We start from the raw sequence: 56726 nt of genomic DNA on the forward strand, positions 1-56726 counted from the left end.
CATTCGCCCTCCTCAAACAATGGCGCGGACTGGCCACCCGCTACGACAAGCACGCACCTATCTACCGCGGAGCCGTCGTCCTGGCCGCCGTCCTCGCCTGGACCCGCACTTGAGAGACATGCCCTAGAGCCAGCCCTTCTCCTCGGCCACCCGCGCCGCCTCCACCCGGGTCCGCGCCCCGGTCTTGCCGATGGCCGACGACAGGTAGTTGCGCACCGTGCCCTCGGACAGGAAGAGCCGGCCGGCGATGTCGGCGACCGTCGCGCCCCCGGCCGCGGCGCGCAGCACGTCGGCCTCGCGGGTCGACAGGGGCGTCGCGCCGATGGCCAGCGCGGCGGCGGCGAGGTCGCGGTCGATGACCCGCTCGCCGGCCATGACCGCGCGGATGCCCTGCGCCAGCTCGGCGACGGGGGCGTCCTTCACCAGGAACCCGGCGGCGCCGACCTCCATGGCCCGGCGCAGGAAACCCGGTCGCCCGAACGTCGTGAGGATCACCGCCCGGCACGACGGCAGGGCCGTGACCAGCTCCCGGGCGGCGGTGATCCCGTCGGCGCCGGGCATCTCGATGTCGAGCAGCGCGATGTCCGGGCGGTGCTCGACCGCGGCGGCTGCGACGGCGTCCCCGCGGCCCACCTCGGCGACGACCTCGATGTCCTCCTCCAGCTCGAGCAGCGCGCGCAGCGCCCCGCGGACCATCGTCTGGTCCTCGGCGAGCAGCACCCGGATCACGGCGTCACCGCCTGCTCCGGGGCGCGCCCGACCGCGACCGGCGCGGCCGTCGGGAGGACGGCGGTGAGGCGGAACCCGCGGCCGTCGGCCGGGCCGTGCGCCAGGTGCCCGCCGGCGCTCGCCACCCGCTCGGCCAGCCCGCTGAGCCCGTCGCCGGCCGGCGCGGTGCTGCCCCGCCCGTCGTCGGTGACGGTCAGCTCGACGTGGTCCGCCGTGGTGGTCAGCCCGACGACGACCGCGCGGGCCTCGCTGTGCCGCAGCACGTTCGTCGTCGCCTCGCGGACCACCCAGCCGAGGACCGCGTCCACCGCCCCCGGCAGCGGCTCCCCGGGCGCCGGGGCGCGCAGCGCGATGCCGGCGGCCGACAGCGCCGAGCGCGCCTCGACCAGCGCCTGCGCCAGGCTGATCTGCCGGTACCCGCTGACGGCGTCGCGCACCTCGGCCAGCGCCCGCCGGGCGGCGGCCTCGACGTCGGCCATCTCCTGCCTCGCCCGCACCGGGTCGCGCTCGGTGAGCCGGCCGGCCAGCTCGCTCTTGAGCGCGATCAGCGACAGGCTGTGGCCGAGCAGGTCGTGCAGGTCGCGGGCGAACCGCAGCCGCTCCCCGGCCACGGCGTGGCGGGCCAGCTCCTCGCGCGCCTCGGTGAGCTCGGAGTTGACCGTGATCAGGTAGCGCGTGCCGCGCAGCGCGAAGGCGGTGAGCAGGCACAGCAGCGGCAGGAAGAAGACGTTGCCGAGCGCGCCGTCCAGCAGGGCGACCGTGGCGCACACCGCCGTCGCCCCCGCCACGGCCGGCCAGACCCAGCGGTCGGGCAGCGTGACGGCCACCGCGGCCGACAGGTAGATCATCAGCCCGGCCCACGGCGTCCCGAGCCAGAACCCGAGCCCGATGCCGAGCACCGCCACGACCGCCAGCTGCCGGTACGCCGGCCTGCAGCCGGGCGCGAAGGCGCGGGCGAACACCGTCAGGTAGGCGGCGGTGAAGACGACCAGGAGCACGGCCGCCGCGATCCGCACGCCGGCCGGCCGCGGCGTGGACACCAGGTCCAGCACGGGGAAGAGCTGGAACAGCAGCCACGGCAGCGCCCAGCCCAGCTGCTGCCAGCGGCTCGACGTGTCCATGCGGGCGACCGTAGCCACGTCAGCCGGCGACGGCGTACATCGGCCGCCGGCGCGCCACCAGGACGGCGAGCGCCCCGAAGCCGGCGGTGTAGGCGGCCAGCGCGAGGACGGCGGCGAACGGCGCACCGCCGGTGAGCACGCCGCGGCCCAGCTCGGCGTACCAGTAGGAGGGCAGCGTGTACGCCACGCCGCGCATCGCGCCGGGGAGCATCTCCACCGGCCACCACAGCCCGCCCAGCGCCGCCAGCACGACGCCGAGGATGCCGATCGCGCCGCCGGCCGCCTTCTCGTCCAGCGCGAGCCCGACGAGGATGCCGAGGGCCACGAACGCGGCGGAGCCGGCCCAGAGCACCGCCACCAGGACCAGCCAGGTGCCCGGGTCCAGCTGGACCCCGCTGACGAACCGGCCGACGAGCGCCACGACGAGCAGGCTCGGCAGGGTGAGCAGCACGCCGACGGCTACGTCGACGGTGAGGACCTCGGTCTGCGGCACCGGGGTGACCCGCAGCTGGCGCAGCCAGCCCGACGCCCGGTCGAAGGAGATCCGGATGGTCGCGCCCAGGGCGGCCCCGATGGCGCCGTAGGCCATCATCGAGACCATGATCGACGCCGCGACGTCCTGACGCTCGGCCGCGCCGGCCATCTGCCCACCGATGATCCTCGTCAGGAAGACGGTGAACAACGCCGGCAGCAGGACGGTGAAGAAGACGAACTGCTTGTTCCGCGCGACGCGGCGCAGCTGGAAGGCGAACAGCGGGCTCATCGGGTGGCTCCCACCGGGGTCGTGCCGCGGGTGGAGATGAGGGAGAGGACGGCGTCCTCGAGCGTCGCGCCGCGGACCTCGAGGTCGGGCAGGCCGCCCTCGGCCAGCAGCGCCCGGAGGGTCGTGTCGGCGTCGGCGGTCACCAGGGTGGCGGTGGCGCCCTGCCGGCTGACGGCGGTGACCGCGGGGAGGCCCTCGATGCGGCGGTCCGGCGCGGCGGTGAACGAGATGGTGCGGCCGCTGACCCCGGCCTTGACCTCGGCGGTGGTGCCGTCGGCGACCACCCGGCCGCCGGCGACGACGACCACCCGGTCGGCGACCGCGTCGGCCTCGTCGAGGTGGTGGGTGGCGAAGACGACCGTGTGCCCCCGGTCGGCCAGCCCGCGCATCGTCGTCCAGAAGGCGCGGCGGCCCGCCACGTCCATGGCCGACGTCGGCTCGTCGAGGAGCAGCAGCGGTGGAGCGCCGGCCAGGGCGAGCGCCAGCAGGACGCGCTGCCGCTGCCCGCCGGAGAGGGCGTCCACCGGGCGGCCGAGCAGGCCGTCGATGCCCGCGGTCACCACGAGGTCGTCCAGCGGCCAGGCGGCCGATCCCCCGACCCGCCCGAAGCTGCGCCGGACCAGGTCGAGGACCTCGCCGACCCGGGCCTCGGTGGGCAGGCCGCCGTGCTGCAGCATGGCGCCGACGCTGCCTGCGCCAACGGCGTCGCGCGGGTCCCGGCCGAGCAGCCGCATGGTGCCCGACGTCGGGTTCAGCAGGCCGAGGACGGCGTTCACGACGGTGGACTTGCCGGCACCGTTGGCCCCGAGGAGGGCGACGGTCTGGCCCCGCGGGATCGTGAGGGAGAGGTCGTCCACGGCGACCGTGCTGCCGTAGCGGACGGTCAGCCCGCGGATCTCGAGGGCTGGTGCGGATTCCATGCCTCCGAGCCTGCCGGGAGCGGACCCCGGTCAGTAGTGCCGGACGTCGCCGGTCGGATCTGACGGATGTCAGGTCCGACCGGCGACCGGTGGATCAGACGGCGGCGGTGCAGGCCACGCAGGTGCGGGCGAACGGGCGCAGCTCCAAGCGCTCCTCGGGGATGGCGGCGTCGCACCCGGTGCACCGGCCGTAGGTGCCGGCCTCGATCCGCGCGAGCGCGGCGTCGATCTCCTCGATCGTCTGCTGCAGGTCGGCGCTGCGGCGCTGGGCGACCGGGTCGGGCACTGACGTGGCGCACTCGGCGAGCGCCTCCTCCCGCTGCTGGACGGCGTCGGCGCGCTGGGCCTCCAGCAGGGTGCGGAAACGGTCCGCCGAAGCGGCGGTCATGGCATCGGTGCTGGCGGACATGCAGATCTCCTTCTGGGAACGCGGAAGGACGCGGTCACCGGTCGGTGGCGCGTCAGGACGGGCGAGGTGCGACTCAGGGACGGAGTCAGCAGCGCGGCGGCGGGGCCCGGTCCTGGCTGCGACGGAGGACGTCGAGCCCGCGCAGTCCGCGGGCGCGGCGGTTCATCGCCAGGGCGAGCCGTACACCGCCGGAGAGCGCGTACGGCGGGGCCGCTACGGCGACCGGAATGCCGGGCGAGGGGACCGGGGCCCAGCGCACTCCTGGTACGACCATTCCCGACCACCCCCTCGACCACACCCGGCGCCGTTGCCGGAACGGGGACCATAGCCCAGATCCGGCCGGCTGTTCCTGCCCTTACGGGTGAGTTCCCGGGATGGGCACCGGCTCAGTCGGTCAGATCGCGGACCACGGCGTCGGCCAGCAACCGGCCCCGGTCGGTGAGGACGGCGCGGCCCGCGGCGTGCGCCGACGCCTCCAGCAGGCCCTCCGCGACGGCCTCGGCGGCGCGGGCCCGGCCGGTCCCGGTCAGCGCCGTCAGCGGCAGCCCGTCGCGCAGCCGCAGCCCGAGCATGACCGCCTCCAGGGCGCGGTCGGCCTCGTCGAGCAGCTCGGCGTCCTGGGCCGGGCTCTCGTCCCGGGACAGCCGGTCGGCGTAGGCGGCCGGGTGCTTCACGTTCCACCACCGGAGCCCGCCGACGTGGCTGTGCGCGCCCGGGCCGATCCCCCACCAGTTGGCGTTGGCCCAGTAGAGCTCGTTGTGCCGGCAGCGCGCCGCGTCGGAGGTGGCCCAGTTGGACACCTCGTACCACCGGAAGCCGGCCCGGCCCAGGGTGGCGTCGGCCTGCTCGTAGCGGTCGGCGAGGACGTCGTCGTCGGGCATGGGGACCTCGCCCCGCCGCACCCGGCGGGCCAGCTTCGTGCCCTCCTCGACGATGAGGGCGTAGGCGCTGACGTGGTCCACCGGCGAGGCGAGGACGGCGTCGAGCGAGGCGGCCCAGTCGGCGTCGGTCTCCCCCGGCGTGCCGTAGATGAGGTCCAGGTTGACGTGCTCGAACCCGGCCGCGCGTGCCTCGTGCGCGGCCTCGACGGCCCGGCCGGGGGTGTGCCGGCGGTCCAGGGCAGCCAGCACGTGCGGGGCGGCGGACTGCATGCCCAGGCTCACCCGCGTGTAGCCGGCTTCGCGGAGCCGGGTCAGCGAGGCGGGCGAGACGGTCTCGGGGTTGGCCTCTGTGGTCACCTCGACGTCGCCGGCCACCGGGAACAGCTCGCGGATCGCGGCCAGGACGGCGGCGAGGTCGTCGGCCGGCAGGAGGGTCGGGGTGCCGCCGCCGACGAAGACGGTGGAGACCGTGGGCAGGTCCGGACCCAGGGTGCGAATGGCCCGCCGCAGCTCGGCGATCGCGGTGCCGGCGTACTCGCTCCGGTTCGCGCCGGGGCCCAGCTCCTCGGAGGTGTAGGTGTTGAAGTCGCAGTAGCCGCAGCGCGTCGCGCAGAAGGGCACGTGCACGTACAGCCCGAACGGCGTGGTGGCCAGGCCCTCGCGGGCGCTGTCGGGGAGCCGGTCGGGGCCGGGCGAGCCAGGCGGCAGCCCGAGGTCGTTCAGCAGCGGCAGGACGGTGTTCATCTGCTCCCAGTGTGCCGCGCGCGGGCCGGAGCGCGGCAGGATGCCGGACGTGACCTCCGACCGAGTGCTCCAGGTGTCCGTGTCCGGTGGCGTCGCCACGCTGACCCTCGACTCCCCCGCCAACCGCAACGCGCTGTCCCGGGCGATGCGCGCCCAGCTGCGGGCGGCGCTCGACGAGGCCATGGCCGACGACGCGGTGCGCGTGGTCGTCCTCGACCACACCGGCCGGGTGTTCTGCTCCGGCATGGACCTGGCCGAGGCCTCCGGCGGCTCGTCGGAGGACCAGGGGGTGCGGGAGTTCCCCGATCTCCTCGCGCAGGTGTGGTCCGCGGCCAAGCCCGTCGTCGCCGTCGTGCGTGGCCCGGCCCGCGCCGGGGGCGTGGGGCTGCTGGCCGCCTGCGACGTCGTGGTCGCGGCGTCGTCGGCGACCTTCGCGTTCTCCGAGGTGCGCCTCGGGCTGGTGCCGGCGGTGATCTCGGCGGTGGTGCTGCCGCGGATGACCACCCACGTCGCCCACCGGTTGATGCTCACCGGCGAGGTCTTCGACGCGACGACGGCGGCCGCCGGCGGCCTGGTCGACCTCGTGGCGGCCGACGACGAGGTGGACGCGGTGCTGGCCGGTCAGCTCACCGCACTGGCCGCCGGCGCCCCGGCCGCGCTGGCCGAGACCAAGCGGCTGCTCCGCGCCCGGCAGCCGGCGCTCGCCTTCGACGACCTGCTCGACCTCTCGGCGCGGTTCTTCGCCGGCGAGGAGGGCCAGGAGGGCATCGCCGCCTTCCGCGAGAAGCGCCCGGCCCGCTGGATCCCCTCCGCCGGCTGACCCAGGGCACCTCCCGGCTGCAGTCGGTCTCTGCCCAGCCGGGCTGGGCAGAGACGGACTGCGGCTGCAGACGCACACCCACCGCTGCCACCCCTCGAGGCCGGTCGAGGCCGGTCGCGCGCGGGGGCTCAGCTGCCCGTCGTGCCGCGGAGCTCGGCGAGGACCGGGCCGGCGACCTTGAAGGCGTGGTTCGCCGCGGGCACGCCGGCGTAGACCGCGGCGTGCTGGATCACCTCGCCGATCTCCGCGTCGGTCAGCCCGTTGTTCACCGCGGCGCGGACGTGCAGCGCGAACTCGTCCCAGTGCCGCAGCGCGATGCAGATGGACAGCGTCATGAGGCTCCGGTCGCGGCGCGCCAGCCCCTGCCGCTGCCACACGTCGCCCCAGGCCACCCGGGTGATGAAGTCCTGGAACCCGGCGGTGAACGGGGTGGTGCCGGCGACGGCGCGGTCGACGTGCGCGTCGCCGAGCACCTCCCGGCGGGTGCGCATGCCCGCCTCCCGGCGCGCCTGGTCGGTGTCGGGCAGCTCGCTCACCGGGTACCTCCCGCGGCGTCGAAGTGGGCGAGCAGCGCGCCGGTGACCTGCAGCGGCTGCTCGATGTTCGCCAGGTGTGCCCCCGGGTCGACCGAGACCAGCCGGGCCCCCGGGATGCCCTCGACGATCGCCTGCTGGTGCTCCGGCGGCGTCGCGGGGTCCTGCACGCCGGAGACGACGAGCGTCGGTGCGGCGATGGTCGGGAGGTCGGCGCGCAGATCCATGTCGGCGATCGCCTCGCAGCAGCTCGCGTACCCCTCGCCGTCGGTGCCGGCGACCATCGCGCGAAGCCCGGCGACCACGTCGGGGTGGTCCGCGGCGTAGCCGGGCGTCACCCACCGGCTGACGACGGTCGGCGCGAGCACCCCCGTGCCCTCGGTCCGGGCGGTGGTGGCGCGGTCGAGCCAGTTCTCGCGGGGGCCCAGCAGAGCGGAGGTGCACAGCAGCGCGAGCCGGTGCACCCGCTGCGGGTCGCGCGCGGCCAGGCGCATCCCGGTCATGCCGCCCAGCGACAGCCCGGCGACGTGCGCCCGCTCCGCACCGACCTCGTCCAGGAGGGCGGCGAGGTCGTCGGCGAGGTCGTCCAGCGAGTAGGGCCCCGGCGGCACCGGGGACTCCCCGTGCCCGCGGGTGTCGTAGGTGACCACCCGGAAGCGCTCGGCGAGCGCGGGCACCTGCTGGTCCCACATGGCGCGGGTGGCGCCCAGCGAGTTGGACAGCACGACCACGGGCGCGTCAGCGGGCCCGTCGACGGTGTACGAGACGGCGACGGCGGTCATCGGGCTCCCTCGGTCAGGTGGGCGTGTTCGGCGAGCACGGCGTCGACCTGCGGGCCGGCTTCGCCGACGTCCGGTCCGCCGCCGAGCAGGTCGGCGAGCTCGACGTCGTCACGGCCGGCGACCACGTCGGCCAGCGAGCGGCCGGTGGCGGCGGCCTCGCGGACGGCGGCCGCGGCCTCGTCGTGCGCGGCCCCGTGGCCGAGGACCGGGGTCAGCGCCGCGGCGAGCGCACCGGCGAGCTCCGGGTCGCGCGCCGCGGCGGCCGTCGCCGACATCCGCGCCACGTCGGGCCGCAGGCCGGAGAGGCTCTCGACGAGCCAGGCCGCCGCCGAGCCGACGGTGGTGAGCAGGTCGGTGAGCGCCGGCCACTCGCTCTGCCAGGCGCCGGCGGCCCGCTCGTGCTCCTGCTCCATGGCGCCGAGCAGCGTGGCGACCAGGCCGGGCGCGCGGCGGGCGCAGGCCCGCACCGAGATCGCCGCCACCGGGTTCCGCTTGTGCGGCATCGCCGACGAGCCGCCGCGCCCCGCGCCGGTCTCCGCGGCCTCCCCGATCTCGTTCTGCGCCATGAGCACCACGTCGACGGCGACGGTCGCCAGCACGCCCGCCGTCGCCCCGAGGGCACCGGCCAGGTCGGCGATCGGCAGCCGCACCGTGTGCCACGGGACCGGGGTGGTCGCCAGGCCCAGTTCGGCGGCCAGCGCGGCCCGCAGCGCGGTGCCGGATCCGTCGGAGGCGGCGAGCGTCCCGACCGCGCCGCCGTACTGCACGGGCAACGTGGCCACGACCTCCGCCAGCCGCAGCCGGGCGCCGTCCAGGCCGCTGAGCCAGCCGGCGGCCTTCAGCCCGAAGGTGGTCGGCAGCGCCTGCTGCATCAGCGTGCGGCCCATGACGACGTCGTCGCGGTGGGTGCGGGCGAGGTCCGCGGCGGCCTCGGCGGCCAGCGCCAGGTCCCGGTCGACCGCGGCGATCGCCCGGCGGGCCAGCAGCACCATCGCCGTGTCGAGGACGTCCTGGCTGGTGGCGCCGACGTGCACCGCGGCGGCGTCGCGCTCCCCCACCGCCGCCTGCAGCACCCGCACCAGCTGGGGCACCGGGTTCCCGGCGTCGGCCGCACGGGCCACCACGGTGGCGAGGTCCAGCCCGGCCGGCTCCGCGCACGCCGCGGTGACCGCGTCGGCGGCGGTGGTCGGCACCAGCCCGGTCGCGGCGGCCGCGCGGGCCAGCGCCGCCTCGACGTCGAGCAGCGCGTCGAACCAGGCGGGGTCGGAGACGGCCGCCGCCGCCCCGCCCCGGGCGAAGGTCCCGCTGAAGAGGCCGCTCACGCGGCGGTTCCGGTCACAGGTGCGTTCATACCGTGAAGAAGACCGTCTCGCGCTCGCCCTGCAGGTGGATGTCGAACCGGTACCCGTCGCCGGCCGGCACGGCGAGCAGCGTGCTCCGCGCGGCGTCGTCGGGCAGCGCGCGCAGCACGACGTCCCTGGCGTTGGCCTGCGCCTCGTCGGCGAAGTAGATGCGGGTGACCACCCGGTCGAGCAGCCCGCGGGCGAAGACGCTGACGTCGACGTGCGGCGCCTGCAGCCCGCCCTCCCCGTCGGGCACCCGGCCCGGCTTGAGGGTGAAGACGGCGAACTCGCCGGTGAGCGTCTGCACGCGGGCGAAGCCGCGGAACCCCGGGTGGGACGACGCCCCGCGCGGGTCCTCGGGCGAGGGGAAGCCGCCGTCCGGATCGGCCTGCCAGGTCTCGATCATCGCGTCGGGGACCACGTCGCCGGCGCCGTCGAGGACGCGCCCGCGGATCCAGACGCCGCCCTCGGTGCCCTCGGCCGCGGCCCACTCGCCGTCCGGCCAGGTGAGGCCGATGGCCAGGTACGGCCCCACCGTCGCGCTCGGGGTGGTGCCCAGCCGCAGCGGCCCGGTGAGGAAGCCCGAGCCGCGCTGACCGGTGCGCGGCTGGAAGGGACCGGGCGGGTCCGGCGGCACGTCCAGCGGGTTCACGGTCGGACCGCTCATGCCACACCCCCCACGCGAATCCGCGCCTCGGTCCGCTCCTCGGTCGCCGGCGCTCCCTGCGATGCTCCCTCGGCTGTCATCACGCGACATCTCCGTCGTCGTCGGTCTCGAACGGCGTCTGCTCGGTTCCGCGCAGCACGATGTCCCACTCGAAGGCCAGCGCCCAGTTGTCCTGGGTGCGCTCGAGGGAGTACCGGCTGATCGCCCGGTGCCGCGCCGCGGCGGGGATGGCGTTGTAGATCGGGTCCTGCTCAAACAGCGGATCCCCCGGGAAATACATCTGGGTGACCAGTCGCTGGGTGAACGCGCGACCGAACAGGCTGAAGTGGATGTGCGCCGGGCGCCAGGCGTTGTGGTGGTTGCCCCACGGGTAGGCGCCGGGCTTGATCGTCAGGAACTCGTAGCGGCCCAGGCTGTCGGTGACCACCCGGCCGAGCCCGTCGAAGTGCGGGTCCAGCGGCGCCGGCCAGTTGTCGACGACGTGCCGGTAGCGGCCGGCGGCGTTGGCCTGCCACACCTCGACCAGCGCACCGGGCACCGGCCGGCCGTCGCTGTCGAGGACCCGGCCGTGGACCAGGATCCGCTGGCCGATCGCCTCGCCGTCGTTGCGCCAGGTCAGGTCGGCGTCCCGGGCGAGGACCCGGTCCTCGCCGAGCACCGGGCCGGTGATCTCGGTGAGCCGGTGCGGGAGGTCGACGGGGGTCCGCAGGGGCGCCCGCAGGCCCGTGCTCCGGTAGTCGGGGAAGCCCACGGGGGTGCGCAGCTCGGCGGGTTCGCGCACGTACCGCGGTACGCGCAGGCCACTGGCCGATGTGGTCCCGGTCATGCCGGGACGGTACGACCGGGGGGCTACGCTCCCAAGCCCAAGCTTCCACTGGGCGGGAGATCCACGGACATGGCCGGTCGCAGCACCGTCCCGGGGCGGTCGGTGACGTCGCGGGCGCTCGGGATCCTCGACGCCTTCGGCAGCGACACCCCACGGCTGTCGCTGTCCGAGATCGCCGAGCGGACCGGCACACCGCTCACGACGACGCACCGGCTGCTCGGCGAGCTCGCCGACTGGGGGGCGCTGGTCCGGCGGTCCGACGGCCGCTACGAGATCGGCCGCAAGCTCTGGGACCTCGGCCTCCTGGCCCCGGTGCAGCTGGAGCTCCGGCAGGTGGCCGCCCCGTTCCTGTTCGACCTGCACACCACCATCCGCGACACCGTGCACCTCGCCGTCCGGGACGGGCTCTGCGCCCTCTACGTGGACCGGGTCTCCGGCCGCGAGTCGGTGCCGGTGGTCAGCCAGGTCGGCAGCCGGCTGCCCCTGCACGCGACCGGGGTCGGCAAGGTGCTGCTCGCCGCCGCCCCGGACGACGTGGTGGAGCAGGTGCTGGGGTCGCTGCACCCGATCACCCGGCACACCGTCGTCGACCCGGCGCAGCTCACCCGGGAGCTCGCCGAGATCCGCCGGCGACGGTACGTCCGCACGTGCGAGGAGATGTCGGTCGGAGCCGCCTCGCTGGCCGTTCCCGTGCAGGTGGAAGGGGCCGGTGGCCCGCTGGCCGTGGCCGCCCTCGGCATCGTCGTCCCCCCGCACCGCCGGGACCTCGCCCGCCTGGTGCCGGCGCTGGAGATGGCGGCCCGGGGCATCGGCCGGGAGCTGGCCCGGTCGCGCGAGTTCGCCTGACCGTCCGCGGGCGCGCAGCGCCTCCTCCGTTTCCCTTCGCCGGGCGACCCGCGCACCATGGGTCGACTGCCGGGCGAACGAGCGGGGGGACGGTGGCTGCCGTGCGCGCACCACGGAGGAGCGGCGTCCCGACGGGCCCGGCAGGAGCCGGGGGGACGGGTCGGTGAACGCGTCGGTCCTGGCGGTCGTCGCCCATCCCGACGACGACCTGCTCTTCGTCAACCCCGACCTCGATGCCGGCATCCACGCCGGGATCCCGACCACCGTCGTCTACGTCAGCGCCGGTGACGCGCTGCTCCCCCTCGCCGAGGCGTCGGACCGCGCCCGCGACCGGCGCCGCGGCATCCAGGACGCCTACCGGGTCTCCGGTGACGTGGGTGACCTCCCGCTCCAGGGCGAGTGGGACGGCGAGGTCGTCGAGCTCGGCGGTCGCCGGGTGGAGGAGTTCCGGCTGCGGCAACGGCCCGGCGTGCGGGTGGCGTTCCTCGGCCTGCCCGACGGCCGGCTGTCCCGGCTGGCCTCCGGCGCGACGCTGACGACGGTCCCCGCCGCCGGTGGACTCGTGGCGGACGTCCAGCAGTACGACCGGGGGGACGTCGTGTCGGTGCTCCGCGGGCTCATGGAGCGCTACCGGCCGACGGTGCTGCACGTGACCGAGCTCCTCGCCGACCACCGCTACGACGTCCCGCAGTCGCACCCGGACCACCGGGCGGCGACCGCGCTGGCCCTCGAGGCGGCGCGGCGGTACCGGGCAGCGCAGGCCACCTGGCTGCCGTACGTCCTCGAGCACCGCGACTACGGGGTGGGCCAGCACCCGGTGAACCTCGACCCCGCCACGCGGGCCCGCAAGCGCGAGCTGTTCGCCGGCGAGTACCAGCCGTGGGATCCGGCTGCGGCGGACGTCTTCGGCGCACTCGACCGCGCCTACCGCCGGACGTCCCGCGGCACCCGGTGGTCGGCGACCGACCGCCGGGGCGCGGTGCGGCTGTTCGCCGTGCGCGACGGCCGGGTCGTGTCCTGGACCGGCACCGGCACCTGGGCGGGGCCGGTGGACCTCGGTCCCGACGACCTCGGTGCCGAGGTCACCACCGTCGTCGCGGCTGCCGGGACCGACGGCGGCATCCACCTCGCCGCCCGCACCGACGACGGGCGGGTGGCCGTGCGTTCCGTGGACGACGGCACGTGGACCGACCTCGGCACGCCCAACCCCGGTGACGGCGCGCGCTACGTCGGGAGCCCCGCCCTCGCACCGAACGCGGACGGCCGGCTGCAGGTCGTCGTGGTCAACGCCGGTGGCGGACTGTCGACCCGCTGGCAGGAGGCCGACGGCGGCTGGCACCCCTGGTTCGACCTCCGGGGCACCGACCTGCAGGACCCGTGCGACGCGCTGCTGGACGCCACCGGGCGGATCGAGGTGGTCGCGGCCTCCCGCACGGGGCTGTTCCTGTGGCGGCAGGCCGTACCCGGCGGGGAGCTCCTGCCGGGTCCGCTGCCGTGTCTGGCGCCGGCCAGCTCCGCAACGTTCGCCGTGAACGCCGACGGGCGGCCGGAGGTGCACTACCGGCAGGCCGGGACCGCCGCCGTCGCGACCAGCTGGCAGGACCGCGACCTGGCCTGGCGATCGGCCACCGCCCTCGGCGGGCACGGCGGGAGCGGGCCGACGGCGAACGCCACCGTCGACGGCCGGATCACCTGCGTCACCCGGAACGCCGGTGGCGGGATCTCCGTGACCACGCAGGTGGCCCCGGACAGCCACTACGGACCGTGGACCGACCTGGGCGGGTTCGTCCCCGATCTCCCCACCGCCGCCGCGACACCCGACGGCCGGCTGGTCGTGGCGGCGGTCGATGCGGACGGCGCGGTCGTGCACCGCACCCGCTCGGCCGCCGGGGACTGGGGGCCGTGGCGGACCGTCGGGCCGATCGTCTGACCGGGGGCGCTGACGCGTTCCTCCCGCTGGCCGGAAGGCTCCGGTACCGCCGGGGAGCGCCGGCGGGAACACTCGCCCCCGTGCGCACCCAGGTAGGCATCATCGGCGCCGGCCCGGCCGGCCTCCTCCTCTCCCGGCTGCTGACCTTGCGGGGCGTCGACAACGTCGTCCTGGAGAACCGGTCCCGGGACTACGTCGAGGCGCGCATCCGGGCCGGCATCCTCGAACAGCACACCGTCGACACGCTCACCGACGCCGGCCTCGGCGACCGGCTGCACCGCGAGGGGCTCGAGCACTCCGGCATCTACCTGCAGTACCCGGGGACGCGCCACAAGCTGGACTTCCCGGAGCTCTGCGGTCGCACCGTGTGGGTCTACGGCCAGACCGAGGTGACCAAGGACCTCATCGCGGCCCAGCTGGACGGCGGCCCGCCGCTGCTGTTCGACGTCTCCGAGGTCCGCCCCGAGGACGTCGACACCGACTTCCCGCGGATCCGGTTCACCGACGCCGAGGGCACCCCGCAGGTGCTCGAGTGCGACGTGATCGCCGGCACCGACGGCTTCCACGGGGTCTCCCGCCCGGTGGTGACCGCCGGCACCGCGGGCCGCACGTGGGAGCGCACCTACCCCTACGCGTGGCTCGGCATCCTCGCCGACGCCGCCCCGGCCACCGACGAGCTCATCTACGCCTGGCACCCCGAGGGCTTCGCGCTGTACTCGATGCGCTCGCCGTCGGTCTCGCGGCTCTACCTGCAGGTGGACCCGTCGGAGAAGATCGAGGACTGGTCCGACGACCGGATCTGGGACAACCTCGCCACCCGCTTCGCCCTCGAGGGCTGGGCGCCCACCACCGGCACCGTGACGGAGAAGTCGATCCTCCCGATGCGCTCGTTCGTGAGCGCGCCGATGCGCCGGGGCCGGCTGTTCCTCGCTGGGGACGCCGCGCACATCGTGCCGCCGACCGGCGCGAAGGGGCTCAACCTCGCCGTCGCCGACGTCACCCTGCTGGCCACGGCGCTGACCCGCCTGCTGCGGGAGAAGCGCACCGACCTGGTCGACGCCTACTCCGACACCGCGCTGCGGCGGGTCTGGCGCTGCACCCACTTCTCCTGGTGGATGACGTCGATGCTGCACACCTCCGGCGACGACTTCGACGCCCAGCTCCAGCTCAGCCAGCTGCGCCGGGTGTGCACGTCGGAGGCCGCCGCGCGCGAGTTGGCGGAGAACTACACCGGGCTGCCCATCGAGGTCTGAGCGGCGGTGCATCCGGAACGGCGGTGAGCGACGAATACCCGGTCGTGGAGTCCTTCGCGCCGCACCAGGAGACGCACTGGATCGTCCAGCCCCTGCTCGACGCCGGGCTGGCCCTCGACGACATCCGGGTGCTGGTCACCCGGCTGGGCTTCGAGGCGGTCGTGGGCGGGCGGCACGACGACGGCACCCGTCTGCTGGACCTCGTCGGCGACCGGCCGCACGACGTCCGGGCCGCGTGGGTGGAGACGATCGACCGGATGACCACCCGGCCGCTGCCCGGCTGCTGACCAGCCGCTCCGGTCGGCCCGCGGTCCGGTCGACCTCCGGGAGTGACCCCCGACACACGGTGCTGCAACACCTCTGGCTAGTGTCCCAAGCGCTGTGGTCCAGCTCACCCCGGGCTCGGCCGGCACTCCTTGGAGGTCACGTGCGCACCACTCCCCCACGTCCCGCCCGAAGGTCGTTGCTCGCACTCGGCCTGGGCGCCGTGCTGACCGCCGGCGCCCTCGCCACCGCCGCGCCCGCCGGAGCCGCGCCCGGTCCCCGGGATCCCGCCCCGCTCGTCGTGCCGACGACCGAGGGCGCCGTCGAGGGCACCGCGCCCGGCGACTACCGCCTGTTCCAGGGCATCCCGTTCGCCGCTCCGCCGGTGGGCGACCTCCGCTTCCGCCCGCCGGCCCCGGCGCAGCCGTGGGAGGGCGTCCGGGACGCCACCACCCCCGCCAGCCCGTGCCCGCAGGCTCCCAGCGCGACCAACCCGTCCTCGTCCGTCGACGAGGACTGCCTCTACCTCAACGTCACGACCCCCGCGGGGCTGGACACCTCCCGGAAGAACCTGCCGGTCATGGTCTGGATCCACGGCGGCTCCTGGCAGACGGGCAGCGGCGACCGGTACGACGCCAGCAAGCTCGCCCTCGAGGGCGACGTCGTGGTGGTGACGATCAACTACCGGCTCGGTGCCCTGGGCTTCATGGCGCAGGAGGACCTCTCCCGGGAGAACGGGGACGTGGCCTCGGGCAGCGCCGGGCTGCTCGACCAGCAGGCGGCGCTGCGCTGGGTGCAGCGCAACATCCGCGCCTTCGGCGGCAACCCGGGCCGGGTCACCATCTTCGGCGAGTCGGCCGGCGGCTCGGCGGTGTGCGCCCAGCTCACCTCCCCGTCCGCGCGGGGCCTCTTCGACCGGGCCATCGCGCAGAGCTACAGCTGCACCGCCCCCTACGACGACCTGGAGACGGCGGAGGCGAAGGGCGCCGCGGTCGCCGGGACCGTCGGCTGCGACACCGCGTCCGACGTCGCGGCCTGCCTGCGCGCCGCGCCGGTGGAGGAGCTGCTCGCCGCCTGGCCGGGCGGCGCGTTCGTCGTCGGCGGATCGGCGCTGCCGGTGCAGCCGGCCGAGGCCATCGCGGCCGGCGACCACGCGCGCGTGCCGATCATGCACGGCAACCTCAGCGACGAGAACACCCTGTTCACGCCGCTGAACCCGACCGTGGCGGGACTGGCCAACGACGCCGACGGCTTCACCGAGGCCGACTACGCACTGGTGCTCGGCGGCGTCTTCGGCGACGACGCCGACGAGGTGCAGGCCCGGTACCCGGCGGGCGCCTACCCGTCGCCGCTGCGGGCCCTCGCCGCCGTCAACAGCGATGCGGGCAGTGCGCTGTCGACCTGCGAGCACGTCGACGCGTACGAGACGCTGGCCCGGCCGCCGGTGCCCGCCCCGGTGTTCGCCTACCAGTTCCGTGACGAGACGGCCGACCCGCTGCTGGACTTCCCGTACCCGGGCTACCCGGAGGACGCCCAGCACGCCGCCGAGCTGCCCTACCTGTTCCCGGGGCTGTTCGGTGACGGGCTGACCGCCGAGCAGGAGCAGCTCTCGACGACGATGGTCCGCTACTGGACCAACTTCGCCGCCCAGGGCAACCCCAACGGGCGGGACGTCCCGACGTGGACCCGGTACCGCGCCCCCGAGGACGTGCAGGGCCTGGACATCGCCTCCGGCGGTGGGATCGGGCCGGTCGACGTCGCCGCCGAGGCCGACTGCGCGTTCTGGTCGACGCTGAACTGATCCGACCGGTCCCGGAACGGGCCCCGGGCAGCAGCCGCTGCCCGGGGCCCGTTCGCGTGGGCGGCGCGCCGCCCCCGGGTGCCGCATCTACCGACCGGTAGCCCGTGTGGGATCGTCGGGGCACTACGTCGAGACGGCACTGCCGCCGTCAGGAAATGAGGACCGATGCGGTTGCAGCTGTCCCCGGAGCTCGAGGCCTTCCGGGAGGAGATGCGCACCTTCTTCACCACCCAGGTGCCGCAGGAGATCCGCGACAAGGTCGCGGCCCACCGGCACGTGTCCAAGGACGAGTACGTCGAGGCCCAGCGCGCGCTCAACGCCGCCGGTCTGGCCGTGCCGCACTGGCCCGTGGAGTGGGGCGGCCGGGACTGGACGCCCCTGCAGCGCCACATCTGGCGCGAGGAGATGCAGCTGGCCGGCGTCCCCGAGCCGCTCGCGTTCAACACCAGCATGATCGGCCCGGTCATCGCGGCCTTCGGCAACCAGGAGCAGAAGGAGCGCTTCCTGGCCAAGACGGCGAACCTGGACATCTGGTGGTGCCAGGGCTTCTCCGAGCCCGACGCCGGCTCCGACCTCGCCTCGCTGCGCACCACCGCCGTCCGCGACGGCGACGACTGGGTGGTCAACGGTCAGAAGACCTGGACCACCCTGGGTCAGCACGCCGACTGGATCTTCTGCCTCTGCCGCACCGACCCGACGGCGGAGAAGAAGCAGCGCGGCATCTCGATGCTGGTCTTCCCCATGGACACCCCCGGCGTCACGCTGCGCCCGATCGAGCTGATCGACGGCGGCTTCGAGGTCAACGAGGTGTTCTTCGAGGACGTCCGCGTGCCCGCCGAGAACCTCATCGGCGAGGAGAACCGCGGCTGGGACTACGCCAAGTTCCTCCTCGGCAACGAGCGCGTGGGCATCGCCCGCGTCGGCGCCACCAAGAAGATGCTCGCGCAGGCCAAGGAGTACGCCCGCGAGATCACGGTGGACGGCCGCCCGCTGCTCGAGGACCCGTTCATGGCCACCCGGATCGCCGAGGTCGAGAACGAGCTCGTCGCCCTGGAGCTGACCGCGCTGCGCGTGGTCGCCAACTCCGCCGACGGGAAGCCGCACCCGGCGTCCTCGGTGCTCAAGCTCAAGGGCTCGGAGCTGCAGCAGGCCGCCACGGAGCTGCTGGTCGACATCGCCGGCCCGCTCTCGGTGGCGTCGTTCGCGGAGGAGGGCTCCGACGTGCCCGACTGGGCGCGCGTCGCCACCCCGCACTACCTGAACTACCGGAAGGTCTCCATCTACGGAGGCTCCAACGAAGTTCAGCGCACCATCATCGCCGGCACGATCCTGGGGCTGTGATCTGACGTGGACTTCACCTTCGACAGCGAGCAGAACGACCTCCGGGAGGCCGTCCGCGGCCTGCTGGAGCGCGCCTACTCCGACAGCGAGGCGCGCCGCAAGGTCGCCGCGAACGACCCGGGCTTCGACGAGAAGACCTGGTCCCGGCTGGCCGAGATGGGTCTGCTGGGCCTGCCCTTCGCCGAGGAGCACGGCGGCATGGGCGCCAGCCCGATCGAGGTGGCGATCGTCGCCGAGGAGATCGGCCGGGTCATCGCCCCCGAACCGTTCATCGAGGCCGTCGTGCTCGCCGGTGGGCTGATCGCCGCCGTCGGCACCGACGAGCAGAAGGCCGAGCTGCTGGGCGCGATCGCCGAGGGCACCAGCGTGCCGGCCTTCGCGCACGCCGAGATCGGCACCCGGTGGAGCGCGTCGGCGTCGGCGGTCACCGCCACGCAGGCCGCCGACGGCTGGACCCTCTCCGGTGTGAAGGAGCCGGTGCCCACCGGCGCCCGGGCCGACGTCCTGGTGGTCTCGGCCGTCATCGACGGCGGCACCGGGCTGTTCGTGGTGCAGGGTGACGCGGCGGGCCTGACCCGCACCGGCTACCGCACCCACGACGGCACCCGCGCGGCCAACGTCCGCTTCGACGGCACCCCCGCGACGCTGCTGGGCACCGGCGGGGACCGGACGGCGGCGATCGAGCGGGCCCTGGCCGAGGCGCGCATCGCCTACAGCCACGAGGCGATCGGCGCGATGGACACCGCCCTCCGGATCACCGCCGAGTACCTCAAGACCCGCAAGCAGTTCGGGGTCACCCTCAACAAGTTCCAGGCGCTCACCTTCCGCGCCGCGGACATGTACGTGTCGCTGGAGCTGGCCCGCAGCACCGCGCTGTGGGCGTCGATGGTGCAGGACGCCGGCGGCGACGTCCTCTCCGCCGCCGACCGGACCCGGCTGCAGACCAGCCGCGCCGGCCGGCACGTCGGCAAGGAGGCCATCCAGCTGCACGGTGGCATCGGCGTGACCGCGGAGTACTCGGTCGGGCACTACGTCAGCCGGCTCACCGCGATCGACCACCTGCTGGGCGACGGCGACTTCGCCGCGGCCCGGCTGGCCCGCACCGTGGCCGACCGGTTGACCGTCGACCCGCTGGGCGAGCCCTACGCGGTCTGAGACCCACCCGCGACGGAGCCCCGTCCCCCTTCCGGGGGGCGGGGCTCCGCTGCGTCGCGGGGGTGCCGCTGCCGGCGCGGCGGTGTCCCCCCGTCAGTCGCCCAGCATCGCCCGGCGCAGCTCGTCGGCGTCCGCCCGCACCGAGTCGAGCACCGGCACCAGGTCGTCCTCGCGCAACCGGCCGCAGGTGAGCCGCACGATCGGCACCGTGTCGTAGTCCTCGAGCGTCAGCCGGGCGGCGACCTCGAAAGCACCGCGCAGCAGCCCACCCTCGACCGAGGTGAAGTCGTCGATCTGGTTGAGCCGCCCGGTCATGGTGTGCGGGAAGCCCCACTGCTCGAGCGCCACGGCGGTCAGCCGGACGCTGTTGATGCCGTAGCGGCGCAGCTCGGCGGTGCGCCGAGCGGTGAAGTCGGCGTGCTCGGTGACCAGCTCGCCGTAGCCCTCGGGGTCGTCGTGGTGCAGCAGCGCGGCACCCAGCTGCGCGAGCAGCCCGACGCAGAGCGCGTCCTGCGGCCGCTCGCCGAAGCGTGGGGCCAGCGTGGACGAGGCCAGCGCCAGGCTGGTCGTCAGGTCCCAGAAGTTCTCCGGCAGCCGCGACTCGTCGTCGAGCTCGGTCAGGGCGACGGTCGCCATCGTGCGCACGGTGGTGAACCCGACGACGGTGACGGCGAACTGCAGGGAGGTGACCCTCCCCCGCATGCCGAAGTAGGCGGAGTTGGCCAGCTTCATGACCCGGCCGGCCAGGGCGACGTCGGAGGCGAGGATCCGCGACAGCGCCTTGGCACTGGTGTCGTCGGAGTTGGCGACCGAGACGATCTGCGCCGCGACCGGGCGCTGGGCCGCCATCGTGTCGATGCTGGCGAGCACCTTCTCCAGGTCGAAGACCGGGACGACCTCGCGGGCCGGTAGCGGGGTCACGGTCATCGGGTGCACTCTCCGGAGGACGCGAACCAGGCAGCGGTCTGCTCCCCGGTCATGGGTTGGCTCAGGCTGAACCCCTGCAGGTACGTGGCCCCCAGGCGGGCCAGCGCGGCCGCCTGCTCGGGGGTCTCGACCCCCTCCGCGACCGTGCTCAGGTTGAGGCTGCGGGCCAGCGCGATGACGGCGGAGGCGATCTCGGTGTGGCCGTGCGCCAGCTCGGCCACGAACGACCGGTCCACCTTCAGGCAGTCCACCGGCAGGTGCCGGAGGTAGGCCAGGGAGGAGTAGCCGGTGCCGAAGTCGTCGATGGCGAGCTCGACGCCGAGGTCGCGCAGCTGGTGCAGGATCACGCGGGCGGAGTCGGGATCCTGCATGAGCGCGGACTCGGTGATCTCGACGGAGATCCGGGACGCGTCCAGCCCGTGCCGGGCGAGCGCGTCGGCGACGTGGGCCGGCAGGTTGGCGTCGAGCTGCAGCGCCGACACGTTGACGTTGGCCCGGGGCGGTGCGGCCGGCCCCATGAGGGACAGCCACTCGGCCAGCTGACGGCAGGTCTCGTCGAGGACCAGCAGCCCCAGGCCGGCGATGAGCCCGCTCTCCTCGGCCAGCGGGACGAAGACCGCGGGGCTGATGGCGCCCCGTTCGGGGTGCATCCAGCGGGCCAGCGACTCCACGGCCACCGGACGGCCGGTCCCGGTGCTGAAGATCGGCTGGTAGAGCAGCGTGATCTCCCGCCGCTCGACGGCGTCCCGGAGGTCGGCCACCAGACGCAGCTTGTCGCGGGCCTCCTCGCGGGCCCGCTGGTCCAGGACGGTGATCCGCCCCTTGCCGCCGGCCTTGGCCTGGTACATCGCGATGTCGCAGTCGCGGATCAGCTCCTCGGCGCCGGCGTGCTCCGCCGTCTGCACGGTGACGCCGACGCTCGCGTGGGGGCGCACGTCCACGCCACCCAGCCGCACCGGCTGCGCCAGCTCGACGGAGATCCGCTCCGCGAGCGCCACCGCTGCGGACTGGTCGACGTCCTCGCAGACCACGACGAACTCGTCGCCGCCGAACCGGGCGACCAGGTCCCCCGGGCGCACGACCGACCGCAACCGGCGGGCCACCTCGGTGAGCAGCTCGTCGCCGGAGGTGTGGCCGAGCGAGTCGTTGACCACCTTGAAGTTGTCCAGGTCCAGGAACAGGCAGGCGAGGGCGCTGCCGCCCGGCGTGAAGCGCTCCGCGACGTACCGGGCCAGCAGCGTCCGGTTGGGCAGCCCGGTCAGCGGGTCGTGGTTGGCCTGGTGCGCCAGCTGCGCCTCGAAGGCCAGCCGGTCGGTGATGTCCTCGATGGTGCCGACGAAGCCGGCTCCCACGCCGGGGGTGAACAGGTGGGCGAACCGGATGACCGTGGTGCGGACCGTGCCGTCGTCGCGGAACAGGCGGGCCTGGGTCTCGACCTCCTCGCCACCGAGCGCCGCCGTCACCTGCTCGATGACGGCGTCCAGGTCGTCCTCGTGCACCGTGTCGATCCAGCCGGTGCCGAGCAGCTGCTCGGCCCGGCGACCCACCAGGGTGCAGAAGGCGTCGTTGACGTGCGCCAACCGCATGCCCTGCTCGGAGAGCAGCGTCGGCACCGGCGAGCGCTCGGTGAGCGTGGAGAAGCGGCGCTCGTGCGCGTCCGCGGTGGCCCGCAGGGCACGCTCCTGCTCGTTGGTCGTCGAGAGGATGCGGATGGTCCACATCCGGCCGCTGGGTGACGGCGTCGTCGTGACCACCGCCTCGACGGTGGCGCCGCTGGCCGTCCGCACCGGCAGCGTCATCCGGGCCGTGCGCTCGCGGCGCAGCAGCAGCTTCAGCTCCCCGCCCCCGAGGCTCGGGAAGAGGTGCTCGACGGGCAGGGCGCGCAGGTCGTCCAGGCCGTAGCCCAGCAGGTCCACGGCCCCGGCGTTGCCCCAGTTCAGGCGGGGTCGGCCGGCGACCAGCTCGGCGACCACCAGCGCGAGGTTGTCGCTGACCGTGGCGCTGTAGAAGACCGAGGCGACGATCTCCGGCGGGACCCGGTCGTCGTCGGCGTCAGCTCTGATGACGGACACGGTCCTCCCCTCGGTTGGGGCAGGCGCCGAGGTCTGGGCCCGCCACGGAGTTCTTCGGCGCCCGGGTGGCGCCTTCTTCACCCGGGCGGCGGCGGGGCACCCCGTTGGGGGGAGCCCCCCGGCACGGGGACGTCACCTACCGTTCTCCGCACGTTCGACGCACGTGCTCTGCCTCACAGTCCCGCAGCCACATGCCGCGACCGTGCGTTAGCAGGCAAGATCCCTCCGGATCCACCGAGCACGCGCACGACCCCACTGGCGGACAGGCGACGGGGCCTGCCCACCGAGGAATGGAGCGCCACGATGCAGATCGGAATCCCGCGCGAGACGCGGCCCCGCGAGACGCGGGTCTCCGCGACACCGGCCACGGTGACGCAGCTGGTGGCGCTGGGCTACGACGTCGTCGTCGAGACCGGCGCCGGGGTGGCCAGCAGCTTCCCGGACGACGCCTACGCCGCGGCCGGTGCGCGCATCGGCACGGCCGACGAGGCGTGGGGCGCCGAGGTGGTGCTGCGGGTCAACGCCCCGGCGGTGGCGGAGATCGGCCGGCTGGCCGACGGCGCGACGCTGATCAGCCTGCTCTCCCCCGCGTTGAACCCGGAGCTGGTGGAGGCGCTGGCCGCCCGGCCGATCACGGTCCTGGCGATGGACGCCGTGCCGCGGATCTCCCGGGCGCAGTCGATGGACGTGCTGTCCTCGATGGCCAACATCGCCGGCTACCGGGCGGTGATCGAGGCCGCGAACCTGTTCGGCCGGTTCTTCACCGGCCAGGTGACCGCCGCCGGCAAGGTCCCCCCCGCCAAGGTGCTCGTCGCCGGCGCGGGCGTCGCGGGGCTGGCGGCGATCGGCGCGGCCTCGAGCCTGGGCGCGATCGTGCGCTCCACCGACGTCCGCCCGGAGGTGGCCGAGCAGGTGCGGTCGCTCGGCGGTGAGTACGTGGCGGTGCCCGACGCCGCCGAGGCACAGGTGAGCACCGACGGCTACGCGCGGGAGATGGGCGAGGACTTCAACCGGCGCGCGGCCCAGATGTACGCCGAGCAGGCCCGCGACGTCGACATCATCATCACCACCGCGCTCATCCCCGGCCGCCCCGCGCCCCGGCTGATCACCGAGGAGATGGTCGCCTCGATGCGCTCCGGATCGGTGATCGTGGACATGGCCGCCGCCCAGGGCGGCAACGTCGCCGGGTCGGTGGCCGACGAGGTCGTGGTCACCGCCAACGGCGTGTCGATCATCGGGTACACCGACCTGCCCGCCCGCCTGCCCGCCCAGGCCTCCCAGCTCTACGGCACCAACCTGGTCAACCTGCTCAAGCTCCTGACACCGGGCAAGGACGGCCGGCTCGTCCTCGACTTCGACGACGTCGTGCAGCGGGCGATCACGGTCGTGCGCGCCGGCGAGAAGACCTGGCCACCACCACCGGTCCAGGTCTCCGCCGCGCCGCCGGCCCCGTCCGGTCCGCCTGCCGGGGCGACGGCGGCCGCCCCCGCGGTGCCGGTGAAGACCCCCGCCCCGGCCCGACGGTTCGCCCTCGTGGGCGCCGCCGCGGCCGCGCTGTTCCTGCTCACCGCCTTCTCCCCCAACGAGCTCGTCCAGCACTTCACCGTGTTCGCGCTCGCCGTGGTGGTCGGCTTCTACGTCATCAGCGGTGTGCACCACGCGCTGCACACGCCGCTGATGAGCGTCACCAACGCGATCTCCGGGATCATCGTCGTCGGCGCCCTGCTGCAGATCGGGCACGACGACGCCCTGGTGATCGTGCTGGCCTTCGTGGCGATCCTCGTCGCGAGCATCAACGTCTTCGGCGGCTTCGCCGTCACCCGCCGCATGCTGGGCATGTTCTCGCGCGGCCCGAGCGCGACCGCCCGCCCGACCCTCCCGGCCGCCCGATGACCGCCACCGGTGCCGCGTCCGCGGCCTACATCGTCGCCGCGCTGCTGTTCATCCTCAGCCTGGCCGGCCTGTCCAAGCACGAGACGGCCAAGGCCGGCAACGCCTACGGGATGGCCGGCATGGCCATCGCGCTGGTCGCCACCATCGGGCTGGCGATCGACCACGGCATCTCCGGCGCCGGTGCGGTCCTGCTGGTGGTGGCCGTCGTCATCGGGGCCGCGATCGGCCTGTGGCGGGCGGCCCAGGTCGAGATGACCGGCATGCCCGAGCTGATCGCGCTCCTGCACAGCTTCGTCGGCCTCGCCGCCGTGCTGGTCGGCTGGAACGGCTACCTCACGGTCGAGGCCGACCCGGAGAACCAGACCGAGGTGTCGGCCGACCTGCTGGGCATCCACTCCGGCGAGGTGGCGATCGGCGTCTTCATCGGCGCGGTGACCTTCACCGGCTCGATCGTGGCGTTCCTCAAGCTCTCGGCGCGGATCAGGAGCAACCCCCTGGTGCTGCCGGGCAAGAACTGGCTCAACCTCGGCGCTCTCGCCGCCTTCGTGGCGCTGACCGTCGTGTTCGTGGTCGAGCCGAACCTGCCGGTGCTGGCGGTGCTCACCGTGATCGCGCTGGCCCTGGGCTGGCACCTGGTGGCCTCGATCGGTGGCGGGGACATGCCCGTCGTCGTCTCGATGCTGAACAGCTACTCGGGCTGGGCGGCCGCCGCCTCCGGCTTCCTGCTGGGCAACGACCTGCTGATCATCACCGGCGCGCTGGTGGGCTCCTCCGGCGCCTACCTGTCCTACATCATGTGCAAGGCGATGAACCGGTCGTTCGTCTCGGTCATCGCCGGCGGGTTCGGCAACGAGGGCAGTGCCGCCTCCTCCGATGTCGACTACGGCGAGCACACCGAGATCACCGCCGTCGACACCGCCGACCTGCTGCGCGAGGCGAGGTCCGTCGTCATCACCCCCGGGTACGGCATGGCCGTCGCCCAGGCACAGGGGCCGGTCGCCGACCTGACCCGCAAGCTGACCGAGCGCGGCGTCGAGGTCCGGTTCGGGATCCACCCCGTCGCCGGCCGCCTGCCGGGCCACATGAACGTCCTGCTGGCCGAGGCCAAGGTGCCCTACGACGTCGTCCTGGAGATGGACGAGATCAACGACGACCTCGCCGGCACCACCGTCGTCCTGGTCATCGGCGCCAACGACACCGTGAACCCGGCGGCCGCCGAGGACCCGACCAGCCCCATCGCCGGCATGCCGGTGCTGCGGGTGTGGGAGGCCGAGAAGGTGATCGTCTTCAAGAGGTCGATGAACACCGGGTACGCCGGCGTCCAGAACCCGCTGTTCTTCCGGGAGAACACCGACATGCTGTTCGGCGACGCCCGCGAGCGCGTGGAGGACATCCTCAAGGCGTTGTGAGTGACGGACGACCCTGTCCCGCACGGTGGCAAGGCATTACTGTCTGCATATGCGCGTTCACGTTCAGCTCAATGACAGTTCCGTCGCCGGCGCGCACGACGTCACCCCGTCCCCGCCGTCCTTCCAGGCCGTCGTCGACGGGCCCCGGGTGGCGCTGACCGGGGACGTCGACGCGCTAGGCGTCGAGCGGCTGGGCCGGGTGCTGGCCGCCTCCCCGGTGGACGGCGGCACCTGCGCCCTCGATCTCTCGGGTCTCCGCTTCGCCGACGTCGCGGGCTGCCGGGCGATCGCCCGCTGGGCGCGCACCCGCACCGAGCGCGGGATCGACGTCGAGCTGCGGAACGCCCCGCCCCTGGTGCAGCGCGCGTGGCACCTGCTGGCGCTCGACGAGTGGGCGCCGGTCTCGTTCACCGAGGCCGGGTGAGCGCCGCTCCCGACCTCGGCGGCGTCCTGCACTCCCGCCCGACTATGCTGTCCGCTGCGACATTGCGTGTCATACAGCTGGCGCGCGGCCGGGCCCAGACCCGCCACGAAGAGTCCCTGGAACCAACCGGGGCCCCTTCCCTTCCCGCCGGCACGTCTTCGTCCGGTGCAGGATCCCCACGGAGTGCAAGGCGTGACACCCCCTGACGACGATGCCGCTGTCGTCCAGCCGGCGTTCGACGAGCTGGCCCGGCTCTCGTTCGCCGAGCATTCTCTCGAATCGGTGCTGCACAAGGTCACCGAGCTGGCCACCCGCATCCTCCCCGGGCAGCCGATCGCCTCGGTGACGATCGTCGCCGACGGCCGGCCGAGCACGGTGGCGGCCAGCGGCGACCTCGCCGTCCGGCTGGACGAGGCGCAGTACCGGCTGGGCCTGGGCCCGTGCCTCGAGGCGGCGACGACCGGCCGCACCAGCGCGATCCCCGAGATGCGCACCGACGTGCGGTGGGCGCCGTTCGCCGCCGAAGCGGTCGCCGAGGGATGCGAGAGCCTGCTCTCCCACCCCTTTCCGGCCCAGGAGCGGGTGCACGGGGCCTTGAACGTCTACGCCCGGGACTTCTCCATCGCCGGGGACCGCACCCGGGATCTGGTCGCCCGGCTGGCCGCCTACGCGGTCGGGCCGGTGTCGAACATGTACCTCTACGAGACCGCCGTGGAGCGGGCCGAGCACCTGCAGGCGGCGTTGGAGCACCGGGCGGTCATCGACCAGGCCAAGGGCATCCTCATGGAGCGGCACAAGCTGACCCCCGACCAGGCCTTCCGGCTGCTGGCCGGGGTCTCGATGGAGACCAACACCAAGCTGCGGGACGTCGCTGCGCGGTTCGTGCTCACCGGAGAACTCCGACCCGACTGACCGGCGCACCACGTGCCGCGGTGAGGAGTGCGGGCCGCCCGGAGTGGGCACCCCCGGCGGCACGGTCGCCAGGACAGCCGGCGGTCCCCGGGGGCCCAGATCCAGCGGTCGAAGCGACGGCCGCTGGGTCGCCCCGGGCGTGCCGGGTTGCGCTGCGCGTCGCGGTCCCCCACGGTTTCCCGGTGGATCCCTTCCGCGGTCTCGGCATCCCCCGCATCCCCGGGTTCGGCGAGCTGATCGCCCTGCTGCAGACGCAGACCGAGGCGCTGGCGCAGCTGCCCCGCACCCTGGCCGACCTCAACGCCACCGTCCGCGAGCTGACCACGGCCACCACGTCCGCGCGGGAGACGATCGCCTCCGCGCAGCGGATCGCCGAACGGCTGGAGGGCCTGGTCGAGGAGCTGGAGGAGCCGGTCCGCGCGCTGCGCCCCGGCCTCGAGCGGGTCGGCCGGGTGCTGGACGACCCGGCCGTCGACACCGTGCCCGACACCCTGCGCCGCATCCACGACGACCTGATGCCGCTGATCTCCGGTCTCCGGCAGGCGCAGAACCGGGTGGGTTCGGTGACCGGCCTGCTCCGCCGCCGTCCCCCGGGAGACGAGGACGACGGCTACTGAGCGCGGAGCTGGTCGCCGACCCGCTCGCCCTGCTCGCCTGCGGCCTGGCGGTGCTCCTGGCGTCGGTCGTGCAGACGGCGACCGGCATGGGCTTCGGCCTGCTGGCCGGGCCCCTGGTGCTGCTCGTCCAGCCCGCGCTCGTGCCGGGACCGCTGCTGGTGGGGACGCTCGCCTCCCTGCTGCCGGTGCTGTGGCGGGAGCGGGCTGCGCTGGAGTTCGCCGCCATGCGCGGAGCGATGCTCGCCTCGGTCCCGGGTGCTGCTGCGGGGCTCTGGCTGGTCCAGACGATGGGTGTGCGGTTGTTGGGCATAACGGTCGCCGTCGTGGTGCTGGGCGCCTGCGGGGCGGCGCTCGCCGGGGTGCGGCTGCCCGGGAGTCGGCGTGCGCTGACGGTCGCGGGCTTCGCCTCGGGCACGCTGTCGACGGTCGCGGCGACGCCGGGTCCCCCGCTGGTGGTCACCTACCGGGCGCCCTCGCCCGCCGCCCAGCGGGCCAACCTGTCACTGTTCTTCGTCGGGACGACGGTGCTCTCCCTGGGCGTGCTCGTGGCCGGCGGCGAGCTGGCGGGCAGCGGCCTGGTCTCCGGTGCGGTCCTGGTGCCGTTCGTGCTGCTCGGATTCGTCGCCGCCGGACCGCTCCGGCGCAGGCTCGCCCTGCCGGCCATGCGCCGCGCGGCGCTGATCCTGTGCGTGGTCTCCGGTGCCGCGCTGCTGGTCAGGTCGCTGGCCGGCTGACCGTCAGCCCTCGGCCGGCGGCTCCCGGCGGACGAAGTCGCCGACCGCCTCCTCCAGCCGCGCCCAGCTGGAGCTCCACTCGACCAGCGGGTCGAGGATCTTCTCGAGGACGGCGAGCTGCTGGTCGAAGGCCTGGAGCTGGGCGGTCATCGCCGCGATCGACTGCCGCTGGGCGCCGACGACCTCGGCGATGGCCCGCACCTGGGCGGCCGACATCGCGCCGGGCGGACTGGGCAGCGCCGGCAGCGACAACCTGCCCGGCACAGCGCCGGCCAGGTTCCGGGCACGGTCGCTGAACCCGCGCAGCTGGTTGACGAACTCGTCGATGGACCGCCCGACGATCCCGCCCTGCGCGGCGGCCGGCCGGCTGTCCTCGCCCTCGGTCATCGCTCCCCCTCCGGCTGTGGTCCTGCTCCGACCTTAGGGGGCGCGCCGTCGCCGGGGGCGAGCCGAAGCGGCGATCCGCGGCGCGGTCACGCCGCGGCCGGGACCCCCGATCACCCCACCAGCCGCAGCGGCCACCGGCGCCCTCCGACACCACACGGCGTTCCCGGGCCGCCGGCCGGACCGGGCGAGACTCGGCCGGTCCCGCCGTCCACCGCGCCCGTCCCGGGCGCCGAGGAGACCCGTGCCCCACCGGCTCCCCCGTTCGCGGTCGTTCGCCCGCGCCGCCGTCGCCTGCGCCCTCCTGACCGGCTGCACCGCGGTGGCGATCGATCCGGTCTCCTCCACCACGGAGCTGCCCGCACCGGTTCCCTCCTCCCCGGCCGATCGTCCGGTGCCGACGGTGGCGGCCGCGCTGGACGCCATGGACCGCCGGGCGCAGGTGGCCCAGCTGTTCGTCGCCGGGGTACCGCTCGACGACCTCGCCGCCGGCGCGCCCCTCGTCGAGCAGGGCGTCGGCGGGGTCTTCCTCGCCGGCCGCTCATCCACGGCCGCCGGCGAGCTCGCCGCCACGACGGCCGGCTGGCAGGACGCGGCCCCGGGGCCGACGGACCTGTGGATCGCCGTCGACCAGGAGGGCGGCCAGGTCCAGACGCTCCGCGGCGACGGCTTCACCCTCCTGCCGTCCGCCGTCGAGCAGGGACAGCTCCCGGCCGACCAGCTCGCGGCCCTGGCCGAGGAGCTCGGCGCCTCGCTGAGCTCCGCGGGGCTCAACCTCGACCTCGCACCGGTCGCCGACGTCGTCCCCCCGGGGACCGAGGCCGGGAACGAGCCGATCGGCTTCTTCCAGCGGCAGTACGGCGGCACCGGCCCCGAGGTGGCCGTGGACGCCGCCGCGGTCGCCGACGGGCTGGGCGCCCACGGCGTGACGCCGACGCTCAAGCACTTCCCCGGCCTGGGGCGGGTCCGGCAGAACACCGACACCAGCGACGGCGTGGTCGACCCGGTGACCGCGGCCGGCGACGAGCAGGTGAGCGCCTTCGCCGCGGCCCTGGCCCACACCTCGGCCGACCCGTTCGTGATGGTCTCCTCGGCGACCTACCCGCGCATCGACCCGGACAGCCAGGCCGTCTTCTCCCGCGCCGTCGTCACCGACCTGCTCCGCGGGGAGCTGGGCTTCGACGGCGTGGTCATCACCGACGACGTCGCGAACGCCGCCGCCATGCGCGACATCGCCCCGGGCGAGCGCGCGGTGCGCTTCCTGGCGGCCGGCGGCACCCTGGTGCTCAGCGTCGACGGCACGCTGGTGCCCGAGATGGTCGACGCCGTCCTGGCCCGGGCGGACGTCGACCCGGCCTTCGCCGCCACGGTCGACGCCGCCGTCCGCACCGCCCTGACCGCCAAGGCCGAGGCCGGCCTCCTCGGCTGACGGCACGTGCTGGTCCCGGTCGCGCCCGGCCGGCGGGACGGCGCGTCAGTCCTGCTGGCGGGCGGTGATCTGGACGGTCTGGGGAGCGGGCACGGCGTTGGACGGCGTGCAGCAGGCGTCGGTGCAACCGTCGCCGCACCCGCAGGTGTCTCCGTCGGACCCGCCCGGGACCACCGGACCGCAGCCACAGGCTTCCCCGCGCCACGCCTCGAGGCCTTCGCGGAAGGCGACGGCGGCGATGACCAGTCCGGCGATCGGGTCGGCCCAGCCCCAGCCCAGGGTCGCGTTGAGGACCAGCCCGACCAGCAGCACGGCGGACAGGTAGGTGCACAGCAGCGTCTGCGTGGAGTCGGCGACGACCGCCTGGGAGCCGAGCGCGCGGCCGGTGCGGCGCTGCGCCCAGGACAGGAAGGGCATGATGACCAGCGACGCGGCCGCCAGGCCGATACCGACCGGCGATGCGTCGGGGTCCCCGCCGAAGAGCAGGGCGCGGATCGACTCGAACGTCACGTAGCCGGCGAGGGCGAAGAACGAGAGCGCCATCAGCCGGAGCGCCTGTCGCTCCCGCGACTCGGGGAGCCGGTGGCGGAACTGCCACAGGATGATCAGGCCGCTGGAGACCTCGACGACGGAGTCCAGGCCGAAGCCGATCAGCGCGACCGATCCGGCGGCGATGCCGGCGCTGACGGCGATGACCGCCTCGATCACGTTGTAGGTGACCGACGCCCCGGCCAGCAGTTGCGCCCGGCGTCCGAGATGCCTGGCCTCCTCGGCGCTGGGCCGCGCGTGGACCGTGCTCACTGCTCCGCGGCCTCTCCGTAGGTGGGGCACAGGGAGACGGCGTCGCCGGTAGCGGCCAGCAGCCGCTCGGCCGCACCCAGCAGGTCGAGCAGTTCGGGTGCGGTGGACAGCGACCACATCGACGCCCTGCCCTGTGGCCGGGAGGCGATCAGGCCGCAGTCGCGCAGGCAGGCAAGGTGCGCGGACACGGTGGACTGGGCCAGTCCGAGGTGGTCGGTCAGGTCCACGACCTTGTGCTCGCCGAGCACGAGGTGGCGCAGGATCGCCAGCCGCGCCGGGTCGCCGAGACTGCGGAACATGCACGCCGCCGCGGACAGGGCCGCCACCTCGCTGACCGGGACGTCGGCAGTCGCGTTCGCGCTCGATGTCATCGTCACGCAGCGATGCTATCGCCGGCCAGCCGCCCGTGGGGTATGCGACGCCGTCGAGTGCACCGGGCGGACGCCGAACGGACGAGGCCCCACCCTGCACGGGTGGGGCCTCGTCCGTCCTGCTGAGCGCTAGCGGCGCACCGGGTCGTCCACCCGGTGCGGCCTCAGTACCAGCCGGTCGACTGGGAGTGGCTCCAGGCGCCGCACGGCGAGCCGTAGCGGTTGTTGATGTAGATCAGCCCGGCGTCGATCTGCCGGTAGCCGTCGGAGGTCTTGGCGATGCCCGTCCCGGCCCACGTCGAGTCGAGGAACTGGGCGATGCCGTAGGCGGTGCTGCGGGGGTTCTGCGCGTTGGGGTTCCAGCCGCTCTCCTTGCCCCACAGGTTCTCCAGGCAGGTGAACTCGCTGCCGGAGCCACCCACCTTCTGCATCGCGTACCCCTTGAACGACCCGGCCGGTGCGGCGGCTGCGGCCGGCGCGGGGGCCGCCGGAGCGGCGGGGGCGGCCGGGGCGCTGGTGGTCCGACGGGGGGCGGCGGCCGCGGCCTGCGCCTCGGCGGCGCGGGCGGCCTCGACGCGGGCGGCCTCGATACGGGCGGCCTCGGCGCGGGCCGCCTCCTCGGCGGCACGGCGGGCGGCCTCCTCCGCCTCGATGCGGGCGGCCTCCTCGGCGGCACGGCGGTCGAGCTCGGCCTGCTCGGCGGCAGCCCGGGCCTCGGCGGCCGCGGCCTGCTCGGCCACGCGCTCGCTGCGGCTGGCCGCGAGCGGGGCGAGGGAGTCGACGGCCGACTCGACGGCGTCGGCCGGCGGCGCCTCGGCGGGGATGCCCAGCTGGGCGGCGACGCTGACCGAGACCGGCTGCGCCTTGGCGTGGGCCTCGGGCTCGTTGGCGACGACGACGTTGACGACCAGGGCACCGGCGGCGACGACCGCCAGCAGGAGCGCCGGGCGACGGACGGACGTGGGGCGCAGGGCGCGGGTGATCGAGGTGGCGCGAAGGTTCATGGGGTGGGACTGCTCCAGGGGCAGGGCACAGCGGGTCCGCGGCGGACAGCTGCAGGGGTGGTCGAGTGGCAGCGGGTGCAGGGCGGGACGCCCGGGCGCTCAGCGCGGGGAAGGCGCGCGCGAGGCTCCGTACCGGCTGCGGTTCCGTGCAAGGTGGGCCCGCAGGCTCGCCATGCGGCGGCTCTCCGTTTCTTCCGTCGTGCCGCCTACCGAGTTAGCTGACGGATTCGGGCGTGGAAGTCGCCCTACCCGCGCCGACGTGCTCGGCGCGCGATTCACCCCAGTGCTGCGGTGGGTCCCCGGCTCACCCGCGGCGCGATGGCAGCGGGCGACTCGGCGGCGCCCGGCGGACCTCCCCGGATGGGGAGAGAACGACCGGCCGGGCTGGCCCACGGTAACCACCGTTATTCGTTCGTGACAATCCCTCTGGGGGAACTACCGTGTGGAAGTCGTCTCGCGGAGCTCAGGGCAGCTGCCAGACGGTCGTCCGGCGCACCGCCGTGGGCTGCGTGGGCGACGGCTCGGTGTCGGGGACGTCGTACACCGCCAGCGCGGTCAGCCGGTCCTCCGGCAGGTAGACGCGGCCGGGGTCCCCGACCAGCACCTCGACCCCGCGGGCGCGGGCGGCCTCGAGGAAGGGCAGCACCCGGTCGGTCATCTCGCGGTCGTAGCAGACGTCCCCGGCGAGGATCACCGCCACGTCCGGCGGCCCGTCCCCCAGCACGTCGCCCACCGGCGTGATCCCCGGTGCCCCGTTCCGCTCGGCGTTCACGGTCACGGCGGTGAGCGCGTACGGGTCGACGTCGCTGGCGAGCACGGAGCTCGCCCCGGCGCGCACCGCCGCCACGGACACCAGGCCGCTGCCGGCGCCCAGGTCGAGCACCGCGCGCCCGGCCACCAGCTCCGGGTGGTCGAGCACGTAGCGCGCGAGCGCCTGGCCGCCCGGCCAGGCCGCCGCCCAGAACGGCGGTTCGGTGGAGGTGCGCCCGTGCTCGGTCTGCATCGCCTCCCAGAGGGCGACGACGTCGGCGGCGACCAGCAGCTCGACCTCGGGCACCAGGTCGGGCCGCACCGGGCGGGTGTGGGCGCGGACGAACTCCGCGGGAACGGGATGGTCCACCCCGGCAGTCAACCGCACCGGGACTGCGGCGGCGCGGGCCGGGCTGCTCGGAGCCGGACTGCTCAGAGCCGGGCCGACCAGGAGGACAGCCGGCCGGCGGGACGGAACCCGAGCGCCTCGTTGACCGCCACCATGGGGGTGTTGCGCTCGGAGTTGTAGGTGCTGATCCGGCGCACCTCGGGGAACGCCTCCGCCAGGTCCCGCAGCACGGCCGCCTTCACCCGGGCGCCGAGCCGGTGCCCGCGGTGCTCGCGGAGGACCAGCGTCCCGCCCTGCGAGGCGCGCGCGGGCTGCGCCAGCGGGATCTGCAGGTCCGTGAATGCGATCAGCCGGCCGTCCCGGGTCACCGCCCCGGCGGAGAGCACCGCACGCCCCCGGGCGACGTGCGACCGCTCGTACTCGCGGATCCGCACGCCGTCCCACTGCTCCTCCTCGACCGGCAGGTCGCCGTGCGGGGCGTCGGTCGTCATCCGCCGCTCCAGCAGCGCCCGGTCGTCGAGCAGCGCGTCCGGGGTCCGGTCGCGCCAGGTCACGACCTCGTACCCGCGGCCGGCCTCCACCGCCCCGGCCTCCAGCGCCGCGAGCCGCTGCTCGTCGGGCGGCAGCAGGAGGTCGCGCCGGGTCTCGACCAGATCGCAGGCCCAGCCGTGCGCCTCGGCGAACACGCGTCCCGGCGTTCCCGGAGACGGCTCGTCGACCTCGGCGATCAGGACGGTGCGTCCGTGGTCCGCGGCGAGCGCCCGGCCGGACGCCAGCAGCGCGCTGCCCAGCCCGCGACGGCGGGAGCCGGGGTGCACCGCGACGTCGAGGATCGCGACGGTCGGGTTGTCCCTGCTCGGGAGGATCACGCGGAGCGCCCCGACGACGGCGCCGTCGACCACGGCTGCGCGGTGCGCGCCGCCGCGGGAGCCGCCCGGCCCCACCAGCTCGCGGCCCAGCGCGACGTGGTCCCGCGCCGGGCGCGGCGGGTCCTCGGGCCGGTCGGCCCGCTGGGTCGCCGCCCAGACCTCGCACCACGCCGGGAACAGGTCGTCCTCGGGTCCGAGGTCGACGATGCGGCAGGTGGCGGCGCTCACCTCCGGAGTTCTACCGCCCGCCGCAAGCGGATTTCCGGCGGTCAGCCCGGAGGCTTCGCCGGCGCCGCCCGGCGGGCGATCAGCCGCCAGTAGGTCCCCGGCAGCAGCCGCACCAGCACGTCGGGGACCTTCGCGGTCCAGCCGATGAGCAGCCGCGGACGGCGTCGCTCGATGGCGGCGACGATCTGCGCGGCGGCGTCCTCCGGCGGCATCCGGAGCAGCTTGGCGAACTGCTTGCGCCCCTCCTCGTACTCCGCCGGCGAGACGCCCGAGCCGGTCCGGGCGGTCTCGGCGATCCGCGTCCGGATGCCGCCGGGGTGCACCACGGTGACGCCGATGCCGTCCTCGGCCAGCTCGTGCCGCAGCGCCTCGCTGAACCCCCGCACGGCGAACTTGCTGGCCGCGTAGGCGGCCTGACCGGCCGGGGCGAAGATGCCGAAGACGCTGGACACGTTGACCACGTGCGCACCGGCGTGCGTCTTGAGCACCGGCAGCAGGGTGTGCGTGAGCCGGACGACGGCGCGCACGTTGATCGCCATCACCCACTCGAACTCCTCGAGGGTGACCTGGTCGAAGCGCCCGCCGAGCGCCACGCCCGCGTTGTTGACCAGCAGCGTCGTCTCCGGGTGCTCGGCCACCAGGGCCTCGGCCACCCGGGCGGTCGCCGCGTCGTCGGCGAGGTCGACGACGTGGGTGGCGACCCGCAGCCCCGGGTGGTCGGCGCGGATCCGCCCGGCCACCGCCGCCAGCCGTTCGGCGTCCCGGTCCAGCAGCACCAGGTGGCTGCCGCGGCCGGCCAGCTGCCCCGCCAGTGCCTCGCCGATGCCGCTGGCCGCACCGGTGACGACCGCCGTCCCGCCGGCGAACGCGTAGGGACCCATCACGCCACCGTCCGCTCGGCAGCGGCGTGGGCCCCGGCGCCGGCCGGCGGCCGCGGCTGGAAGGTCATGCCCTCGTCCTCCAGCGGGCCGCGGCGCATCAGCGCGACGTCGCGCAGGTAGTTCTGGTGCAGCCGCCACGGCGCGCGGCCGCCCTGCTTGGGCAGGCCGGCGAGGCTGCGCTGCACGTAGCCGGCCGCGAGGTCGAGGAACGGCGCGTCGGCACCCTCCGGCGGGGCGACCGGGGTCGCCGACGCGTAGCCGTGCGCGTCCAGGTGGTCGAGCAGGCGGCAGACGTAGCCGTTGACCAGGTCCGCCTTGAGCGTCCAGGAGGCGTTCGTGTAGCCGATGACCATCGAGAAGTTGGGGACGCCCGACAGCATCATCCCCTTGTAGGAGACCGTCTCCGGCAGCTCGACCCGCTCCCCGTCCACCGCAAGCGTCATCCCGCCCGCCGGGAGCAGGTTGAGCCCGGTCGCGGCGACCACGACGTCGGCGGACAGGTGCTCCCCCGACTCCAGCTCGATGCCGTCCTCGGTGAAGGTGGCGATCCGGTCGGTGGCGATCGAGGCCTTCCCCTCGCGCAGGGTGCGGAACAGGTCGCCGTCCGGGACGAGGCAGAGCCGCTGGTCCCACGGGTCGTACGGCGGGTTGAAGTGCGTGCTGACGGCGAACCCGGCCGGCAGCTGCTTCTCGGTGAGCCGGCGGATCAGCTTCCGCACCATCGCCGGCCGGCGGCGGCTCAGCTGGTAGAGCGCGGTGCTGGTGAGCACGTTCTTCCAGCGGACGATCGGATAGGCGGCCCGGGCCGGTAGCCGGGCGCGCAGCCACTGCGCCAGGGGGTCGCGGCTGGGCAGCGACATGATGTAGCTCGGCGTGCGCTGCAGCATCGTCACGTGCTCGGCCTGCTCGGCGAGGTTCGGCACGAGGGTGACGGCGGTGGCGCCGCTGCCGATGACCACCACCTTCTTGCCGGTGACGTCGAGGTCGTCGGGCCAGTGCTGGGGGTGCACCAGCCGGCCCCCGAAGCGCTCCTCGCCCGGGAAGGAGGGGCGGAAGCCCTCGTCGTAGCGGTAGTAGCCGGAGCAGACCGAGAGCCAGGAGCAGGTGAGCTGAACCGTCCCGCCGGTGTCGGTGCGCTCGGCGGTGACTGTCCACCGGCTCTCCGCCGTCGACCACTCGGCCGACAGCACCCGGTGGTGGTAGCGGATCTTGTCGGTGACGCCGTACTCGCGCGCGGTGTCCTCGATGTAGCGGCGGATGGCCGGGCCGTCGGCGATCGACTTCGCCTCGTCCCACGGGCGGAAGGAGTAGCCGAGGGTGAACATGTCGGAGTCCGACCGGATCCCCGGGTAGCGGAACAGGTCCCAGGTACCACCCAGGGCGGCGCGGGACTCCAGCACCAGGTAGCTGGTGCCCGGCCGGTCCTTCTCCAGGTGGCAGGCGGCGCCGATGCCGGAGAGGCCGGCGCCCACGACCAGGACGTCCACGTGCTCGATCTGCATGGCCGCATCTCCGGTTTCGCTCGTCCGGCCGGGGCCGGGACTGGACGACGCCGTCGCGGGGCGGCGCCGCCCAGGACGCTATCGACGCACTGTCGAACGAGTCAACGGGGTGTCGGGTCACGGACGGGAACGGTTAGTCTGCGTGCCGTGTCGGCTGCCGCGGATGATCTCCCCAGCACCGGGCGTGGCCGGCGGCCGCCCCGCCCCTCCGGTGACGACCGCGAGCTGGCGATCCTCAGCACCGCGGAGCGGCTCCTGGCCGAGCGGCCGCTGGCGGCGATCTCGGTCGACGACCTGGCGCGCGGCGCGGGGATCTCCCGCCCCACCTTCTACTTCTACTTCTCGTCCAAGGACGCCGTCCTGCTGTCGCTGCTCGACCGCGTCGTCGCCGAGGCCGACACGGCGATGCGCGCGGTGTTCGGCTCGCCCGCGACCGGTGCGCGGGACGGCTGGGCACGCGCCATCGGCGCCTACTACGACACGTTCCGCGCGCACCGCGCGCTCACCGTCGCCTGGGCGCAGGCCCGCTCCACCAGCGACGAGGTCCGGGCGCTGTGGTCGGCGGTGTTCGAGCGCTGGGTGCAGCAGTGCGCGACCGCGATCGACGCCGAGCGGGCGCGCGGAGCCGCTCCGGCGGGGTTGCCGTCCCGCGACCTCGCCGTCGCCCTCACGTCGATGAACGAGCGGGTGCTGTACGCGACCTTCAGCGGGGACGGGCCCGCGATCGCCGAGGACGACGTGGTCGACGTCTTGCTCGGCATCTGGCTGTCGGCCGTCTACGGCGCCGCGACCCCCGACTGAGACCGGCGCGCGGCACGACGCCAGGGCCTCAGAGGTTCAGGGCCTCAGAGGGTCAGGGCCTCAGAGGGTCACGGCCTCAGAGGGTCACGGTCGCCAGGGTGCTGCCGGTGAGGCTGCCGAACCACAACCGCCCCCCGGCCTCGCGGACACCGGTGAGCATCTCGAACCCGGGGATCTCCCCGCTGAGCCGGTGCACCGTCGCCCCGCTGTCGTCGACCGCCAGGACCCCCAGCGTCCGGCCGGGGCGGGGCTGCAGGCTCGCGGGCAGCCTGCTCAGCAGCGCGCGCAGCGGTGCGGGCAGCCGGTGGATGGCGGCCAGCGCGGCGACGCGGGGGCTCGGCAGCGTGATCCACACCAGGCCGTCCGAACCGAGCGCGATGTTGTCCGGGTGACCGGGGAGGTCGTCGACGAAGACCTCCGCCGTGCCGGCCCGCGCGCCGGTGAGCCACACCCGGCGCACCCGCGCCGCACCGGTCTCGGCGACCGCCACCCACGACTCGTCGGCGGCCAGGGCCACCCCGTTGGCGAACTCCAGGCCGCCGAGCAGCTCGGTCACCGCGCCGTCGGGCGTCCGCCGGAACAGCCGGCCGCTGGCGGTCCGACGGACCAGGTCGGCCCGCCACTCCGGGATGCGGAACCGCTGCGAGGAGTCGGTGAAGTAGATCGTCCCGTCGGCGGCGACGGCGGCGTTGTTCACCGCCGCCAGGCGGACCCCGTCGACCCGGTCGACCAGCGTCCGCACGGCGCCGTCGACGAGCGAGACGGCCAGCAGGCCGGCGTCGGAGGCGCAGACCAGCAGCTCGCCGCTGCCGAGGAGTTCCAGACCCAGCGGCCGGCCCGGCACGTCCGCCACCGTCTCGACCGCGCCGGTCGTCCCGGCGACGCGCACGATGCGACCGTCGGCCAGGCCGGTGTACACCCGCCCCGCCCCGTCGACCACGACGTCCTCGGGCCCCTCGCCGACCGGCACCACCGTCGTCCCACCGAAGTCGCGCACGCCGGTCCCCCCGCTCCCGCCGGCGGTCACTCCCCGACGACGGCGGAGCCGGCCTCGGCGGTCGTGAAGTCGCGGCCGCCGACGCCGGCGCGCACCACGGTGACCGGGCAGGCCGCGTGGTGCACCAGCTGGTCGCTGACCGAGCCCAGCAGCAGGCCGGCGAAGCCGCCGCGGCCACGCGCACCGACGACCAGCAGGTGGGCGCCCTCGGCTGCGGCGAGCATCGCCGGCACCGGCGGCCGGTGGACGACGTGGCAGGTGAGCCGGACGGCGGGGTCCAGCCCGGCCGCGGCGACGTGCGCGGTCAGCTCGTCCAGCACGGCCTGCTCCCAGTCGGTCAGCGGCGGCACGTAGCCGGGCTCCCAGGTGCTGGGCTGCGGGGCGGTGGTCATCGACCAGGCGCGCACCACGTGCAGGTCGACGTCGGCCCGGTGGGCCAGCCGCGCAGCCCAGCGGAGCGCCTCCTGGGCGCACTTGGAGCCGTCGTGCCCGACCACGACGCCACCCTCGACCTGAACGACCTCACGGACCTCGTTCACCGCTGTCCCTCCTCGTTGCCGCCTGCCGGTGCGACCACCGTCCCGGTGAGCCTCTCATCACCCGCCGATTCGCACGTCACCGGCGGCGACCGGCGCGCCGTCAGCCCGAGACGGGCTCCGACCGGGCCCCCAGCAGTGCGAGCTCGTCGGCCGGCGGAACGCCGACCGCCTGGAGCGCCGCACCGATCCGGTCGGTGAGGCACCGCAGCGACTCGCGGGCCTGGTCGCGCTGGCGGCAGAGGTCGTCGACCTCCGCGCGGACGGCGGCCAGCTGGGCGCCGGCGAGGTCGTCGGCGGACTCGCGGTCCCGCTGCGCCTGCGCGGCGGCCTGCTCGAGCTCGGCGGCGGCCGCCGCGGCCAGCGCCTCCCGCTCCGCGGCGGCCTCGGCAGCAAGGGCCGCCCGCTCCGCGGCGGCCTCGGCAGCCAGCCGGTCGCGCTCCGCCGCCGCCTCGGCGGCCGCGCGGTCGCGCTCGGCCGCGGCGACCCGGAGCAGCTCGGCCGCCTCGGCCTGCGCCTTCTCCAGCACGGCGGCCCCGTCGGCCCGGTCCCGCTGCGCACTCACCCGGAGCTGGTCGGCGACGTCGATCGCCAGCTCCTTGATCTCGTGCGCCTTGCGCAGCCGGGCGTCGGCCTCGAGCCGGGCGTCGGCGAGGATCTGCGCCGCATCCGCCTCGGCGGCCTCGAGCACCTGGGCCGCCTGGTTCTCGGCGAGCCGCAGCACCTCCCCGACGCGGGCGCTGACCCCCGGCCGCTCGCGGCCGACGGGCTGCTCGGCGAGCAGCCGCCGGGAGATCTCGAGCTCCGTCCCGCAGGCGACCACCCGGTCGAGCAGGTGCTCCCGCTCGCGCTGCGCCGCGCCGAGCTCGCCCTCGGCCCAGGCGACGTAGTTGTCCACCTCCACCCGGTCGTAGCCGCGCAGCGCACCGCGGAACGCCGGCCGGTGGTCCAGCAGCGTCTCCAGGGCACCCGCCGGGCGCGGAGCCCCGGCCTCGGGCACCTCCGGCCGTGGAGCCCGGGCCTCGGGCCCCTCCGGCGGCACCCCCTCGTCCTGGACACGATTGGCGACGAACTCGACGTGCCGGAGCATCCGGATGGCCCCCCTGGGAAGTAGGTGAGGCGGAATCTGCCAGAGCGCCGTCCGGCGCGCGGGCCACCGTGACGGGTCCGTGACCCGTGTCGCGGACCCCCCGGCGATGTCACGCCGCGGTGTGGCCGACCGACTACAGCGCGCTGCCGGCAGCGGCGGACCCACCCCTTCGGACCGGCCGGGCATAGCCACGGGGTGCGGCGCGTTGACCGGGCAGAGATAATTGCACTCTCAACCAGATGCGGAGATCGAGATGCAGTTCGGCGTCTTCACCGTCAGCGACGTCACCACCGACCCCACGACCGGGCGCACGCCGACCGAGGCCGAGCGGCTCAAGGCGGTGCTGGCCATCGCGCAGAAGGCCGAGGAGGTGGGGCTCGACGTCTTCGCCCTCGGTGAGCACCACAACCCGCCGTTCTTCTCCTCCTCCCCCACCACCACGCTGGCGTGGATCGCGGCCCGGACATCGACGTTGCAGCTGTCGACGTCGACGACGCTGATCACCACCAACGACCCGGTGAAGATCGCCGAGGACTACGCGATGCTCCAGCACCTGGCCGACGGCCGGGTCGACCTGATGATGGGCCGCGGCAACACCGGTCCGGTCTACCCCTGGTTCGGGCAGGACATCCGCAACGGCATCGACCTCGCCGTCGAGAACTACGCGCTGCTGCGCCGGCTGTGGACCGAGGACGTCGTCGACTGGCAGGGCAAGTTCCGCACGCCGCTGCAGGGCTTCACGTCGACCCCGCGTCCGCTCGACGGGGTGCCGCCGTTCGTCTGGCACGGCTCGATCCGCTCCCCGCAGATCGCCGAGCAGGCGGCCTACTACGGCGACGGCTTCTTCCACAACCACATCTTCTGGCCGGCCGAGCACACCCAGCGGATGGTGGAGTTCTACCGCCGCCGCTACGCGCACTACGGCCACGGCGCCGCCGACCAGGCGATCGTCGGCCTCGGCGGCCAGGTGTTCATGCGGAAGAACAGCCAGGACGCCGTCCGGGAGTTCCGCCCGTACTTCGACAACGCGCCGGTCTACGGCCACGGCCCCTCGCTGGAGGACTTCAGCCGGGAGACCCCGCTGACCGTCGGCTCGCCGCAGCAGGTCATCGAGCGGACCCTGGGCTTCCGCGACTACGTCGGCGACTACCAGCGGCAGCTGTTCCTCATCGACCACGCCGGGCTGCCGCTGAAGACGGTGCTCGAGCAGCTGGACATCCTGGGCGAAGAGGTCGTCCCGGTGCTGCGCCGCGAGTTCGCGGCGCTCAAGCCGGCGCACGTGCCCGAGGCCCCCACGCACGCCGCGCGGGTGGCCGCGTCCGGCGGCCCGAAGGCCACCGCGGTCCCCGCGGCGGGCGACAGCGTGACCGGGCGGACGGCGGAGGCGGCAGCGCGATGAGCACGCGGGCCGGGAGCACCAGAACGATCGCCGTCGTCAGCGCCGGGCTGGCCGTCCCGTCGTCCACCCGGCTGCTGGCCGACCGGCTGACGACGGCGACGGTCGACGCGCTGCGCGAGCGGGGCGTGACCACGACCGTCGAGGTGGTGGAGCTGCGGCAGCACGCCCGCGATCTCGCCGACAACCTGGTCACCGGCTTCGCCGGGGAGGCGCTGCGGCGCTCCGTGGACACGGTGGTCGGGGCCGACGGGCTCATCGCGGTGACGCCGATCTTCTCGGCGTCCTACAGCGGGTTGTTCAAGACGTTCTTCGACGTCCTGGACAAGGACGCCCTGACCGGGAAGCCGGTGCTCCTCGGTGCGACCGCGGGCACCCCCCGGCACTCGCTGGCGCTGGAGCACGCCATGCGGCCGCTGTTCGCCTACCTGCGCGCGACGGTGGCCCCCACGGCGGTCTTCGCCGCGTCGGAGGACTGGGCCGGCGGCGACGCCGGCGGCCCGGCCCTCACCGGCCGGGTGCGCCGGGCCGCCGGGGAGCTCGCCGACCTGGTGGCCGGGCGGCCGCCGGCCGCACCGGCGGATCCGTTCGCCGACCCGGTCACGTCCTTCGAGGACCTGCTGGGCGGCCCCGGCGCCTGACGCCCCCCGGGCGGTTCGTGCCCATGTCGCCGCGGCGAGGTGCGCACGAACCGCCGGCGAGGTCAGTCGTCCTCTTCCTCCTCGAGGCCGCCGCCCTCCTCGCCGCCTTCCTCCTCGACGACGCCGCCGTCCTCGACGGCCTCCTCGCCACCGCAGGCGGTCATGGTGAACGACGCGGCCGCGATGGCGACCGCGGCCGCACCGGATCGCCAGCGACGGGTGGGCAGGGACGTGCGGTTCATGGGGTCTCCTCCACGGACGGCCGACCAAGGGGTCGGGAGCGGGTGTGCCCTCCTCGTGCTCCCCCGACCGGGGCCGGCCCACTCCTCCGGCGACACGTGCGCGTGCCGCCGGCTCAGCCGACGGCGTTCTCCGACGGCGGCGCGGAGCCGCCCTCGGGGGCCTCACCCGTCATGAGCGCGACGACGGCGGCCCGGTCGGCGGCCGACGGCAGCCCCCACTCCGGCTCGTAGCCGTAGACCTCGCGCAGCGGGCGGGACGCCGTCCGGCCGGTGAGCACCTCGACCGCGTCGGTGTCGATCAGCCCGGGGTGCTCGACGCCGCAGGCCTCGGCCACCTTCAGCAGGTCGCGGCGCAGCGTGCTGATGTAGTTGGCGGCCCGGGTGGACTTCAGCGCCGGGTCGAGCCCGTGCACGAGCCAGGCGTTCTGCGTGGCCACCCCGGTCGGGCAGGTGTCGGTGTGGCACTTCTGCGCCTGGATGCAGCCGATGGCCAGCATCGCCTCCCGCCCCACGTTGACCATGTCGCAGCCGAGCGCGAAGGCGACCACCGCGTTGTCGGGCAGGCCGAGCTTCCCCGCGCCGATGAACACCACGTCGTCGGCCAGGCCGGCGCGCGCGAACGTGGCGTGCACGCGGGAGAAGCCGAGCGCGAACGGCAGCGAGACCGAGTCGGTGAAGATCAGCGGCGCGGCGCCGGTGCCGCCCTCGCCACCGTCGATGGTCACGAAGTCCACGCCGCGGCCGGTGGTCGCCATCAGCTCGGTGAGCTCCTCCCAGAACCCCATGTCGCCGACCGCCGACTTGATGCCCACGGGCAGCCCCGTCTCGGCGGCCAGCAGCTCCACCCAGTCCAGCAGGCTGTCGGCGTCGGAGAACTCGGCGTGCCGGGAGGGGCTCACGCAGTCCACGCCCTCGGGGACGCCACGGGCCTCGGCGATCTCGGCGGAGACCTTCGCCGCCGGCAGCACGCCCCCCAGGCCGGGCTTCGCGCCCTGGCTCAGCTTGATCTCCAGCGCGCGCACCGGGGCCCCCGCCACGAGGGCCTTGAGCCGGTCGAGGTCGAACCGCCCGTGCTCGTCGCGACAGCCGAAGTAGGCGGTGCCGATCTGGTAGACCAGCTCCCCGCCGTGCCTGTGGTAGGAGGAGATCCCACCCTCCCCCGTGTTGTGCAGGCACCCGGCCTGCGCGGCCCCGCGGTTGAGCGCCTCCACGGCAGCGCCGGACAGCGAGCCGAAGCTCATCGCCGAGATGTTCACGACCGACGGGGGCCGGAACGCGCCCGCCCGGCCGCGGGCACCGCCCAGCACCTTGGCGCACGGGAGGGAGACCTGCTGGCCGGCCTGCACGTGCGTCGCCGGGACCGCCCGGCCGAAGGTGCGGTGCTTGATCACCGGGTACCCGGCGGTGTACTCGAGGTCGTTGTCGGTGCCGAAGCCGAAGTAGTTGTTGTCCCGCTTGCTCGACGCGTAGACCCACCGCCGCTGGTCGCGGGTGAACGGCCGCTCCTCGTTGTTGCCCGCCACCAGGTACTGGCGCAGCTCCGGTCCGATCGACTCCAGCAGGTAGCGGGCATGGCCCACCACCGGGAAGTTGCGGAGCAGGGTGTGCTCGCGCTGGAGCAGGTCACGGACGGCGACCGCGGCCAGGGCCGAGAGGCCGGCTGCGGCAGCGCGCGGGAGAAGCGGCATGCCCCACTATTGCGCGGCGCGGCCCACTACGCAGGCGTTGCCGTCCCGCCCCGTGCGGCCGCGGCGGGGCACCGGCTCACAGGACGACGCTGAGCACCAGCGCCAGCAGGAAGCCGATCGTGCCGAGCAACGTCTCCATCACCGTCCAGGTCTTCAACGTGGTCTTCTCGTCCATCCCGAAGAACCGGCTGACCAGCCAGAAGCCCGAGTCGTTGACGTGCGAGAGGACGGTCGCTCCACCGGCGATGGCGATGACGATCAGCGCCAGGTCCGGGGAGCTGAGCCCCTCGCTGGCCTCCACCACGGGGGCCATCAGGCCGGCGGCGGTGGTCAGCGCCACCGTCGCCGAGCCCTGCGCGACCCGGATGAGCGCGGAGACGACGAACGCCGCCACGATCACCGGCAGGCCGATGTCGCCCAGCACGCCCGCCAGCGCCTCGCCGATGCCGCTGGCCCGGAGCACGCCGCCGAACATGCCGCCGGCCCCGGTGATCAGGATGATGGCGCAGACCGGGCCGAGCGCGCTGTTGAGCACCGACTCCACCTCGGCGCCGCTGTCACCGCGGCGCCGGCCGAGCACCCACATGGCCACCAGGACGGTGAGCAGCAGCGCGATCGGCGTCGCCCCGATCAGCTGCCCCCACCGGACGACCGCCGAGTCCTCGTCGACGATCCCCTCGGCGGCGAGCGTGGTCAGCCCGGTGTTCAGGAAGATCAACAGCATCGGCAGCAGCAGCAGCGAGATGACGGTGGCGAACCGCGGCGGCGCGGGCCGGGTCGCCGTCTCCGTGCCCGTCCGCCCGGACGCGATGGCCGGCGAGCTGCCCTCGACCGACGGGTCCGGGGCGTCGTCGGCCGTCTTCCCCTCGCCGGCCAGGATGGTCGGGACGGGGAGCTCGAACCGGCGCCCGGCCCACAGGCCGAACAGGTAGCTGCCGAGGAACCAGGTCGGGACACCGATGAGCAGCCCGAACACCAGCACCAGGCCGATGTCGGCGCCGATCAGCCCGGCCGCGGCGACCGGCCCCGGGTGCGGCGGCACGAACGCGTGCATGACCGCGAACGCACCGGCCACGGGCAGCCCGTAGGTCAGCAGCGAGCCGCCCAGCCGGCGGGCCACGGTGAACACGATGGGCAGGAAGACGACGAGCCCGGCGTCGAAGAAGATCGGGAAGCCGAAGAGCAGCGCGGCGATGCCCAGGGCGAGCGGCGCCCGCTGCTCGCCGAAGCGCTTGATCAGGCTGTCGGCGAGCACCTGGGCGCCGCCGCTGTGCTCGAAGAGCCGGCCGAGCATCGCCCCGATGCCCACGAGCAGCGCGACGCTGGCCAGCGTCGAGCCGAAGCCGGTGGTCATGGTGGTGACGACGTCCTCCAGCGGGACCCGTGCCGCCAGCGCCACCGCGAGGCTGACCAGGATCAGCGCCAGGAAGGCGTGCAGCTTCACCTTCATGATCAGGAAGAGCAGCACCCCGACCGCGGCTGCCGCGATCAGCAGGAGCGGTCCGGCACCCAGCGCCGGTTCGACGTCGGTCATGGCTCCTCCAGGAGGTCAGGCGGTCCGGTTCGGGTCGTCGTCCAGGGCGTCGAGCGTGGTGAGGATGTCGACCAGGGCCGCGGTGGACCGGTCGACGAGCGGGCGCAGCCGGCGGTAGACCGCCACGGCGTCCGGGTCGGGCAGCACGGGGTCGTGCACCGCGACCAGCGAGGTGGCCGCGTCCAGGTCGGGCAGCTCGCCGAGGGCGTGCCAGCCGAGCAGGCAGGCGCCGAGCCCGGTGCCCTCCGGGGACTCGGCGACGCGCACCGGCAGGTCGAGGGCGGCCGCCAGCGTCCGGATCCACAGCGGGGAGGCGACCGCGCCCCCGGTCGCCCGCACCTCGCGCACCGGCACGTCGGTGGCGGCGAAGGCGTCCCGCACCAGCGCCAGCTGCTGGCAGACCCCCTCCACCGCGGCCCGGACCAGGTGCGGGCGCCCGTGCTCGCGGCGCAGCCCCAGGTAGGCCCCGCGCATCCCCGACCGCCACCACGGCGCCCGCTCGCCGAGCAGGTAGGGCAGGCAGATCAGCCCGGCGCTGCCCACCGGCACGGACCCGGCCTCGGCCAGCAGCCGGGCGTCGAGTTCGTCGGCGGCCTCCCCCTCCGGGGCGGGCGCGCCGTCCAGGCCCGCGGCGAGCGCCTGGGCGGCCCACCGCACGACCGACCCGCCGTTGTTGATGGCGCCGCCCACCACCCAGGCGTCGTCGGTGAGCGCGTAGCAGAACAGCCGGCGGCCGGGGTCGACCGTCGGGGCGGGCACGACGACACGCATCGCCCCGCTCGTCCCCAGCGAGACCGCGGCGACGTCGGAGCGCACCGCGCCGATGCCGAGGTTGGCCAGCACCCCGTCGGAGGCGCCGATGACCACGGGCAGCCCGGCCGGCAGACCGGTGGCCGCCGCCACCTCCGGCAGCAGCCCCGGGAGCACCGCCGTCGTCGGCAGCACCTCCCCCAGCTGGCCGGGGCGCACGCCGGCGATCTGCATCGCCTCCTCGTCCCAGCGGCCGGCCCGGATGTCGTACAGCCCGGTGGCGGACGCGCAGGAGCGGTCGACCACGTGCGGCCCGCCGCACAGCGTGGCGACCACCAGCTCCTTGACCCCGCCCCAGCGCGGCACCCCGGCCAGCCGGTCGGCGTCCTGCGCGCGCTCCCACGACAGCTTCACCAGCGGCGACATGGCATGCACCGGGGTGCCCGTCCGGGCGTGCAGGTCCGGCGCCCGGCCGTCGGCGACCAGCGCCTGGGCCCACTGCGCGGCCCGGTCGTCGGCCCAGGTCACCACGGGCCCCAGCGGGCGCCCGTCCCGGTCGAGGGGCACCAGGCCGTGCATGGCCGCGCTCAGGGTGACGGCGACGACGGTGTCGCCCCGCTCCCGGGCGCGGGCGGCGACCTCGGCGAGCGCCTCCACGGCGGCGGCGGCGAGGGCCTCCGCCTCCAGCTCGGCCCGGCCGGGCGCGGGCACGAGCAGCGGGTAGGCCACGCTGACGACGTCGCGCACCCGCCCGTCGGACCCGGCGGTGACCGCTTTGGTCGCCGTCGTCCCGGAGTCGAGACCGACCACGACGTCCACAGCACCCCCCTGACCGGCTCGTTCGCTGGCCGCATCGTGCCCGCACCACGCGTGACGGGGCAACCGCTCGGCCCACGACTGCCGGGCCCGGCCGCCGCCGGCGGCGCATCCGGTGCCCCTAGACTCCGCCGCCGTGCAGCTCTCCACGATCGCCGGTCGCGTCTCCCGGCATGCGCGCACCCGGGGCCCGGGGCCCGTCCTGGCCGACTGCGCGAGCTGGGGCGCCCGGTGGCTGGTCGGGCGGGCGCGGGCGGGGCGGCCGTCGACGGAGACCTTCGGGTTCGACGGCGCCGCCGTCACCTACCTGCGGCACCCCTACAACTACACCTGGCTCAACGAGCGCGCGGTGGAGGTCCCGCTGGCCGCGGCGGTGCTCGCCGGGGCGGGGCCGGGTGCCCGGGTGCTCGAGGTCGGCAACGTGCTCGCCCACTACCAGCCGGTGGACCACACCGTCGTCGACAAGTACGAGCGCGCCCCGGGGGTGCGCAACGTCGACGTCGTCGACATCGACCTGCCGGGGCCGGTCGACCTGATCGTGGCCGTGAGCACGCTGGAGCACGTCGGCCTCGACGAGGAGGTGCAGGAGCCGGGGAAACCGGCCCGGGCCATCGCGCACCTGACCTCCCTGCTGGCGCCCGGTGGACGGCTGTGGTGCACCTTCCCCGTGGGGTACAACCCGACGCTCGACCGGCAGCTGCGCGACGGCGAGCTCGGCTTCACCCGGCTCGCCGCCCTGCGCCGCACCGGACCCGCGAACCGGTGGGAGCAGGTCCCCGTCGACGCCGTCTGGGGCACCCGCTACGACTGGCTGCTCTACACCGCGCACGCGGTCGTGGTGGCCGAGCTCCAGGCCTGACTCCCCCCGCCGCGGTCCGGCCGGCACCCCGGTGGGGAACGCGTCAGCCCACCCGCTGGGCCGGTGCCGTCTCGGCCCGCCGACGACCCCGGAGCACCCGCTCGGCCGGCCGCTCCAGGGCGTGGTACGCGACGGCCGCCGCGAGCACCGCGACCGCCAGGAAGCCGAGCAGGCCGGCGACGGCTGCCGGACCGTGCAGCACGGGCAGCCCCCAGCCCCGCAGCAGCGCGTGCATCACGAGGGGATGGACCAGGTAGAGCGCGAAGGACCACTCGCCGAGGCGGACCATCCCCGGGCGCGAGAGCCAGGAGGGCCGCCCGGACAGGTCGTGGCTCGCCGCGGCCCCGAGGAACACCAGGACCGCGGGCAGCGCCAGGAAGGTCGCGATGGACCGGGGCCAGCTCGCTTCCCACGACCCGAGCACCAGTGCCGCCAGGACGGCGATCGCCACGGCTCCCGCCACGCGGAGCGACGGCCACCGGACCGCCCTCCGCTCGAGGGTGAGCGCCACGGCCGTCCCGCCGAGGAAGCTGACGATCGAGTACCAGGGCGACACCCAGATCCGCTGGTCCCAGCCGGGAGCGGTTGCGACGACGACCGCGGAGACGACCAGCACGGACGCCCCCGCCACCGCCACCCACGCCCAGACGCCCCGGGTCGAGCGCCGGACCGCAGCGCGCAGCAGGAACGGCGTGACGGCGTAGAAGAACGCCTCGCACGACAGCGACCAGGACACCCCGTTGAGGGCGAAGTACCAGTCGGGGTCGGGGATCCACGCCTGCACCAGCAGCAGCACCGCGGCCCAGGCACCCGGGTCGAACGTGACCCCGAGAACCGCGCCGGCGATCCCCGCGGCCAGCGCCGTGGCGAGGTGCAGCGGGTAGATCCTCGCCAGCCGCCGCCGGTAGAAGGCCCGCGCCGACAGCGTGATCCCGGTCGCCGACCACGTGAGGACGAAGCCGGACAGCGCGAAGAAGAGCGTCACACCCAGGTAGCCGAGCTCGGCCACGCGCCCGGCGACCGGCCCCAGGTCGACCAGCGGTTCGTCGTTGACCCTGCTGGCGGTCACGTGCAGCAGCACCACGGCCAGCGCCGCGAGGAACCTCGTCCCGGTCAAGGAGTCCAGGCGCGGTCCACGCTGTGCCGTAGTGATGTACGCCTCCGGCCGCTCGAAGTCGGCGGAACGATAGCACCGGGCCCGCGGCGCCGGGGGCGGGAGAAGGCGGCCGGCGCGCGGTGCCCCGGCCCGGGTCAGCGGTCCGCGGGCGTCTTCCGCAGCCGGGCCCGCACGGCCGCGTGCAGCGGCACCAGGACGACGCCGTCGCTCGCCAGCCGGGACCGCAGCTCCCGCCGGTGCCGCAGCACGCCCATCAGCCCGATCGCCCAGAAGACGTACTGCACGGCGAACGCGGCGCGGAAGGCGTCCAGCTCGTAGTCGGCCGAGGAGCCGGGGGTCAGCACGTCGAGCACCGCACCGATCGCCAGGATGGTCAGCAACGAGGCGACGAAGCCGCCGACGTTCACCAGGCCGGTGGCGCTCCCCATCCGCTCCACGGGGTTCTCCGTCCGGGCGTAGTCGAACCCGATCATCGATCCCGGGCCGTTGGTGCCCAGCACCACCACGAGCACCACCAGCAGGGCCAGCGGCGCGCGTCCCGGCCACAGGAGGACCACCGTCCACACCGTGGCCGTGGCGCCCAGGATCGAGAAGACCAGGACCGACCGGCGCAGCGGCCAGCGCCCGCAGAGCCGCCCGAGCAGCGGACCGACGCCCATGCCGACGACGACCAGCAGGGTGAGCAGCCCGGCGGCGGTCCCCGGTCCGACGCCCTGGCCGACCACCAGGAACGGATAGCCCCACAGCAGGGCGAACACCGTGCCGGAGAACTGGGTGACCAGGTGCGTGTACAGCCCGATCCGCGTGCCCGGCTCCCGCCAGCTGTCGACCAGGCCGCGGCGGACGTCGGCCATCCCGGCCGTCGTCGCCGGGCCGGTGCCGGAGGGGGCGTCGCGGAGGGCGACCAGCACCAGCACCGCGACGAGCAGCCCGGTGGCCGAGGCACCCAGGAAGGTGGCCTGCCACGACGTGCCGTGCAGCAACGCGACCAGCGGGTAGGCCGCCACCACCGAGCCGAGCTGGCCGAGGATGCCGGTGAGCTGGGTGACCAGCGGCACGGTGCGCCCGGGGAACCAGAGCGAGACCAACCGCAGGACGCTGATGAACGTCATCGCATCACCCGCGCCGACGAGGACCCGCGCGACCACGGCCGTCGGCACGTCCTGGGCGAGGGCGAGCACCAGTTGCCCGGCGGCCATGGCGACCGCGCCGGTCAGGATGAGGCGGCGCGACCCGAACCGGTCCAGCGCCACCCCGACGGGCACCTGCAGCCCCGCGTAGACCGCGAGCTGCAGCACCAGGAACAGGGACACCGCCGACGCGCCGGCGGAGAAGCGCTCCTGCGCATCCACCGCCGCCACCCCGAGCGAGGACCGGTGGAAGACCGCCACGACGTAGGCCAGCAGACCCACACCCCAGACGGCGTACGCACGAGCGGGAACCCGCTCGGATGTCGACATGCCCACCCCATACCCGACACCGCGGCGGCCGTTCCCCTTCCGGCAACCCGGGTGAGTTCCCTCACCGGGTGCGCCCGGCGTGAGATTCTGCGGCCGTGCACACCCTCGTCGACCCGACCGAGGACCCAGGGCTGGCCGACGCCCACCGACGTGGCCGGATCCTCTGGGCCCTGGCCGTCTGTATGGTGGAGAAGGGCTACCAGGCCACCACCATCTCGGACATCGCCCGCGCGGCGCGGGTCTCCAAGACGGTGGTCTACGCCCACTTCCGCGACAAGGAGGAGTGCCTCCTCGAGCTCTACTCCCGGGCCAACGCGAAGGTGCTGGCCACGGTGCGCCAGGCCCAGGAGGACGCCCGCGTCGCCGGCCTGCCCTGGCGCGACCGCGTGCGTGCGGGCATCGCCGCCTACCTCGAGACGCTGGCCGCCGGTCCCGCCGTGGCCTGGGCCGCGCTCGTGGAGGTGCAGGCGGCCGGACGGCGGGCCCAGGCGCTGCGCCGGCGGATGATCGACGGCTACATCGACCTGCTCGCCGAGGTCGGCGCCGAGCTGGTCGAGGAGGTGCCCGGGGAGGTCCGCCCGGTCGAACGCCGGCTGCTGCTCGCCGCGGTCGGCGGCATCAACGAGCTGATGCTCGCGCGGGTGGAGCCGGGCGACGCCGAGCACCTCGCCGACGACGTCGACGCCGCGACCGCGGTCGTCGTCGGGCTGCTCGAGCGGCGCGGCTGACCGACCCTCCCGGGGACCGGCGGACTCCCGCAGCGGGACGGTGCCCTCCGGCGCGTCCGAGGGTGGGGTGGTCGCTCCCGGCGGTTACCACCATCGGGTCACGCCCCGGCACCCACCCGCCCGACCGGCCGATCCGGGCACGGACGACGGCTACACTCCCGCGGCACGGTACGGCGGAGTACCGGAGGTCCGGGGAGGGACGACATCAGCGCAGTCGGCCTGCGTGCGGCGGGCAGGCACCGCCCGCCTGCCCCGTCGGTCCGTCCCCGGCCGTGGTACGCGGCCAACGCCGGCGTCTGGCTGCTCCTCGCACTCGGGTCACTGCTCCAGCAGCCCGGCCGCACCACGTTCGACACCAAGTACGACCTCACGGCCGACCCGGGCGCCTTCCTCGAGCGTGCGCTGCACATGTGGGTCCCGACCTCCCTCGGGCAGCTGCAGAACCAGGCCTACGGCTACCTGTTCCCCCAGGGCCCGTTCTTCCTGGGGGCCGAGGCGCTGCAGCTACCGGACTGGCTGGCCCAGCGCCTGTGGTCGGCGCTGCTGCTGCTGGCCGCCTACGAGGGCGCGCGCCGGACCGCGCGGGCGCTCGGCCTCTCCCCCGGTGCGGCGTTGCTCGGCGGGCTGGCCTACGCCTTCTCCCCCCGGCTGCTGGGCGGCGTCGGGGTCCTCACCGGCGAGGCGCTGCCCCCGGCGGTCCTGCCGTGGGCGGTGCTGCCGCTGGTGCTGGCCGTGACCGGACGGCTGGGCCCCCGCCGCGCAGGCCTGCTGTCGGGGGTGGCGGTCCTGCTCATGGGCGGGGTGAACGCCGTCGGCACCGTGGCCGTCCTCCCCCTCGCCTTCGCCGTCGCCGCGTGCCGCCTCCGGGAGCCCGCCGGGCGGGCGCTCCTCGGTTGGTGGCTGCTCGGCACCGCGCTCGCCTGCGCCTGGTGGACCGGTCCGCTGCTGCTGCTCGGCCGCTACAGCCCGAACTTCCTCGACTTCATCGAGACGGCCGGGACGACCACGTCCTCCACCGGCTGGGCGAACAGCCTGCGCGGCGCGGAGCACTGGGTCGCGTACTCCACCGTGGGCGGCCAGGGCTGGTGGCCGGGCGCGCACACGCTGGTCACCTCCCCGGCCATCGCCGTCCTGGGTACGGCGGTCGCCGCGATCGCCCTCGTGGGGCTGGTGCACCCCCGCATGCCGCTGCGGCGGCCACTGGCGCTCGGCCTCGTGCTTGGCCTGCTGTGCCTGACCGTGGGCAACCCCTCCGCGGTCGGGTCCTTCGTCGACGAGCCGGTGCGCTCGCTGCTCGACGGGGCGCTGTCCCCGCTGCGGAACGTGCACAAGGTGGACCCCCTGGTCCGGCTGCCCCTCGCCCTCGGCATGGCGCATGCCGTGGGCCTCGGCGCCCGGCGGTGCACGGTGCTGCTCGAGCGGCGCGGATGGCGGCGCCACGAGCCGGTGGTCCGACGCCTGGCGGCCGGCTCGCTCGCGACGGTCCTCCTCGCCACGGCGGCGCCGCTGTACCTGGACGGCCTGCGCAGCCCCGGGTGGACCGCGGTGCCGGACGCCTGGACGCAGACCGCGGACTACCTCGAGGACCGGCCCGGCAGCCGCGCACTGGTGGTGCCCGGTGCCGGCTTCGGCGTGCAGACGTGGGGCTGGACGGTGGACGAACCGCTCCAGGGACTCACCGACACCCCGTGGGTCACCCGGAGCCAGGTGCCGCTCGTCCCCGGGCCGACGGCGCGGGTGCTCGACGTCATCGAGAGCCGGCTCTCCGACGGCGAGGGGAGCGCCGGGCTCGCCGACCTGCTGGCCCGCGCGGGCCTCACGCACGTCGTCCTCCGCCGCGACCTGGATCCGGCCGTCGCGGAGACCGCGCCGACCGACCGGGTGGAGCGCGCCCTCCTCGACAGCCCCGGTCTGCTCCGGGTGGCCGGCTTCGGCAGCACCGGCCTGCCCGGCCAGGCCCTCGTGGACGTGTTCCGCGTGAGTGGCGCGGAACCCCGGGCCACCCTCCTGGACGCGGACCGGGTGGTGACGCTGGACGGTGGGCCCGAGGACGTGCTCAACGCCCTCGACGCGGGCGTGCTGGCCGCGTCGGAGCCGGTGGTCGTCGGCTCCGGGGACGGCCCCGCCGATCTGGTGGGCGACGGCGACCGACGGGTCGAGCGGCAGTTCGGCCGCAGCCACGACTCGGTCGGTGAGGTCATGACCGCGTCGGCTCCCTACCGCGACGACCGACCGGCGCACGACTATCCCGGGGCGCCGACGGTGCGGGCCGCCACAGCCGAGTACCTCTCCGTCGACGACGTCACGGCGTCCTCCTCGCAGGGCTACCCGGACGTCTTCGGGCCGGTCCGCCCCGAGCGCGGCCCCTCGGCCGCCTTCGACGGGCGGGCGGAGACGTCCTGGCGGTCCGCCGCGTTCACCGACCCCGTCGGTCAGTGGCTCGCGATCGACCTGGACCGACCGGTCGCCGACGGCGTGCTCGGCGTGTCCTTCGTCTCCGGCGAGGGCACCGCGACGGTGCGGGAGGTCGCCGTCTCCTTCGATGCCGAGTCCCGGGTCTACGGGGTACCGGCTGGCGGGGAGCTGCTGGTGCCGGTACCGGCGGACCCGGCCGACCAGGTCCGGATCTCCGTCGTGTCCGTGGCCCCCGGGCTGCACGCCGAGTCGCCGGTCGGGATCGCCGAGGTCTCGGTGCCCGGTCGACCGCCGGGCCGCACGCTGGTCGTGCCGCGGCCGATCGGGGCCGACAGCACCGTGCTCCTCCGGGCCGATGCGCCGGGGCGGGCCTGCGTCGACATCGGCTACGGCCCCCGCTGCGACGCGGCGGCGGACCGGTCCGGCCAGTGGGACGGCATCGACCGGGAGCTGGTCGTGGCCGAACCGGGGACCTGGCAGCTCTCCGGCACCGTCGTCGCGGAGGCCGGCGACGCCGCGGCGGCCCTGCTCGGGCCGACCGACGATGCCGCGGTGGTGACCGCGGACTCGGTGTTCGGCGACGATCCCGCCGTGTCGGGGGTGTTCGCCTTCGACGGCTCCGCCGACACCCCGTGGCTGGCAGCAGCGGGGGCGACCGAGGCCACCCTGGAGCTGAGCTGGACCGGCGACCGGACGGTGACCCGGTTGCAGGTTGACCGGGCCACGGTCCCCGCCACCCAGCCCGTGCGTGCCCGGATCGAGTCCTCCGCCGGGGTGCGCGACGTCGACCTCACCGGCTTCGGGTACATCGAGCCCCTCACGGCGCGCGACGGTCTGTCGATCACCTTCTCCACCGCCGCCCGCGGGGACCTGCCGCTCGGTTTCGGCGAGGTCCGCGTCGACGGGCTCGACGGTCTCCAGCACCAGGCGTGGCCGGAGAACCCGACGACAGCGGCGTGCGGCCTGGGCCCGCAGGTGTCGATCGACGGAGCGGTCCACCCGACCGAGGTCTCCGGCACCCTGGGCGACGTCATCGCCCGGCGGCCGCTGACCTGGCGGGTGTGCGACGGGCCGGTCAGCGTGGGCAGCGGCACGCACCGCGTCGTCGCCGGGTCCACCGGGCCGTTCCAGCCCCTGTCCCTGAACTGGCTCCCGGTGGACGGGGAGCGGGACGTCGCCGGGGCGGATCCCGCCGAGCCGGCCACCGGGGACGGCACCGGCAACCGGCTGACCGTGCGCACGTGGGACGACACCCGACGGGTGCTCTCCGTGCGCAGCGAGTCGGCGACGATCCTGCGGATCCCGGAGAACGAGAACGCCGGCTGGCAGGCCACCCTCGACGGCGAGCGGCTGGAGCCGGTCACCCTGGACGGCTGGCAGCAGGGCTACCGCATCCCTGCCGGCAGCGTCGGTGACGTGGTCGTCGAGTTCACGCCCGACACCCCCTACCGCGTCCTGCTCCTGGCCGGCCTCCTCGCCGCGGTGGTGCTGGTGCTGCTGGCGGCGACCGCCCGGCGCGGTCCGCCCGCGCCGACCCCGAGGGGCCGCCTCGCCTCCGGGCAGCTCCGGCTGGGCCCTGGAGCCGGCCTGGCCCTCGGGCTCGGCGCCCTCGTCCTGGGCGGTGCCCCGCTGGCCGTCGGCTGGAGCGCGGGGCTGCTGCGCCCGGTCCGCCGGTACGGCGCCGCGCTCGGGCTGCTGACGCTGCTCGTCAGCGGCGTCCTGGTGGCGACGTCGCCCGGCCTGGCGTCCGGCCGGCCCGGGATCTGGGCCGATGCCACCGCCGCGCTCGGCGTCGGCCTCCTGCTGGCGCGTCTCGTGCACGTCAGGGCGCCGCGATCCGTGCGACTCCGGCGACGGCTCCGACCAGGGCTCCGGCCAGGGCTCCGACCAGGACTTCGACCACGGAGGGCCGGATGAGCGAGCGCGTCGACTACGGATCGATGACGGTGCGGCTGCGGAGGGACCCGGTGCTGCTGGCCGGGGCGCTGCTCATCGCGGTGCAGACGGTGCTCCGCGCCGCGGTCGCCTTCCCCTCGTACTACTGGCACGACGACTTCCGGCACCTCGAGCTGGCCCGCAGTCTCGGTCTGTCGCAGGGGTACCTGGTCCGGGACTACGGCGGGCACCTGGAGGTGGGCCAGTACCTCGTCTACTGGCTGATCGGGCGCGACGGGGGGCTGTCGTTCTCGTCGGCCGCCCTGAGCCTGGTGGTGATGCAGCTGATCGCGTCCTGCCTGCTACTGGCGGTCCTGCGCGAGCTGTTCGGGCGGTCCCCCTGGCTGCTGCTCCCCTTCGCCGGGTACCTGTTCTCCCCGCTGTCGCTGGTGGTGGCGACGTGGTGGGCGGCGGGCATGCAGGCCCTGCCCATGCAGATCGCGATGCTGCTGACGATCCTCGCGCTGGTCCGGGCGGTCCGCAGGCGGTCGTGGCGATGGGCCGCCGTCTCGGTGCTCGCGAACGGGCTGGGCCTCCTCTTCTGGGAGAAGGCCCTCCTCGTCCTGCCGGCCGCGCTGGCCGTGCTCGTCCTCGTCGAGTGGGCGGGGCAGCCCCTCCGGTCGAGGCTCCGCCTGCTCGTGGGCAGCTGGTGGGTCCTCGTGCCGCACCTCGTCGTCGTCGTCGGCTACCTCGCCGTCTACCTCGCGGTGACCCGGTCCACGGCCGTGGTGGGGGGCGGCGGCGGACCGCAGGACGTGGCCCGGCACACGTCGGACACGGTCTTCCGGCTGCTGCTGCCGGGCATCTTCGGGGGCCCCTGGACGAACGTCGGTGCCGAGAACACCGCCTACCCCTACGTCGCCGACCCGATGGCCGTCCTCTTCGCCCTGGTGTTCGCGGCGGTCGTCGCGGCGAGCGTCTGGCTGCGTGGTCACCGCGCCCTGCAGGCCTGGGGGCTGGTGGTCGGCTACGTGGCGGTCGACCTGGCACTGCTGCAGCTCGGCCGCGCCGACTTCATCGGCATCCTCACCCGCGAC

Annotated in this window: 52 protein-coding genes and 1 riboswitch (1 of these 53 running past the window's edge); of the genes, 22 read left to right on the plus strand and 30 right to left on the minus strand. The window is 74.9% G+C overall.

Going from position 1 to position 56726, the window contains the following annotated elements:
• Positions 1-123: 123 nt before the first annotated feature.
• The 6 genes from ACI79T_RS18195 to hemW all read right to left on the minus strand — a co-directional run bounded on the left by ACI79T_RS18195 (position 124) and on the right by hemW (position 5567).
• The gene (locus tag ACI79T_RS18195) at positions 124-729 is read right to left on the minus strand and encodes a response regulator (RefSeq protein ID WP_456611503.1); all 606 of its coding nucleotides are present in this window, start codon (positions 727-729) and stop codon (positions 124-126) included.
• Positions 726-1850, minus strand: a complete 1125-nt coding sequence (locus ACI79T_RS18200) for a sensor histidine kinase (RefSeq protein ID WP_456611504.1) — start codon at positions 1848-1850, stop codon at positions 726-728. Before ACI79T_RS18200 ends, ACI79T_RS18195 begins: the two co-directional genes overlap by 4 nt.
• A 19-nt stretch (positions 1851-1869) precedes the next feature.
• Positions 1870-2613, minus strand: coding sequence for an ABC transporter permease (locus ACI79T_RS18205; protein ID WP_456611505.1), 744 nt, complete (start codon positions 2611-2613; stop codon positions 1870-1872).
• Positions 2610-3533 carry an ATP-binding cassette domain-containing protein gene (locus ACI79T_RS18210; protein WP_456611506.1) on the minus strand — a complete coding sequence of 308 codons (924 nt, stop codon included), beginning with the start codon at positions 3531-3533 and terminating at the stop codon, positions 2610-2612. Before ACI79T_RS18210 ends, ACI79T_RS18205 begins: the two co-directional genes overlap by 4 nt.
• Before the next feature lie 94 nt (positions 3534-3627).
• Complete coding sequence (locus ACI79T_RS18215) at positions 3628-3942, minus strand: TraR/DksA family transcriptional regulator (RefSeq protein WP_456611507.1); 315 nt, start codon at positions 3940-3942, stop codon at positions 3628-3630.
• Positions 3943-4328: 386 nt separating this feature from the next.
• On the minus strand, positions 4329-5567 hold the full coding sequence (gene hemW, locus ACI79T_RS18220) for a radical SAM family heme chaperone HemW (protein WP_456611508.1): 1239 nt from the start codon (positions 5565-5567) through the stop codon (positions 4329-4331).
• A 49-nt stretch (positions 5568-5616) separates the two neighbouring features.
• Between hemW and ACI79T_RS18225 the strand changes: the two genes are divergently transcribed.
• Positions 5617-6387 (plus strand): enoyl-CoA hydratase-related protein, encoded by a 771-nt coding sequence (locus tag ACI79T_RS18225; protein ID WP_456611509.1) that lies wholly within the window; start codon positions 5617-5619, stop codon positions 6385-6387.
• Positions 6388-6515: 128 nt separating this feature from the next.
• Here ACI79T_RS18225 and pcaC read toward each other — a convergent pair whose 3' ends face one another.
• From pcaC to pcaH, 5 genes are all read right to left on the minus strand, one after another.
• Positions 6516-6923, minus strand: a complete 408-nt coding sequence (pcaC, locus tag ACI79T_RS18230) for a 4-carboxymuconolactone decarboxylase (RefSeq protein WP_456611510.1) — start codon at positions 6921-6923, stop codon at positions 6516-6518.
• Positions 6920-7702, minus strand: a complete 783-nt coding sequence (gene pcaD, locus ACI79T_RS18235; RefSeq protein WP_456611511.1) for a 3-oxoadipate enol-lactonase — start codon at positions 7700-7702, stop codon at positions 6920-6922. Before pcaD ends, pcaC begins: the two co-directional genes overlap by 4 nt.
• Positions 7699-9024, minus strand: coding sequence for a 3-carboxy-cis,cis-muconate cycloisomerase (gene pcaB, locus ACI79T_RS18240; protein WP_456611512.1), 1326 nt, complete (start codon positions 9022-9024; stop codon positions 7699-7701). The genes pcaD and pcaB overlap by 4 nt, the downstream gene beginning before the upstream one ends.
• A gap of 25 nt (positions 9025-9049) precedes the next feature.
• Positions 9050-9712, minus strand: a complete 663-nt coding sequence (gene pcaG, locus ACI79T_RS18245; RefSeq protein WP_456611513.1) for a protocatechuate 3,4-dioxygenase subunit alpha — start codon at positions 9710-9712, stop codon at positions 9050-9052.
• Positions 9713-9791: 79 nt separating this feature from the next.
• A complete protein-coding gene (gene pcaH, locus ACI79T_RS18250) occupies positions 9792-10538 on the minus strand; it encodes a protocatechuate 3,4-dioxygenase subunit beta (RefSeq protein WP_456611514.1) in 747 nt (248 codons plus the stop codon).
• A gap of 69 nt (positions 10539-10607) precedes the next feature.
• Between pcaH and ACI79T_RS18255 the strand changes: the two genes are divergently transcribed.
• The 7 genes from ACI79T_RS18255 (at position 10608) to ACI79T_RS18285 (ending at position 19128) form a co-directional block, all read left to right on the plus strand.
• A complete protein-coding gene (locus tag ACI79T_RS18255) occupies positions 10608-11384 on the plus strand; it encodes an IclR family transcriptional regulator (RefSeq protein ID WP_456611515.1) in 777 nt (258 codons plus the stop codon).
• A gap of 163 nt (positions 11385-11547) precedes the next feature.
• Complete coding sequence (locus ACI79T_RS18260; protein ID WP_456611516.1) at positions 11548-13314, plus strand: PIG-L family deacetylase; 1767 nt, start codon at positions 11548-11550, stop codon at positions 13312-13314.
• 80 nt (positions 13315-13394) lie between these two features.
• Positions 13395-14567 carry a 4-hydroxybenzoate 3-monooxygenase gene (locus tag ACI79T_RS18265; RefSeq protein ID WP_456611517.1) on the plus strand — a complete coding sequence of 391 codons (1173 nt, stop codon included), beginning with the start codon at positions 13395-13397 and terminating at the stop codon, positions 14565-14567.
• A gap of 23 nt (positions 14568-14590) precedes the next feature.
• On the plus strand, positions 14591-14854 hold the full coding sequence (locus tag ACI79T_RS18270; protein ID WP_456611518.1) for a hypothetical protein: 264 nt from the start codon (positions 14591-14593) through the stop codon (positions 14852-14854).
• 176 nt (positions 14855-15030) lie between these two features.
• Positions 15031-16632 carry a carboxylesterase/lipase family protein gene (locus tag ACI79T_RS18275; protein WP_456611519.1) on the plus strand — a complete coding sequence of 534 codons (1602 nt, stop codon included), beginning with the start codon at positions 15031-15033 and terminating at the stop codon, positions 16630-16632.
• 165 nt (positions 16633-16797) lie between these two features.
• On the plus strand, positions 16798-17973 hold the full coding sequence (locus tag ACI79T_RS18280) for an acyl-CoA dehydrogenase family protein (RefSeq protein WP_456611520.1): 1176 nt from the start codon (positions 16798-16800) through the stop codon (positions 17971-17973).
• 6 nt (positions 17974-17979) lie between these two features.
• Entirely contained in the window at positions 17980-19128 is a 1149-nt protein-coding gene (locus ACI79T_RS18285) for an acyl-CoA dehydrogenase family protein (protein ID WP_456611521.1), read from the plus strand.
• A 93-nt stretch (positions 19129-19221) separates the two neighbouring features.
• Here the strand turns inward: ACI79T_RS18285 and ACI79T_RS18290 are convergent, their stop codons facing one another.
• Positions 19222-20055: an HDOD domain-containing protein gene (locus ACI79T_RS18290; RefSeq protein WP_456611522.1), complete on the minus strand. Its 834-nt coding sequence runs from the start codon at positions 20053-20055 to the stop codon at positions 19222-19224.
• On the minus strand, positions 20052-22127 hold the full coding sequence (locus ACI79T_RS18295) for a putative bifunctional diguanylate cyclase/phosphodiesterase (RefSeq protein WP_456611523.1): 2076 nt from the start codon (positions 22125-22127) through the stop codon (positions 20052-20054). Before ACI79T_RS18295 ends, ACI79T_RS18290 begins: the two co-directional genes overlap by 4 nt.
• Before the next feature lie 303 nt (positions 22128-22430).
• On the opposite strand from ACI79T_RS18295, the gene ACI79T_RS18300 reads away from it, so the two are divergent.
• From ACI79T_RS18300 to ACI79T_RS18325, 6 genes are all read left to right on the plus strand, one after another.
• Complete coding sequence (locus ACI79T_RS18300; protein WP_456611524.1) at positions 22431-24020, plus strand: Re/Si-specific NAD(P)(+) transhydrogenase subunit alpha; 1590 nt, start codon at positions 22431-22433, stop codon at positions 24018-24020.
• On the plus strand, positions 24017-25429 hold the full coding sequence (pntB, locus tag ACI79T_RS18305) for a Re/Si-specific NAD(P)(+) transhydrogenase subunit beta (RefSeq protein ID WP_456611525.1): 1413 nt from the start codon (positions 24017-24019) through the stop codon (positions 25427-25429). The genes ACI79T_RS18300 and pntB overlap by 4 nt, the downstream gene beginning before the upstream one ends.
• Positions 25430-25478: 49 nt before the next feature.
• Positions 25479-25853 carry an STAS domain-containing protein gene (locus tag ACI79T_RS18310; RefSeq protein ID WP_456611526.1) on the plus strand — a complete coding sequence of 125 codons (375 nt, stop codon included), beginning with the start codon at positions 25479-25481 and terminating at the stop codon, positions 25851-25853.
• Between the two features lie 192 nt (positions 25854-26045).
• Complete coding sequence (locus ACI79T_RS18315; protein WP_456611527.1) at positions 26046-26765, plus strand: ANTAR domain-containing protein; 720 nt, start codon at positions 26046-26048, stop codon at positions 26763-26765.
• A gap of 182 nt (positions 26766-26947) precedes the next feature.
• Positions 26948-27382: a hypothetical protein gene (locus ACI79T_RS18320; protein WP_456611528.1), complete on the plus strand. Its 435-nt coding sequence runs from the start codon at positions 26948-26950 to the stop codon at positions 27380-27382.
• 50 nt (positions 27383-27432) lie between these two features.
• Positions 27433-28116 (plus strand): sulfite exporter TauE/SafE family protein, encoded by a 684-nt coding sequence (locus ACI79T_RS18325; protein WP_456611529.1) that lies wholly within the window; start codon positions 27433-27435, stop codon positions 28114-28116.
• A gap of 3 nt (positions 28117-28119) precedes the next feature.
• Here the strand turns inward: ACI79T_RS18325 and ACI79T_RS18330 are convergent, their stop codons facing one another.
• Positions 28120-28503: a hypothetical protein gene (locus tag ACI79T_RS18330; RefSeq protein WP_456611530.1), complete on the minus strand. Its 384-nt coding sequence runs from the start codon at positions 28501-28503 to the stop codon at positions 28120-28122.
• Positions 28504-28744: 241 nt separating this feature from the next.
• Between ACI79T_RS18330 and ACI79T_RS18335 the strand changes: the two genes are divergently transcribed.
• Complete coding sequence (locus ACI79T_RS18335; RefSeq protein ID WP_456611531.1) at positions 28745-29929, plus strand: glycoside hydrolase family 3 N-terminal domain-containing protein; 1185 nt, start codon at positions 28745-28747, stop codon at positions 29927-29929.
• A 45-nt stretch (positions 29930-29974) separates the two neighbouring features.
• On the opposite strand, the gene ACI79T_RS18340 is transcribed toward ACI79T_RS18335, so the two are convergent.
• The 7 genes from ACI79T_RS18340 to ACI79T_RS18370 form a co-directional block, all read right to left on the minus strand.
• A complete protein-coding gene (locus tag ACI79T_RS18340; protein ID WP_456611532.1) occupies positions 29975-30730 on the minus strand; it encodes a cation diffusion facilitator family transporter in 756 nt (251 codons plus the stop codon).
• Complete coding sequence (locus tag ACI79T_RS18345; RefSeq protein ID WP_456611559.1) at positions 30727-31101, minus strand: ArsR/SmtB family transcription factor; 375 nt, start codon at positions 31099-31101, stop codon at positions 30727-30729. The genes ACI79T_RS18340 and ACI79T_RS18345 overlap by 4 nt, the downstream gene beginning before the upstream one ends.
• A gap of 164 nt (positions 31102-31265) precedes the next feature.
• Positions 31266-32105 (minus strand): aggregation-promoting factor C-terminal-like domain-containing protein, encoded by an 840-nt coding sequence (locus ACI79T_RS18350; protein ID WP_456611533.1) that lies wholly within the window; start codon positions 32103-32105, stop codon positions 31266-31268.
• A 187-nt stretch (positions 32106-32292) separates the two neighbouring features.
• Positions 32293-32439, minus strand: a riboswitch (cyclic di-AMP (ydaO/yuaA leader).
• A gap of 129 nt (positions 32440-32568) precedes the next feature.
• Complete coding sequence (locus ACI79T_RS18355; RefSeq protein WP_456611534.1) at positions 32569-33225, minus strand: class I SAM-dependent methyltransferase; 657 nt, start codon at positions 33223-33225, stop codon at positions 32569-32571.
• A gap of 62 nt (positions 33226-33287) precedes the next feature.
• A complete protein-coding gene (locus ACI79T_RS18360; RefSeq protein WP_456611535.1) occupies positions 33288-34301 on the minus strand; it encodes a GNAT family N-acetyltransferase in 1014 nt (337 codons plus the stop codon).
• A gap of 41 nt (positions 34302-34342) precedes the next feature.
• Positions 34343-35182, minus strand: a complete 840-nt coding sequence (locus ACI79T_RS18365; RefSeq protein ID WP_456611536.1) for an SDR family NAD(P)-dependent oxidoreductase — start codon at positions 35180-35182, stop codon at positions 34343-34345.
• A complete protein-coding gene (locus ACI79T_RS18370; protein ID WP_456611537.1) occupies positions 35182-36684 on the minus strand; it encodes a flavin-containing monooxygenase in 1503 nt (500 codons plus the stop codon). The genes ACI79T_RS18365 and ACI79T_RS18370 overlap by 1 nt, the downstream gene beginning before the upstream one ends.
• A 147-nt stretch (positions 36685-36831) precedes the next feature.
• Here ACI79T_RS18370 and ACI79T_RS18375 point away from each other — a divergent pair, with 147 nt between their 5' ends.
• Entirely contained in the window at positions 36832-37485 is a 654-nt protein-coding gene (locus ACI79T_RS18375) for a TetR/AcrR family transcriptional regulator (protein WP_456611538.1), read from the plus strand.
• 76 nt (positions 37486-37561) lie between these two features.
• Here the strand turns inward: ACI79T_RS18375 and ACI79T_RS18380 are convergent, their stop codons facing one another.
• From ACI79T_RS18380 to ACI79T_RS18390, 3 genes are all read right to left on the minus strand, one after another.
• A complete protein-coding gene (locus ACI79T_RS18380) occupies positions 37562-38482 on the minus strand; it encodes an SMP-30/gluconolactonase/LRE family protein (protein ID WP_456611539.1) in 921 nt (306 codons plus the stop codon).
• A 26-nt stretch (positions 38483-38508) separates the two neighbouring features.
• Positions 38509-39021 (minus strand): universal stress protein, encoded by a 513-nt coding sequence (locus ACI79T_RS18385; protein ID WP_456611540.1) that lies wholly within the window; start codon positions 39019-39021, stop codon positions 38509-38511.
• Positions 39022-39121: 100 nt separating this feature from the next.
• A complete protein-coding gene (locus ACI79T_RS18390; RefSeq protein ID WP_456611541.1) occupies positions 39122-40108 on the minus strand; it encodes a DivIVA domain-containing protein in 987 nt (328 codons plus the stop codon).
• A 253-nt stretch (positions 40109-40361) separates the two neighbouring features.
• Between ACI79T_RS18390 and ACI79T_RS18395 the strand changes: the two genes are divergently transcribed.
• The gene (locus tag ACI79T_RS18395) at positions 40362-41507 is read left to right on the plus strand and encodes an LLM class flavin-dependent oxidoreductase (RefSeq protein ID WP_456611542.1); all 1146 of its coding nucleotides are present in this window, start codon (positions 40362-40364) and stop codon (positions 41505-41507) included.
• Positions 41504-42145: an FMN reductase gene (locus ACI79T_RS18400; protein WP_456611543.1), complete on the plus strand. Its 642-nt coding sequence runs from the start codon at positions 41504-41506 to the stop codon at positions 42143-42145. Before ACI79T_RS18395 ends, ACI79T_RS18400 begins: the two co-directional genes overlap by 4 nt.
• Before the next feature lie 62 nt (positions 42146-42207).
• Here ACI79T_RS18400 and ACI79T_RS18405 read toward each other — a convergent pair whose 3' ends face one another.
• The 4 genes from ACI79T_RS18405 to ACI79T_RS18420 all read right to left on the minus strand — a co-directional run bounded on the left by ACI79T_RS18405 (position 42208) and on the right by ACI79T_RS18420 (position 47178).
• Entirely contained in the window at positions 42208-42387 is a 180-nt protein-coding gene (locus ACI79T_RS18405; RefSeq protein WP_456611544.1) for a hypothetical protein, read from the minus strand.
• A gap of 113 nt (positions 42388-42500) precedes the next feature.
• A complete protein-coding gene (locus tag ACI79T_RS18410) occupies positions 42501-44075 on the minus strand; it encodes an FMN-binding glutamate synthase family protein (protein ID WP_456611545.1) in 1575 nt (524 codons plus the stop codon).
• 76 nt (positions 44076-44151) lie between these two features.
• Positions 44152-45609, minus strand: coding sequence for a GntP family permease (locus tag ACI79T_RS18415; protein ID WP_456611546.1), 1458 nt, complete (start codon positions 45607-45609; stop codon positions 44152-44154).
• A 15-nt stretch (positions 45610-45624) separates the two neighbouring features.
• Complete coding sequence (locus ACI79T_RS18420; protein ID WP_456611547.1) at positions 45625-47178, minus strand: gluconokinase; 1554 nt, start codon at positions 47176-47178, stop codon at positions 45625-45627.
• Between the two features lie 133 nt (positions 47179-47311).
• Here ACI79T_RS18420 and ACI79T_RS18425 point away from each other — a divergent pair, with 133 nt between their 5' ends.
• A complete protein-coding gene (locus ACI79T_RS18425; protein ID WP_456611548.1) occupies positions 47312-48034 on the plus strand; it encodes a hypothetical protein in 723 nt (240 codons plus the stop codon).
• Positions 48035-48077: 43 nt separating this feature from the next.
• On the opposite strand, the gene ACI79T_RS18430 is transcribed toward ACI79T_RS18425, so the two are convergent.
• Positions 48078-49151: an acyltransferase family protein gene (locus ACI79T_RS18430; RefSeq protein ID WP_456611549.1), complete on the minus strand. Its 1074-nt coding sequence runs from the start codon at positions 49149-49151 to the stop codon at positions 48078-48080.
• 134 nt (positions 49152-49285) lie between these two features.
• On the minus strand, positions 49286-50611 hold the full coding sequence (locus ACI79T_RS18435; protein WP_456611550.1) for an MFS transporter: 1326 nt from the start codon (positions 50609-50611) through the stop codon (positions 49286-49288).
• A 95-nt stretch (positions 50612-50706) separates the two neighbouring features.
• Between ACI79T_RS18435 and ACI79T_RS18440 the strand changes: the two genes are divergently transcribed.
• The 3 genes from ACI79T_RS18440 to ACI79T_RS18450 form a co-directional block, all read left to right on the plus strand.
• Entirely contained in the window at positions 50707-51339 is a 633-nt protein-coding gene (locus ACI79T_RS18440) for a TetR/AcrR family transcriptional regulator (protein ID WP_456611551.1), read from the plus strand.
• Positions 51340-51660: 321 nt separating this feature from the next.
• On the plus strand, positions 51661-55671 hold the full coding sequence (locus ACI79T_RS18445; RefSeq protein WP_456611560.1) for an alpha-(1->3)-arabinofuranosyltransferase domain-containing protein: 4011 nt from the start codon (positions 51661-51663) through the stop codon (positions 55669-55671).
• A protein-coding gene (locus ACI79T_RS18450; protein ID WP_456611552.1) for a hypothetical protein crosses the window boundary here: on the plus strand, positions 55668-56726 show its 5' portion. Its footprint extends 735 nt past the window's final position; the window shows 1059 of its 1794 coding nt (coding positions 1-1059); it begins with the start codon at positions 55668-55670; its stop codon lies off the right edge, out of view. Before ACI79T_RS18445 ends, ACI79T_RS18450 begins: the two co-directional genes overlap by 4 nt.

Source organism: Blastococcus sp. SYSU DS0619, from assembly GCF_054051035.1.

What these genes read in the sequence shown, in the direction of transcription:
- ACI79T_RS18200 (WP_456611504.1), bottom strand. Translation starts at nt 1,850, where the DNA reads ATGGACACGTCGAGCCGCTGGCAGCAGCTGGGCTGGGCGCTGCCGTGG.
- ACI79T_RS18205 (WP_456611505.1), bottom strand. Translation starts at nt 2,613, where the DNA reads ATGAGCCCGCTGTTCGCCTTCCAGCTGCGCCGCGTCGCGCGGAACAAG.
- ACI79T_RS18210 (WP_456611506.1), bottom strand. Translation starts at nt 3,533, where the DNA reads ATGGAATCCGCACCAGCCCTCGAGATCCGCGGGCTGACCGTCCGCTAC.
- ACI79T_RS18215 (WP_456611507.1), bottom strand. Translation starts at nt 3,942, where the DNA reads ATGTCCGCCAGCACCGATGCCATGACCGCCGCTTCGGCGGACCGTTTC.
- hemW (WP_456611508.1), bottom strand. Translation starts at nt 5,567, where the DNA reads ATGAACACCGTCCTGCCGCTGCTGAACGACCTCGGGCTGCCGCCTGGC.
- pcaD (WP_456611511.1), bottom strand. Translation starts at nt 7,702, where the DNA reads ATGACCGCCGTCGCCGTCTCGTACACCGTCGACGGGCCCGCTGACGCG.
- pcaG (WP_456611513.1), bottom strand. Translation starts at nt 9,712, where the DNA reads ATGAGCGGTCCGACCGTGAACCCGCTGGACGTGCCGCCGGACCCGCCC.
- pcaH (WP_456611514.1), bottom strand. Translation starts at nt 10,538, where the DNA reads ATGACCGGGACCACATCGGCCAGTGGCCTGCGCGTACCGCGGTACGTG.
- ACI79T_RS18255 (WP_456611515.1), top strand. Translation starts at nt 10,608, where the DNA reads ATGGCCGGTCGCAGCACCGTCCCGGGGCGGTCGGTGACGTCGCGGGCG.
- ACI79T_RS18280 (WP_456611520.1), top strand. Translation starts at nt 16,798, where the DNA reads ATGCGGTTGCAGCTGTCCCCGGAGCTCGAGGCCTTCCGGGAGGAGATG.
- ACI79T_RS18290 (WP_456611522.1), bottom strand. Translation starts at nt 20,055, where the DNA reads ATGACCGTGACCCCGCTACCGGCCCGCGAGGTCGTCCCGGTCTTCGAC.
- ACI79T_RS18300 (WP_456611524.1), top strand. Translation starts at nt 22,431, where the DNA reads ATGCAGATCGGAATCCCGCGCGAGACGCGGCCCCGCGAGACGCGGGTC.
- pntB (WP_456611525.1), top strand. Translation starts at nt 24,017, where the DNA reads ATGACCGCCACCGGTGCCGCGTCCGCGGCCTACATCGTCGCCGCGCTG.
- ACI79T_RS18310 (WP_456611526.1), top strand. Translation starts at nt 25,479, where the DNA reads ATGCGCGTTCACGTTCAGCTCAATGACAGTTCCGTCGCCGGCGCGCAC.
- ACI79T_RS18330 (WP_456611530.1), bottom strand. Translation starts at nt 28,503, where the DNA reads ATGACCGAGGGCGAGGACAGCCGGCCGGCCGCCGCGCAGGGCGGGATC.
- ACI79T_RS18345 (WP_456611559.1), bottom strand. Translation starts at nt 31,101, where the DNA reads ATGACATCGAGCGCGAACGCGACTGCCGACGTCCCGGTCAGCGAGGTG.
- ACI79T_RS18350 (WP_456611533.1), bottom strand. Translation starts at nt 32,105, where the DNA reads ATGAACCTTCGCGCCACCTCGATCACCCGCGCCCTGCGCCCCACGTCC.
- ACI79T_RS18365 (WP_456611536.1), bottom strand. Translation starts at nt 35,182, where the DNA reads ATGGGTCCCTACGCGTTCGCCGGCGGGACGGCGGTCGTCACCGGTGCG.
- ACI79T_RS18370 (WP_456611537.1), bottom strand. Translation starts at nt 36,684, where the DNA reads ATGCAGATCGAGCACGTGGACGTCCTGGTCGTGGGCGCCGGCCTCTCC.
- ACI79T_RS18390 (WP_456611541.1), bottom strand. Translation starts at nt 40,108, where the DNA reads ATGCTCCGGCACGTCGAGTTCGTCGCCAATCGTGTCCAGGACGAGGGG.
- ACI79T_RS18395 (WP_456611542.1), top strand. Translation starts at nt 40,362, where the DNA reads ATGCAGTTCGGCGTCTTCACCGTCAGCGACGTCACCACCGACCCCACG.
- ACI79T_RS18400 (WP_456611543.1), top strand. Translation starts at nt 41,504, where the DNA reads ATGAGCACGCGGGCCGGGAGCACCAGAACGATCGCCGTCGTCAGCGCC.
- ACI79T_RS18405 (WP_456611544.1), bottom strand. Translation starts at nt 42,387, where the DNA reads ATGAACCGCACGTCCCTGCCCACCCGTCGCTGGCGATCCGGTGCGGCC.
- ACI79T_RS18410 (WP_456611545.1), bottom strand. Translation starts at nt 44,075, where the DNA reads ATGCCGCTTCTCCCGCGCGCTGCCGCAGCCGGCCTCTCGGCCCTGGCC.
- ACI79T_RS18415 (WP_456611546.1), bottom strand. Translation starts at nt 45,609, where the DNA reads ATGACCGACGTCGAACCGGCGCTGGGTGCCGGACCGCTCCTGCTGATC.
- ACI79T_RS18435 (WP_456611550.1), bottom strand. Translation starts at nt 50,611, where the DNA reads ATGTCGACATCCGAGCGGGTTCCCGCTCGTGCGTACGCCGTCTGGGGT.